This window comes from Agrobacterium sp. ES01 (genome assembly GCF_050320885.1).
GTDB lineage: Bacteria > Pseudomonadota > Alphaproteobacteria > Rhizobiales > Rhizobiaceae > Allorhizobium.
Genome location: NZ_JBNQTH010000002.1, coordinates 57672 through 113650, shown reverse-complemented (window position 1 = coordinate 113650; position 55979 = coordinate 57672). Strand labels below are relative to the sequence as shown.

At 58.4% G+C, this 55979-nt stretch carries 55 protein-coding genes and 4 tRNA genes (2 of these 59 cut by a window edge); 24 read left to right on the top strand and 35 right to left on the bottom strand.

Going from position 1 to position 55979, the window contains the following annotated elements:
- From rseP to ACQQ2Q_RS08360, 8 genes are all read right to left on the bottom strand, one after another.
- Positions 1-800, bottom strand: partial view of an RIP metalloprotease RseP gene (gene rseP / locus ACQQ2Q_RS08395; protein ID WP_428186789.1) — the 5' portion only. It extends 322 nt beyond the left edge of the window; the window shows 800 of its 1122 coding nt (coding positions 1-800); the start codon lies at positions 798-800; the stop codon falls past the left edge of the window.
- Positions 801-842: 42 nt separating this feature from the next.
- Entirely contained in the window at positions 843-1676 is an 834-nt protein-coding gene (locus ACQQ2Q_RS08390; protein ID WP_428186609.1) for a phosphatidate cytidylyltransferase, read from the bottom strand.
- Between the two features lie 7 nt (positions 1677-1683).
- Complete coding sequence (locus tag ACQQ2Q_RS08385; protein ID WP_428186608.1) at positions 1684-2430, bottom strand: isoprenyl transferase; 747 nt, start codon at positions 2428-2430, stop codon at positions 1684-1686.
- Between the two features lie 46 nt (positions 2431-2476).
- Positions 2477-3037 (bottom strand): ribosome recycling factor, encoded by a 561-nt coding sequence (gene frr / locus ACQQ2Q_RS08380; protein WP_428186607.1) that lies wholly within the window; start codon positions 3035-3037, stop codon positions 2477-2479.
- Between the two features lie 45 nt (positions 3038-3082).
- On the bottom strand, positions 3083-3805 hold the full coding sequence (gene pyrH / locus ACQQ2Q_RS08375) for a UMP kinase (RefSeq protein ID WP_428186606.1): 723 nt from the start codon (positions 3803-3805) through the stop codon (positions 3083-3085).
- 96 nt (positions 3806-3901) lie between these two features.
- Entirely contained in the window at positions 3902-4828 is a 927-nt protein-coding gene (gene tsf, locus ACQQ2Q_RS08370; RefSeq protein WP_428186605.1) for a translation elongation factor Ts, read from the bottom strand.
- Between the two features lie 296 nt (positions 4829-5124).
- Positions 5125-5892 carry a 30S ribosomal protein S2 gene (gene rpsB / locus ACQQ2Q_RS08365; protein WP_428186604.1) on the bottom strand — a complete coding sequence of 256 codons (768 nt, stop codon included), beginning with the start codon at positions 5890-5892 and terminating at the stop codon, positions 5125-5127.
- Positions 5893-6084: 192 nt separating this feature from the next.
- Positions 6085-6912, bottom strand: coding sequence for a cell envelope integrity EipB family protein (locus tag ACQQ2Q_RS08360; RefSeq protein ID WP_428186603.1), 828 nt, complete (start codon positions 6910-6912; stop codon positions 6085-6087).
- A 119-nt stretch (positions 6913-7031) separates the two neighbouring features.
- Here ACQQ2Q_RS08360 and ACQQ2Q_RS08355 point away from each other — a divergent pair, with 119 nt between their 5' ends.
- From ACQQ2Q_RS08355 to ACQQ2Q_RS08340, 4 genes are read left to right on the top strand one after another with little or no spacing between them, the layout of a single operon-like run.
- Positions 7032-7499 carry a RidA family protein gene (locus tag ACQQ2Q_RS08355; protein ID WP_428186602.1) on the top strand — a complete coding sequence of 156 codons (468 nt, stop codon included), beginning with the start codon at positions 7032-7034 and terminating at the stop codon, positions 7497-7499.
- Between the two features lies 1 nt (position 7500).
- Entirely contained in the window at positions 7501-8232 is a 732-nt protein-coding gene (locus tag ACQQ2Q_RS08350; RefSeq protein ID WP_428186601.1) for a glycerophosphodiester phosphodiesterase, read from the top strand.
- Positions 8229-9431, top strand: coding sequence for a GNAT family N-acetyltransferase (locus tag ACQQ2Q_RS08345; protein WP_428186600.1), 1203 nt, complete (start codon positions 8229-8231; stop codon positions 9429-9431). Before ACQQ2Q_RS08350 ends, ACQQ2Q_RS08345 begins: the two co-directional genes overlap by 4 nt.
- A 59-nt stretch (positions 9432-9490) precedes the next feature.
- Positions 9491-9916 (top strand): HIT family protein, encoded by a 426-nt coding sequence (locus ACQQ2Q_RS08340; RefSeq protein WP_428186599.1) that lies wholly within the window; start codon positions 9491-9493, stop codon positions 9914-9916.
- A gap of 106 nt (positions 9917-10022) precedes the next feature.
- On the opposite strand, the gene ACQQ2Q_RS08335 is transcribed toward ACQQ2Q_RS08340, so the two are convergent.
- From ACQQ2Q_RS08335 to cysE, 8 genes are all read right to left on the bottom strand, one after another.
- The gene (locus ACQQ2Q_RS08335; protein WP_428186598.1) at positions 10023-10874 is read right to left on the bottom strand and encodes an urea carboxylase-associated family protein; all 852 of its coding nucleotides are present in this window, start codon (positions 10872-10874) and stop codon (positions 10023-10025) included.
- Between the two features lie 124 nt (positions 10875-10998).
- On the bottom strand, positions 10999-11334 hold the full coding sequence (locus ACQQ2Q_RS08330; protein WP_428186597.1) for an AzlD domain-containing protein: 336 nt from the start codon (positions 11332-11334) through the stop codon (positions 10999-11001).
- Positions 11331-12089 carry an AzlC family ABC transporter permease gene (locus tag ACQQ2Q_RS08325; protein WP_428186596.1) on the bottom strand — a complete coding sequence of 253 codons (759 nt, stop codon included), beginning with the start codon at positions 12087-12089 and terminating at the stop codon, positions 11331-11333. Before ACQQ2Q_RS08325 ends, ACQQ2Q_RS08330 begins: the two co-directional genes overlap by 4 nt.
- Before the next feature lie 136 nt (positions 12090-12225).
- Positions 12226-14721: an ATP-dependent Clp protease ATP-binding subunit ClpA gene (gene clpA, locus ACQQ2Q_RS08320; protein ID WP_428186595.1), complete on the bottom strand. Its 2496-nt coding sequence runs from the start codon at positions 14719-14721 to the stop codon at positions 12226-12228.
- 10 nt (positions 14722-14731) lie between these two features.
- Positions 14732-15085, bottom strand: a complete 354-nt coding sequence (gene clpS, locus ACQQ2Q_RS08315; protein ID WP_428186788.1) for an ATP-dependent Clp protease adapter ClpS — start codon at positions 15083-15085, stop codon at positions 14732-14734.
- 262 nt (positions 15086-15347) lie between these two features.
- The gene (locus ACQQ2Q_RS08310; RefSeq protein ID WP_428186594.1) at positions 15348-15698 is read right to left on the bottom strand and encodes a phasin family protein; all 351 of its coding nucleotides are present in this window, start codon (positions 15696-15698) and stop codon (positions 15348-15350) included.
- Positions 15699-15923: 225 nt separating this feature from the next.
- Complete coding sequence (locus ACQQ2Q_RS08305; RefSeq protein WP_428186593.1) at positions 15924-16127, bottom strand: DUF3126 family protein; 204 nt, start codon at positions 16125-16127, stop codon at positions 15924-15926.
- Between the two features lie 74 nt (positions 16128-16201).
- Complete coding sequence (gene cysE / locus ACQQ2Q_RS08300) at positions 16202-17026, bottom strand: serine O-acetyltransferase (protein WP_428186592.1); 825 nt, start codon at positions 17024-17026, stop codon at positions 16202-16204.
- Positions 17027-17100: 74 nt separating this feature from the next.
- On the opposite strand from cysE, the gene ACQQ2Q_RS08295 reads away from it, so the two are divergent.
- Positions 17101-17904: an enoyl-CoA hydratase-related protein gene (locus tag ACQQ2Q_RS08295; protein ID WP_428186591.1), complete on the top strand. Its 804-nt coding sequence runs from the start codon at positions 17101-17103 to the stop codon at positions 17902-17904.
- 12 nt (positions 17905-17916) lie between these two features.
- On the opposite strand, the gene ACQQ2Q_RS08290 is transcribed toward ACQQ2Q_RS08295, so the two are convergent.
- Positions 17917-18699: an alpha/beta fold hydrolase gene (locus ACQQ2Q_RS08290; RefSeq protein WP_428186590.1), complete on the bottom strand. Its 783-nt coding sequence runs from the start codon at positions 18697-18699 to the stop codon at positions 17917-17919.
- Positions 18700-18860: 161 nt separating this feature from the next.
- On the opposite strand from ACQQ2Q_RS08290, the gene ACQQ2Q_RS08285 reads away from it, so the two are divergent.
- The gene (locus tag ACQQ2Q_RS08285) at positions 18861-19109 is read left to right on the top strand and encodes a zinc-finger domain-containing protein (RefSeq protein WP_428186589.1); all 249 of its coding nucleotides are present in this window, start codon (positions 18861-18863) and stop codon (positions 19107-19109) included.
- A gap of 28 nt (positions 19110-19137) precedes the next feature.
- Positions 19138-20304, top strand: a complete 1167-nt coding sequence (locus ACQQ2Q_RS08280; protein ID WP_428186588.1) for an FAD-dependent monooxygenase — start codon at positions 19138-19140, stop codon at positions 20302-20304.
- Between the two features lie 9 nt (positions 20305-20313).
- Here the strand turns inward: ACQQ2Q_RS08280 and ACQQ2Q_RS08275 are convergent, their stop codons facing one another.
- Positions 20314-21504: a cystathionine beta-lyase gene (locus ACQQ2Q_RS08275; RefSeq protein WP_428186587.1), complete on the bottom strand. Its 1191-nt coding sequence runs from the start codon at positions 21502-21504 to the stop codon at positions 20314-20316.
- A gap of 79 nt (positions 21505-21583) precedes the next feature.
- Positions 21584-21880 carry a hypothetical protein gene (locus ACQQ2Q_RS08270; RefSeq protein WP_428186586.1) on the bottom strand — a complete coding sequence of 99 codons (297 nt, stop codon included), beginning with the start codon at positions 21878-21880 and terminating at the stop codon, positions 21584-21586.
- Here ACQQ2Q_RS08270 and ACQQ2Q_RS08265 point away from each other — a divergent pair.
- The 4 genes from ACQQ2Q_RS08265 (at position 21873) to ACQQ2Q_RS08250 (ending at position 26208) form a co-directional block, all read left to right on the top strand.
- A complete protein-coding gene (locus tag ACQQ2Q_RS08265) occupies positions 21873-22901 on the top strand; it encodes an amino acid ABC transporter substrate-binding protein (protein ID WP_428186585.1) in 1029 nt (342 codons plus the stop codon). The two genes, ACQQ2Q_RS08270 and ACQQ2Q_RS08265, sit on opposite strands and share 8 nt — an antisense overlap.
- 168 nt (positions 22902-23069) lie before the next feature.
- On the top strand, positions 23070-24263 hold the full coding sequence (locus tag ACQQ2Q_RS08260; RefSeq protein WP_428186584.1) for an amino acid ABC transporter permease: 1194 nt from the start codon (positions 23070-23072) through the stop codon (positions 24261-24263).
- 36 nt (positions 24264-24299) lie between these two features.
- On the top strand, positions 24300-25418 hold the full coding sequence (locus ACQQ2Q_RS08255) for an amino acid ABC transporter permease (RefSeq protein ID WP_428186787.1): 1119 nt from the start codon (positions 24300-24302) through the stop codon (positions 25416-25418).
- A 16-nt stretch (positions 25419-25434) separates the two neighbouring features.
- Positions 25435-26208 carry an amino acid ABC transporter ATP-binding protein gene (locus ACQQ2Q_RS08250; RefSeq protein ID WP_428186583.1) on the top strand — a complete coding sequence of 258 codons (774 nt, stop codon included), beginning with the start codon at positions 25435-25437 and terminating at the stop codon, positions 26206-26208.
- Positions 26209-26328: 120 nt separating this feature from the next.
- Here the strand turns inward: ACQQ2Q_RS08250 and ACQQ2Q_RS08245 are convergent, their stop codons facing one another.
- From ACQQ2Q_RS08245 to ACQQ2Q_RS08220, 6 genes are all read right to left on the bottom strand, one after another.
- A complete protein-coding gene (locus ACQQ2Q_RS08245) occupies positions 26329-26973 on the bottom strand; it encodes a hypothetical protein (RefSeq protein WP_428186582.1) in 645 nt (214 codons plus the stop codon).
- 187 nt (positions 26974-27160) lie between these two features.
- Positions 27161-27237, bottom strand: a tRNA-Arg gene (locus ACQQ2Q_RS08240).
- Between the two features lie 67 nt (positions 27238-27304).
- A complete protein-coding gene (locus ACQQ2Q_RS08235) occupies positions 27305-27610 on the bottom strand; it encodes an ETC complex I subunit (protein ID WP_428186581.1) in 306 nt (101 codons plus the stop codon).
- Positions 27611-27972: 362 nt separating this feature from the next.
- Positions 27973-28049 (bottom strand) — tRNA-Pro (locus ACQQ2Q_RS08230).
- An 89-nt stretch (positions 28050-28138) separates the two neighbouring features.
- Positions 28139-28615, bottom strand: a complete 477-nt coding sequence (locus tag ACQQ2Q_RS08225) for a DUF192 domain-containing protein (protein ID WP_428186580.1) — start codon at positions 28613-28615, stop codon at positions 28139-28141.
- Positions 28615-29193: a cold-shock protein gene (locus tag ACQQ2Q_RS08220; RefSeq protein ID WP_428186579.1), complete on the bottom strand. Its 579-nt coding sequence runs from the start codon at positions 29191-29193 to the stop codon at positions 28615-28617. Before ACQQ2Q_RS08220 ends, ACQQ2Q_RS08225 begins: the two co-directional genes overlap by 1 nt.
- Before the next feature lie 191 nt (positions 29194-29384).
- Here ACQQ2Q_RS08220 and ACQQ2Q_RS08215 point away from each other — a divergent pair, with 191 nt between their 5' ends.
- The 3 genes from ACQQ2Q_RS08215 to ACQQ2Q_RS08205 all read left to right on the top strand — a co-directional run bounded on the left by ACQQ2Q_RS08215 (position 29385) and on the right by ACQQ2Q_RS08205 (position 30733).
- Positions 29385-29822: a VOC family protein gene (locus ACQQ2Q_RS08215; RefSeq protein ID WP_428186578.1), complete on the top strand. Its 438-nt coding sequence runs from the start codon at positions 29385-29387 to the stop codon at positions 29820-29822.
- A 118-nt stretch (positions 29823-29940) separates the two neighbouring features.
- The gene (locus ACQQ2Q_RS08210) at positions 29941-30459 is read left to right on the top strand and encodes a hypothetical protein (RefSeq protein WP_428186577.1); all 519 of its coding nucleotides are present in this window, start codon (positions 29941-29943) and stop codon (positions 30457-30459) included.
- 199 nt (positions 30460-30658) lie between these two features.
- A tRNA-Glu gene (locus tag ACQQ2Q_RS08205) sits at positions 30659-30733 on the top strand.
- A gap of 160 nt (positions 30734-30893) precedes the next feature.
- Here ACQQ2Q_RS08205 and ACQQ2Q_RS08200 read toward each other — a convergent pair.
- From ACQQ2Q_RS08200 to ACQQ2Q_RS08190, 3 genes are all read right to left on the bottom strand, one after another.
- Positions 30894-31829 carry a methylenetetrahydrofolate reductase gene (locus ACQQ2Q_RS08200; RefSeq protein ID WP_428186576.1) on the bottom strand — a complete coding sequence of 312 codons (936 nt, stop codon included), beginning with the start codon at positions 31827-31829 and terminating at the stop codon, positions 30894-30896.
- A gap of 203 nt (positions 31830-32032) precedes the next feature.
- Positions 32033-33436, bottom strand: coding sequence for a vanillate/3-O-methylgallate O-demethylase (ligM, locus tag ACQQ2Q_RS08195; RefSeq protein WP_428186575.1), 1404 nt, complete (start codon positions 33434-33436; stop codon positions 32033-32035).
- A 125-nt stretch (positions 33437-33561) separates the two neighbouring features.
- Positions 33562-34296: a GntR family transcriptional regulator gene (locus ACQQ2Q_RS08190; RefSeq protein ID WP_428186574.1), complete on the bottom strand. Its 735-nt coding sequence runs from the start codon at positions 34294-34296 to the stop codon at positions 33562-33564.
- Positions 34297-34780: 484 nt separating this feature from the next.
- On the opposite strand from ACQQ2Q_RS08190, the gene ACQQ2Q_RS08185 reads away from it, so the two are divergent.
- A tRNA-Glu gene (locus tag ACQQ2Q_RS08185) sits at positions 34781-34855 on the top strand.
- A gap of 28 nt (positions 34856-34883) precedes the next feature.
- Here the strand turns inward: ACQQ2Q_RS08185 and recJ are convergent.
- The 4 genes from recJ to ACQQ2Q_RS08165 all read right to left on the bottom strand — a co-directional run bounded on the left by recJ (position 34884) and on the right by ACQQ2Q_RS08165 (position 40058).
- Positions 34884-36686 (bottom strand): single-stranded-DNA-specific exonuclease RecJ, encoded by a 1803-nt coding sequence (gene recJ / locus ACQQ2Q_RS08180; RefSeq protein WP_428186573.1) that lies wholly within the window; start codon positions 36684-36686, stop codon positions 34884-34886.
- Between the two features lie 202 nt (positions 36687-36888).
- Entirely contained in the window at positions 36889-38211 is a 1323-nt protein-coding gene (locus tag ACQQ2Q_RS08175; RefSeq protein WP_428186572.1) for a homoserine dehydrogenase, read from the bottom strand.
- A gap of 55 nt (positions 38212-38266) precedes the next feature.
- The gene (locus tag ACQQ2Q_RS08170; protein ID WP_428186571.1) at positions 38267-39487 is read right to left on the bottom strand and encodes an LL-diaminopimelate aminotransferase; all 1221 of its coding nucleotides are present in this window, start codon (positions 39485-39487) and stop codon (positions 38267-38269) included.
- Between the two features lie 205 nt (positions 39488-39692).
- Entirely contained in the window at positions 39693-40058 is a 366-nt protein-coding gene (locus tag ACQQ2Q_RS08165; RefSeq protein ID WP_428186570.1) for a hypothetical protein, read from the bottom strand.
- 213 nt (positions 40059-40271) lie between these two features.
- Between ACQQ2Q_RS08165 and ACQQ2Q_RS08160 the strand changes: the two genes are divergently transcribed.
- From ACQQ2Q_RS08160 to ACQQ2Q_RS08140, 5 genes are all read left to right on the top strand, one after another.
- On the top strand, positions 40272-42080 hold the full coding sequence (locus tag ACQQ2Q_RS08160) for a PHA/PHB synthase family protein (protein WP_428186786.1): 1809 nt from the start codon (positions 40272-40274) through the stop codon (positions 42078-42080).
- A gap of 173 nt (positions 42081-42253) precedes the next feature.
- Positions 42254-42982 carry a DNA/RNA nuclease SfsA gene (gene sfsA / locus ACQQ2Q_RS08155; protein WP_428186569.1) on the top strand — a complete coding sequence of 243 codons (729 nt, stop codon included), beginning with the start codon at positions 42254-42256 and terminating at the stop codon, positions 42980-42982.
- A 23-nt stretch (positions 42983-43005) separates the two neighbouring features.
- A complete protein-coding gene (gene map / locus ACQQ2Q_RS08150) occupies positions 43006-43842 on the top strand; it encodes a type I methionyl aminopeptidase (protein WP_428186568.1) in 837 nt (278 codons plus the stop codon).
- 17 nt (positions 43843-43859) lie between these two features.
- Complete coding sequence (gene radC / locus ACQQ2Q_RS08145) at positions 43860-44699, top strand: RadC family protein (protein ID WP_428186567.1); 840 nt, start codon at positions 43860-43862, stop codon at positions 44697-44699.
- A 190-nt stretch (positions 44700-44889) separates the two neighbouring features.
- Positions 44890-46395: a peroxidase family protein gene (locus ACQQ2Q_RS08140; protein ID WP_428186566.1), complete on the top strand. Its 1506-nt coding sequence runs from the start codon at positions 44890-44892 to the stop codon at positions 46393-46395.
- A 24-nt stretch (positions 46396-46419) separates the two neighbouring features.
- Here the strand turns inward: ACQQ2Q_RS08140 and recQ are convergent, their stop codons facing one another.
- The gene (gene recQ, locus ACQQ2Q_RS08135) at positions 46420-48282 is read right to left on the bottom strand and encodes a DNA helicase RecQ (RefSeq protein WP_428186565.1); all 1863 of its coding nucleotides are present in this window, start codon (positions 48280-48282) and stop codon (positions 46420-46422) included.
- A gap of 250 nt (positions 48283-48532) precedes the next feature.
- Between recQ and sthA the strand changes: the two genes are divergently transcribed.
- Positions 48533-49936, top strand: a complete 1404-nt coding sequence (gene sthA / locus ACQQ2Q_RS08130; RefSeq protein WP_428186564.1) for a Si-specific NAD(P)(+) transhydrogenase — start codon at positions 48533-48535, stop codon at positions 49934-49936.
- Positions 49937-49956: 20 nt separating this feature from the next.
- Here the strand turns inward: sthA and ACQQ2Q_RS08125 are convergent, their stop codons facing one another.
- A complete protein-coding gene (locus tag ACQQ2Q_RS08125; RefSeq protein ID WP_428186563.1) occupies positions 49957-50526 on the bottom strand; it encodes a TetR-like C-terminal domain-containing protein in 570 nt (189 codons plus the stop codon).
- 133 nt (positions 50527-50659) lie between these two features.
- On the opposite strand from ACQQ2Q_RS08125, the gene ACQQ2Q_RS08120 reads away from it, so the two are divergent.
- Complete coding sequence (locus ACQQ2Q_RS08120) at positions 50660-51841, top strand: MFS transporter (protein WP_428186562.1); 1182 nt, start codon at positions 50660-50662, stop codon at positions 51839-51841.
- 37 nt (positions 51842-51878) lie between these two features.
- On the opposite strand, the gene ACQQ2Q_RS08115 is transcribed toward ACQQ2Q_RS08120, so the two are convergent.
- A complete protein-coding gene (locus ACQQ2Q_RS08115; RefSeq protein WP_428186561.1) occupies positions 51879-54116 on the bottom strand; it encodes a heavy metal translocating P-type ATPase in 2238 nt (745 codons plus the stop codon).
- Between the two features lie 279 nt (positions 54117-54395).
- Here ACQQ2Q_RS08115 and ACQQ2Q_RS08110 point away from each other — a divergent pair, with 279 nt between their 5' ends.
- Entirely contained in the window at positions 54396-54824 is a 429-nt protein-coding gene (locus tag ACQQ2Q_RS08110; protein WP_428186560.1) for a hypothetical protein, read from the top strand.
- Between the two features lie 110 nt (positions 54825-54934).
- A protein-coding gene (locus ACQQ2Q_RS08105) for an FAD/NAD(P)-binding protein (RefSeq protein WP_428186559.1) crosses the window boundary here: on the top strand, positions 54935-55979 show its 5' portion. Its footprint extends 647 nt past the window's final position; the window shows 1045 of its 1692 coding nt (coding positions 1-1045); the start codon lies at positions 54935-54937; its stop codon lies beyond the right edge, outside the window.

The window sequence follows — 55979 nt, the reverse complement described above, 5'->3', positions numbered from 1 at the left end:
GCAAGGTAGTCATAGGTACCCGTGACGACATTCCAGGTCTGCCTGAAGCCCTCGCCCACGGCCTGAACCGGTGACAATTGCTCGACCCGGAAATTGCCGGCGTCCTGATTTGTGACAATTCCGATCAACCCGACTTCCATCTTGTTACCGAACTGATCGGTAATTTCAGTGCGCTCCGGCACCATGGAAAGGCTCATCGTTTCGCCACCACGCTTGAGCGTGACATCAATCGGCAAGTCAGGCCGCATGCTGACATAGCGTCGCACATCGTCAAAGGTGGAGACTTTTTCGCCATCGAGGGCCAGCAGCAAATCGCCGGGAAGGACACCGGCGCGCTCGGCTGCACTTTGCGGCTTTACTTCCGCGACGACGGGATCGGACACCGGCTTGCCGTAGAAGCCGAACAGGCAGGCAAAGATGACAATGGCGAGCAGGAAATTGGCAATCGGACCGGCAGCGACTGTTGCCGCTCTTTTCCACAGTTTGGCGCCAGACAGGGTCTGCGCCCGTTCTTCCGGCGTCAGCTCGGCCATATCATCGCCATCGGGACGGCTTGATGCATCGGCATCGCCAAAGAATTTGACATAGCCACCCAGCGGAATGAGCGAGATCTTCCAGCGCGTGCCATGGCGGTCGTTGAAACCGATCAGTTCCGGGCCGAAGCCGACCGAGAAGGCCAGCGCACGGATGCCCGACCAACGTCCGACGAGATAGTGCCCCATCTCGTGCACAAAGACGAGCAGCGACAAGACAATCACGAAGGGCAATATGTAGCCGATCAGAAAGTGGCCGGCTGTCATGATGAATTCCATGGCTTCAAAGCCTTTCTTCGTTTCGCGCCGCTAAAGGCCGAACAGGAAACCGCCAAGGGTATTGACCACTCCACCGGCGACGGAGGCGTAGAGGATGGCCAGAAAGAATGCTGCAAAACACGCAAACACCAGTCCGTCAACCCGATCCATGACACCGCCATGACCCGGGATCAGGTGGCTGGAATCCTTGACGCCGAACCGGCGCTTGATGAAGGATTCAAACAGATCACCTATCTGGGAGAATATGGAGAGAAGCAGCGACACCACAATGACCCACGGGGCCACTGTCTGAAAAAAGCTGAGTGCAACGGCAGAACCGCCGAGGATGCCGGCAACCGTCCCGCCAATGGCGCCCGACCATGTCTTGCCAGGTGAAATCGATGGCGCCAGTTTCGGACCGCCAATCGCACGACCGACGAAATAGGCAAGAATATCGGTCGACCAGACCACCACGAACACGAACAGCATGGCGGCAAAGCCAAGCGCGTCTTCGCCGCGGATCGCGGCAAGCGAAATGGCGCTGAGGCCTGCATAAGAGATGCCGCCAGCCTGCCAGCCGCTCCATCTGCGCAGAAAAACGGGAATCAGTGCGGTGATGGTCAAACCGCATAATAAGGGAAAGGTCAGCAGATCATCGCCGAACAAGAGGTTTGCCGACACCAGCACGATGGAAAGCCAGCCGAAGGCATGACCCCTTATGGATCGTTCGGAGAGGCGACAGATGGTCGACCACTCATAATAAACCAGCAGTCCGATCAGGGTCGCAAGCAACCGAAAGGATATGCCGCCGAGCCATGTGGCCGAAATGACGACCGCCATCATGACAATGCCGGAGTAGATGCGAAGCTTGAGCTCTTGCGACATGGCGGGGTCAGGATCCCGCTGCGACGGCGACGGCTGGCGACAGACCGCCGAAGCGCCTTTCGCGGGCAGCATAGCCATCGAGCGCCCTGAAGAAGACGTCGCGGGTGAAATCGGGCCAGTATTCCGGCACGAACATCAGCTCGGAATAGGCTGCCTGCCACAACAGGAAATTCGACAACCGCTCCTCGCCGCTGGTGCGCAGCACGAGATCGGGATCGGGGATGCCATGGGTATCCAGGCGCTCATTGATCCGTTCGGGGGTAATGTCCTCGGGAGACAGCAACCCCTTCGCCACGTCGCGGGCAAGGCTTGCCGCGGCGCGCGCAATTTCGTCGCGCGAGCCATAATTGAAGGCAATCACCAAGGTCAAAGCCGTATTGTCCTTGGTCATCTCTTCGGCTTCCTTGAGCAATTCGCGCAAGTCTTCCTGCAGATTGACCTTGTCGCCGATGACGCGCACACACACATTTTCACGATGCAGCTCGGCCAGATCGCGGCGCACGAAGGCCTTCAGCAATCCAAACAGATCATGGATCTCCGATTGCGGGCGACGCCAGTTCTCGGAAGAAAATGCAAACAGTGTGAGATAGGAAATGCCCGCTTCACCGGCTGCGCGCACAGTCTCGCGCACAGCTTCAACACCCTTACGGTGACCGATTGTGCGAGGCAGTCCTCTCGCATTCGCCCAGCGGCCGTTGCCATCCATAATGATGGCAACATGCTCGGGACGCGTGCGATGCTGAATATTCGACATGGACAATCCGCTTTGAGCAATTATGACGCGAGACCAGAGGCCTCCATCATACCTGCATGATTTCCTTTTCCTTGTCCGCGAGCAAGCGGTCGACCTCGGAAATCGTGTCGTCGGTCATCTTTTGCACCCGATCCGACTGCGCCCTGCTCTCGTCTTGCCCGATAACTCCATCTTTCTCGGCTTTTTTAAGGCCGTCCATGCCATCGCGGCGTACGTGGCGAATCGCCACCTTGGCCTTTTCGGCATAGTCATGGGCGATCTTGACCAGAGACTTGCGGCGTTCTTCGTTCAGCTCGGGCAGCGGAATGCGCAGGTTCTGACCGTCGACGATCGGGTTCAAACCGAGATTGGATTCGCGGATCGCGCGATCGACAGCGCCGACCATGGACTTGTCCCAAACCGAGACAGCCAACATGCGCGGTTCCGGCACAGACATGTTGGCAACCTGGTTCAAAGGAACACGCGAACCGTAAGCTTCAACCGTCACCGGGTCGAGCAGATTGGCAGAGGCGCGGCCTGTTCTAAGCGCGGCGATATCCTGCTGAAAAGCGTTGATGGCGCCATCCATGCGGCGCTTCAGATCGTTGAAATCAATACCTTCGGTCATCGTATTTGCTCCCGTCTCAACTTGATGGCGGCTGCTGTTGGCCGCTCAATTATCCGTCACAATTGTCATCCGGCCACCGCCGGACAAAATCTCACCGAACCCGCCCCGCTCGTGAATCGAGAAGACGATGATCGGAATGGAGTTTTCGCGCGCCAGCGCCACGGCCGCCACATCCATGACCGCGAGGCCTTTTTCGAGGACTTCCGAATGGGTCAGGTGGTCGAAGCGAGTCGCGTTCGGATCCTTTTTCGGATCTGCGGAATAGATACCATCGACCTGCGTTCCCTTGAAGATGGCCTCGGCACCCATTTCAGCCGCGCGCAGAGCCGCAGCAGAATCGGTGGTGAAGAAGGGATTTCCGGTACCGCCCGCGAAGATCACGACGCGTCCCTGGGACAGATGATGCTGTGACCGGCGCTGAGAGAAGCTTTCGCAGATCTCCGGCATGGCGATGGCGGATACGACCACGGTATCGACGTCGAGCTTGCGCAGCGAGGTTGCCAGCGCCAGCGCATTGATCACGGTTCCGAGCATGCCCATGTGGTCGCCCGTCACGCGGTCGCCACCCTTGGAGGCCACTGCGACGCCGCGGAAGATATTGCCACCGCCCACGACGACGCCAACTTCCACACCCATTTTTCTCGCATCAGCGATGTCTGCGGCGATACGGTCGGCAACCGCCACATCAATACCAAAACCCTGGCTGCCCATCAGGGCTTCACCGGAGGCTTTCAGAAGAACGCGTTTGTAGAGAGGTTTGGACGGCATGCTGGCTCCTGGGGATGAATTCAATGCCGGATACACGAAGGGCACCGCGTTGTCACGCGATGCCCTCGACTTTTCCCTGTAAGGGTAAAGACCTGATCAGCCCTTTGCGGCGGCAGCTACTTCTGCTGCGAAGTCGCTTTCTTCCTTCTCGACGCCTTCGCCGAGCAGGAGACGCGCCATGCCGGTGACTTCGATCGAGGCGCCAGCGAGCTTTTCAGCATCCTTGATGGCCTGACCGACGGTAACGTCAGGGTTGACGACAAAAGCCTGCGAGAGAAGCGCAACTTCTTCGAAGAACTTGCGCATGCGGCCTTCAACCATCTTCTCGATGATGTTCTCCGGCTTGCCGGATTCGCGCGACTGTTCGATGAAGACATTGCGTTCGCGCTCGGCGACAGCAGCGTCAACTTCTTCAGAGCGGATGGCGAGCGGGTTGGTTGCAGCGATATGCATGGCAACCTGACGTCCGATGGAGGTCAGGACTTCCTTGTCGCCCTCGGACTTCAGTGCCACGAGTACGCCGAGCTTGCCGATGCCGTCGCCGGCAGCGTTGTGGACATAGGTGGCAACAACGCCGTGCTCGACTTCCAGCATGGCCGAGCGACGCAGAGCCATATTCTCGCCGATGGTGGCAATCGCATCCTTGAGCGAATCGGAAACCGACTTGCCGGTTGCAGGATAGGTCGCAGCAGCAACCGCATCGACGGAACCGTCGGTGGTCAGCGCAACGCTTGCAATACCGCGGACGAGATCCTGGAAGGCATCGTTACGGGCAACGAAGTCGGTCTCGGAGTTCACTTCAACGACAACAGCCTTATGGCCGGCGTTGGCGATACCGATGAGACCTTCAGCAGCCGTACGGCCAGACTTCTTGTCGGCCTTGGCAATGCCCTTGGCGCGCAGCCAGTCGATGGCGGCTTCGATGTCACCATTGTTCTCGGTCAGGGCCTTCTTGCAATCCATCATGCCTGCGCCAGACTTTTCGCGCAGTTCCTTCACCATTGCAGCAGTGATTTCAGCCATTGTTTGCCTCTTGATCGTTTATCTTGCGCAGCAGCGGGACTCGCGGCCGGCGCTTCGTTTGGTGGGAGGACATGAACCGGCAACATGACAGCGTTATGAAACGCGCCCCTGGCCGGGCCTCCCTCGCCTGGATACGCATGTCACGCTTCAAGCGAATATGCGGTCCTTGAAAGGAACTGGCCGCCGAACAGCATTTGCTGACAGGCGGCCAATCTTCAGTGCGAAGACATGCTTCTGAAAGAAGACATGCTTGTAAGAAGACACGGGCGGGATCAGCGATCCCGCCTTCGGGCCAATCAGGCGCCGGTTTCTTCCGAAAGTTCCGGCTCGACCGGAGCTTCTTCCGAAGCGCCGATGTCGCGGCCAGCAGAACCCTGCTGACGTGCGATACCGTCGATGGCAGCGCGTGCAATCAGGTCGCAATAAAGAGCGATGGCGCGCGATGCGTCGTCGTTACCTGGAATTGCGTAGTCGATCAGGTCCGGATCGCAGTTGGAGTCGATGACAGCAACGACCGGGATACCCAGGCGCTTTGCTTCGTCGATAGCGATCTTTTCCTTGTTGGTGTCGATGATGAACATCAGGTCAGGAACGCCACCCATGTCGCGGATACCGCCAAGAGCCTTTTCAAGCTTTTCGCGTTCGCGGTCGAGCGTCAGACGCTCCTTCTTGGTGAAGCCCTGGCCTTCGCCAGCGAGGATCTCGTCAAGCTTTCGCAGGCGAGCGATCGAGTTCGAGATGGTCTTCCAGTTGGTCATCATGCCGCCGAGCCAGCGGGAGTTGACATAGTACTGGGCCGAACGCTTGGCAGAGTCAGCAATGATCTCGGATGCCTGGCGCTTGGTACCAACGAACAGAACACGGCCGCCACGAGCAACGGTGTCGGAAACGACCTGAAGGGCCTTCGACAGCATTGGAACGGTCTGTGCCAGATCGATGATGTGGATGTTGTTGCGATCGCCGAAGATGTACGGCTTCATCTTTGGGTTCCAGCGGTGTGTCTGGTGACCAAAGTGGATGCCTGCTTCAAGAAGCTGGCGCATGGTGAAATCGGGCAATGACATGCCTGGTAGTCTCCTGTTTCCGGTTTAACCCCCGTGCAACAAACAGCGCTCCATGCAGAGACGCCACCGGCGGAACGATCCGGATTTCTCCCGGACAATCCCAAGTCACACGTGTGGAATGCGGCTGGCCATATCCCTAGTTGGCGGGGAAAGCAAGGCTTGCGGCGAAAAAAGTGATGCAGAGGCCAGCATTCACTGGCACTTGCCGTCGCCCAATATCTCCAGTTTCTTCAAATGGCCGCTCAAAACGAAGTCACCATAATCCAGCGTCAGGTCGCGGGTGATTCCATTTTCGTAGAGCTTGAAGGACTGGGTATAGACCGGCAGTTGATCGCCGCTATCGCCATCATTGAAATAGGCGATCGAGACTGGCCAGTAGGGCGACTTGGCAAGCGGGCTATCGGCGCCGATCTCGGGATCATTGTCCTTGGGCTTTTGCGAATTGCCGACAAAGGTGGTGGTCAGATAGCTCTGATCGCCATCTTCCGAGCCATCGAAGATACGCTCTTCCACAACCGACTTGCCCTTGCGGGCCTTGTCGATCACTTCGAGCATATGTTCTGTCGGAAAGCGGCTGCTGGCGATATCCACACTGCGGCTTTCCGGTTCGTCGAGGTCGATGCGTATACCGCTTTCGATGCCGCTCGCGAAGCCGCTGACTTCCTTGTCGAGCTGATCGTCGGTGAAGGATTTGCTGTCGAAGCGAAACTCACCGGCATCCGGGTTTTCGAATGTGGTGCTTTGCTGATCCGTCACCCGGACCTGATCGCCGGTTTCAAGGCGCGTGACGAACCGAAAATTGGTCGTGTAGCCGGTGCATTTGTCGCCGCCGAATTCATAGACAAGGCGACCGTTCATGCCATCGATGCCGGATTGCTCGTCTGCTTGCTTCAGCTCGATGTCGTAGACGGCGCGATGGGGAATTAAGCCCCCGGCGATGGCCGATGTGGCACCGACCACGGTCAGGCTCACGGCTGCGAACGTAACACTGAAAACTTCGATAACGCCCGCACGATACATGCAATTGCTCCTGTTGGACTCGCCGCCGATGATATAAGAACACACCCGGCGAAAACGAGGCACCTGCTGCCTGAATGCAGGATTCTTTGGGATAGATCAAACAAAACCGGGAGACGAATATGTCCGAAGCCATCGCTGGCCGGCTGAAGGAACTGGGCATTGCCCTGCCCGATGCCGCCGCACCCGCCGCCAACTATCTGCCCTTCACCATGAGCGGCAATCTTCTGTTTGTCTCCGGCCAGTTGCCGCTGGAAAACGGAAAGCTTGCAGCAACAGGTCTTGCCGGCACCGACATCGACCTTGCCACATGCCAAAGAGCTGCAGAACTCTGCGCAATCAATATTCTCGCCCAGGCCAAGGCGGCACTCGGCGGCGATCTTTCACGGATCGTGCGGGTGATCAAGCTCAACGGCTTTGTCGCGTCCGGCCCCGGCTTTACCGACCAGCATCTGGTGATCAACGGCGCGTCGAACCTGATTGCCAATGTGCTTGGAGACGCCGGCAAGCATGCGCGCGCGGCCGTCGGCATGGCTTCGCTTCCCCTTAACGCGACCGTCGAAATCGACGCCATCATAGAGTTTGCCTGATATGTCCGACCTCGCCTGGCTTACCGAACGACCGATTGCCCATCGCGGCTTTCACGACATGAACAAGACGATCTGGGAAAATACGCTGTCCGGCTTTACCCGCGCCATCGAGGCCGGATTTGCCATCGAATGCGATCTTCATATCGCAGCCGATGGCGTGCCGGTTGTCTTTCACGACGACAAACTGCAACGGCTTTGTGGATTGAACGGCGATGTGCGCGAGCGGACGTCTGCGGAGCTCGGACTTCTGTCCATCGGCGGCAGCTCCGACCGTATTCCGACGCTGAAACAGTTGCTTCAACTGACCAAGGGCAAGGTGCCGCTGGTGCTGGAGTTAAAAGGTCGCGCCGGCGATGATGATGGTTTTCCGGAAGCCGTGCTGGATGTGCTTGAAACGTATCAGGGTCATGTGGCACTGATGAGCTTCGACCACTGGATATTGAGGGATCTCAAGGCCGCCGATTGCCCCTACCCGGTCGGTTTGACTGCGGAAGGCGTCAAGCCGGAAGCCTTCTTTTCCCATGACGAGGCCATGCATCTGGGGCTCGACTTCATCTCCTATAGCGTTGCACATCTTCCCAACAGCTTCATCACCGCGCAGCGTGCACGCAAAATTCCTGTCATCACATGGACCGTGAGGGATGAAACCATGCGGGTGAAGACCTATACTTATGCCGATCAAATGACGTTCGAGGGTTTCGACCCACGAGAAGGACAAGCAGCGATCGCATGATGCAAAATGTCACCATCCGGGTAATTTCATCCTTCAAGGATATCGCACCAGACAAATGGGCAAGCCTTGAAGGCACAGCGAAAATCCCGGGCGGTGGCAGCTATCATCCCTTTCTGAGCCACGCCTTTCTGTCTGCGCTGGAAGAGTCCGGATCGGCGTCGCCCGAAACGGGCTGGCTTGGACATCATCTGCTGATGGAGAACGAGGCAGGCGAACTGCTCGGCGCGATCCCCTGCTATCTCAAAAGCCACAGCCGCGGCGAATATGTGTTCGACCAGGGCTGGGCGGATGCGTTCGAGCGGGCCGGCGGGCGCTATTATCCCAAACTGCAATGCTCGATCCCGTTTACGCCTGCGACCGGTCCCCGCCTTCTTCCGGCACGTGGACAGGAGGCCGGGGAAATCCAGCTTCTATTGGCCGGCGGATTGAAACAGGTGGCAGACCAGCTGGGTGTATCGTCGGCGCATATTACCTTTCTTCCGGAAGACGAGCTGCCCGCATTCGAAACGCTCGATTACCTGCACCGCACCGACCAGCAGTTTCACTTCATCAACAAGGGTTATGCCGATCACGAGGCGTTTCTGGCCGAGCTTTCCTCGTCCAAGCGCAAGAACCTGCGCAAGGAGAGACGCCACGCGCTGGAGGGCGGCATCGAGATCGACTGGCTGACCGGTTCGGATCTGACAGAAGACATCTGGGATCAGTTTTATGCCTTCTACATGGATACCGGCAGCCGCAAATGGGGCCGGCCTTACCTGACCCGGGAATTCTATTCGCTGATCGGTGAGCGCATGGCAGACGACGTGCTGCTGGTGATGGCCAAACGCGAGGGGCGCTATATCGCCGGCGCCATCAACTTCATCGGATCAGAGGCGCTTTACGGACGCCACTGGGGTTGCATCGAAGATCACCCCTTCCTGCATTTCGAGGTCTGCTATCACCAGGCGATCGACTTTACCCTGTCCAAGGGGCTGGCACGGGTCGAGGCGGGCGCGCAAGGGGAGCACAAGCTCGCACGCGGCTACCTGCCGGTGACCACGCATTCCGCCCACTACATTTCCCATCCGGGCCTCAGACACGCCATTTCGGATTATCTGGAGCGCGAGCGCCGGGATGTGGAATATACCGGGGAATATCTGGCCGGACACAGCCCGTTCCGAAAGGGCGAGTTGCAGCGGCAAGCCGAGTGCGACGAGTAGCGTGCTTGATCTTGCCGCCAGCCGGCCCTTAATGACCGACAATTACGAGGAGACCCGCGATGACTGCTTCCGCCTATGACGACACCAATATCTTTGCCAAGATCATCCGGGGCGAGATCCCTTCGGTGAAACTCTATGAAGACGAGCATACGCTGGCCTTCATGGATGTGATGCCGCAGGCACCCGGTCATCTTCTGGTTATACCGAAAGCGCCGTCGCGCAATCTTCTCGATGCCGATCCGGCTGTTCTGGCGAAGACCATGCCGGTGGTGCAAAAGCTGGCGATTGCCGCCAAGCAGGCGTTTGCGGCAGATGGTGTCTATGTTGCCCAGTTCAACGAGCCGGCTGCCGGGCAGACCGTATTCCACCTGCATTTCCACGTGATCCCACGCCACGACGGCCAGACATTGAAGCCACATACCGGTGGCATGGAAGATATGGCGGTGCTGACGGCCAATGCAGAAAAGATCAAGGCGGCACTGTGAGTTGCGGCTTTTCCGTGTGACGCCATGCACGGCACTAAGCCGAACGGCCCAACTGGCATCGGCCACGGTTGTAGATCCTCGAGTCAAGCCCGAGGATGACGGCTGATCACGTTTCCGGCGGCAGATATTCACTGCGGTTCGGGAACGGCCAATCCTTCAATACAGTCATGTCCGGCTTGTAGATCTCGACCTTCAAGGGATAGCAGGCAGCCGTATCGCTGGAATGTTCGACGCTGCAATCACCGCCAGGGCATGCCGACAAACCACCCATAAGGTCGATTTCGGCGAAGAACTCGATGAAGTCGCCGGGACGAACCGGACTGGCCTTCATGAAATATTGCTGCGTGTCGCGGGTGAAACCGGTGCACATGAAAACGTTCAGGACGTCATGCACCAGAGGCTCGGCGTCGCGGAAGCTGAGCCCCGATGCCTTGCTCAGTGCACGCGTCAGGTTGGAGTGGCAGCAGTGGTGATAGTCGCCGCCTGACAAAAGCCTGTGCGTATAGGGGTCGCAGCGCGTGCCGATGACATCATGCACGCCACCGCCATATTGGTCGAAACCGTACCAGCCAAGCGTATCATGGGTAATCGTCGCCATGGGGCGGAGATTGGGGAGGTTACTCCACAGTCTGTGACCTTCGGTGACATGGGTTGCGTGCAGCGCCCGCGTCTTGCCGCTGAAGAAGCGTTCGGTGAGGTCGTTTGCGTTCCACAGGTTGAGATCGCCGACCTGCGGACCGTCGATGCTGACGATGCGGAAGAAATGGCCCTTTGGCACATCGAAGGTTTCGCCTTCGCGAGGTGGTACGATGACCTCGTCTACCTTCACCATTGTTGCGCGGGCACGCTTCAATACAGCCATGTCTGGCGGCGGCAGCGTCTCATTCGGATAGCAGATGACCGGCTTGACGGCACGGCGCTCGGCTGCATCATCGGGGGCTTCAACGGTTATGTTCATCAGGTGCAAACTCCAAATATACCGCAAGACGTGAGGAGGACGGACTGCCTGTTCGTCGATCACGATCCGTCAAGCGCTCGCTCTGGCGCCTGCGCCCCACGCTCCCACACCTGTGCACGATATGTCAGGGCAGGAAAAGCCCGAGCGCCAGAATGGCGATGGGCACGACGACGCCAACGAAGACCTTCTGGCCACTCAACAGAAATGCGGCAAAGCCGAGACCGGCCGCGGCCAGTCGAAGCCAGAGCGGACTGTCGGCGAGACTTCCGGCCGGATAGATGATGAGCTTGCCTGTCACGGCCATCACCAGCGAGGTGGCCACCGCCCTCACCCATTTGAGCGTTTCGGAATGCTCGTCCAGACGATTGCCCGCCACGACCCCGAGCCAGCGCCAGATATCCGTCGCCAGCCAGCCGGCGACGATGATGACGATATAGGTTGCGTATTCACCTGTGGTCACAAACGCTGCCCCTTATCAAGGCTCTGCGCCCGGCGCGGAGACAGCAGGAATCGGTCGATCACATAGGCCAGGGTTCCGCCGCCGATGCCGGCCACCAGAACATCGAAACCGGGTGCCACCAGCGCCAAGAGCGGACCACCCATGATACCGATGACGAAAGCCAGCTTCAGCACCGGCTGGCGCGATGTGGCCCAGATGGAGGCAACGAAATAGACCGGCGTCAACATGAACAGCGCGCCGGCGACCATCGGCGGAAATGTTGCGACCAGACCGTAGCAAATGCCCACCAGCAGCGTGTTGGTGAGCGTCAGTGTCATGCCAAAGCCGCCGAAATAGGCGGTCCGATGTTCGCGGGGCACCCGGTCTATGGTCTGGGTGGTAAAGACCCATGCCGTGATGGCGATGAAATGGGACAGGAACAGCAACAGCCATACAGGCGTGCGTGGCGTCTTCAACTCCGGTACCAGCGAGGCAACCATGGGCATCATGCGGATGGACGACAGCGACACGGCAACGAAGATGGCAAGGATATGGGCACCGCTTGCCAGCATGCCCGTCAGGATCATCTTGGCCGGCAATGCCCAGATCATGATGGTCATGAACATGGCCTCGCTACGCGTCAGTCCCGATTCGAGTGCGAAGGCGGCAAAGCCGACGAAGGACGTCATCAGGATCAGCGCCGGCATGCTGAAAATGCCGCGCATGCCGGTCAGGAACCAGTAGGTAGCGCTGCGAGGATCATCCGTTGAATTCATGCATACTCGCTAACCCAAAACCGGCAATGCGGCAATGGCATCACGCGAGCGTCGTCGCCTGATCCCGGAGCACAAAATGCAAAGAAGCCGGACACATGGCCCGGCTTCCTTGAAATGATGCAAAGGTCTGCGCCCCTTACTTTTTCTTCGGTACCTTGGGTACCGAGGACCGCTTTGCCGAAGCCGGTGCCTCTTCGGACGCTTGCGCATCAGAGGCTTTTGCCTCTGCGGCCTTTGTCTTTCTGGCCTTCTTGGCCGGGGCCTTCTTCTTCGACGTTTCTGCTTCGACCTCTTCGAGCTCAGCCTCAGGCTTGGGCTTTACACGCGCCGTGTCGGCAATCGATTCGAGGTCCAGAACATCTTCACCGGCCTTGTCTTTCTTGACGCCGACCTTGACCACGCCGCCCTTCTTGAGCTTGCCGAACAGGATCTCGTTGGCGAGGGGCTTCTTGATATATTCCTGGATCACGCGAGACAGCGGACGGGCACCCATCTTTTCGTCGTAGCCGCGCGTTGCCAGCCAGCCGATTGCCTGTTCAGACAGATCGAAGGTGATATTGCGCTCGGACAGCTGGGCTTCCAACTGCATGACGAATTTCTGGACGACCTGATGAATGACCTCTGTCGGCAGCGGCGCAAACGGGATCGTCGCGTCGAGGCGATTGCGGAATTCCGGCGTGAACAGGCGGTTCAATGCCTCTTCATCTTCACCGCTGCGCTTGGAGGAGCCAAAGCCAATGGCGGCCTTTGCCATTTCCGATGCGCCCGCATTGGTCGTCATGATCAAGATGACATTGCGGAAGTCGATCTTCTTGCCGTTATGATCGGTCAGCGAACCATGGTCCATCACCTGCAACAGAATGTTGTAGATGTCGGGATGGGCCTTTTCGATTTCATCGAGCAGAACCACGCAATGCGGATGCTGGTCGACGCCGTCGGTCAACAGACCGCCCTGGTCGAAGCCGACATAGCCGGGAGGTGCGCCCAGCAGCCGTGAAACCGTGTGACGTTCCATATATTCCGACATGTCGAAACGCAGCATTTCAACGCCAAGCGACGAGGCAAGCTGCTTGGCGACCTCGGTCTTGCCGACGCCGGTGGGGCCGGAAAAGACGTAAGAACCAATCGGCTTGTTCGGCTCGCGCAGACCCGCACGGGCAAGCTTGATCGCGGTCGACAGGGCCTCGATTGCATTGTCCTGACCATAGACCACCGAGCGCAGCTCCTGCTCGAGATTGGCAAGCACCTGCTCGTCGTCCTTGGATACGGTCTTGGCCGGAATGCGCGCCATTGTGGCGATCGTGACTTCGATCTCCTTGTCGGTGATCAGCTTGCGACGGCGGGATGCCGGCAGCAGCATCTGCGCCGCACCGGTCTCGTCGATCACGTCGATCGCCTTGTCCGGCAGCTTGCGGTCAGAGATATAGCGGGCCGACAGTTCCACGGCAGCCTTGATCGCGTCATTGGTATAGCGCAGCTTGTGATATTCCTCGAAATAGGGCTTGAGCCCCTTCATGATTTCGATGGCATCGTCAACCGATGGCTCATTGACGTCTATCTTCTGGAAGCGGCGAACCAGAGCGCGGTCCTTTTCGAAGAACTGGCGATATTCCTTGTAGGTGGTCGAGCCGATGCAACGGATCGCACCGGAGGACAAGGCAGGCTTCAACAGATTGGAGGCATCCATGGCGCCGCCAGAGGTTGCACCTGCACCGATGACCGTGTGGATCTCATCGATGAAGAGCACGGCTCCCGGATAATCCTCGAGTTCCTTGACGACCTGCTTCAGGCGTTCTTCGAAGTCACCGCGATAGCGGGTGCCGGCCAGAAGCGTGCCCATGTCGAGCGAGAAGATCGTGGCATCTGCCAGCGCCTCTGGCACCTTGCCCTCGACGATACGCTTGGCCAGACCTTCGGCAATCGCGGTCTTGCCAACGCCTGGATCCCCCACGTAAAGCGGGTTGTTCTTGGAACGACGGCACAGAACCTGAATGGTGCGATTGACCTCGTCGTGACGCCCGATCAGAGGATCGATGCGGCCGGTCTTGGCTTTTTCGTTCAGATTGACGCAATAGGCCTTCAGCGCTTCCTGCTGCTTCTTGGCGCCGCCCTCTTCCTGCTGGTCGCGGGCCTGGCGCGCTTCGCCCTCGCCTTCTTCGGCACCGCGCGGCGTACGGGCCGGACCGGAACCGGGGCGCTTGCCGATACCGTGGGAGATATAGTTGACGGCATCGTAGCGCGTCATTTCCTGCTCCTGCAGAAAATAGGCGGCATGGCTCTCGCGCTCGGCGAAGATTGCCACGAGCACGTTTGCGCCGGTCACTTCCTCGCGGCCGGATGATTGAACATGGATCACAGCGCGCTGAATGACCCGCTGGAACCCGGATGTGGGTTTGGAATCCTCATCATAACCTGTCACCAGGTTGGCGAGTTCGTTGTCGACATAATCGCCGACGGTCTTGCGCAAGACGTCAAGATTGACGTTGCATGCGCCCATGACCGCGGCCGCGTCGGCGTCATCTATCAGGGCGAGAAGCAAATGCTCGAGCGTGGCATATTCATGATGCCGCTCGTTGGCAAAAGTCAGTGCCTGATGCAGCGCCTTCTCTAAACTGGGAGAAAATGTTGGCACGGTCAGATCCTCATTTCTTTTCCATCACGCATTGCAGCGGGTGCTCGTGCTGCCTGGCGAAATCCATTACCTGGCTTACCTTGGTCTCGGCGACTTCATACGTGAAGACACCACATTCCCCCACGCCGTGATTGTGTACTTGCAGCATTACCCGGGTTGCGGCTTCCCTGTCCTTCTGGAAAAACCGCTCTAGTACGTGAATGACAAACTCCATCGGAGTGTAGTCATCATTCAACAGCAGAACGCGATACAAATTCGGCTGCTTGGTCTTCGATTTGGTTCGGGTGATAACCGAGGTACCACGTCCGGGTCCCTCGCCGTCACCGTCACCTTGCTGCTGCATTACGACCGGCTCGGCAATCATCTCAGTCTCGTCCCCATACGTCCAGCCATTCCGATCTTTTGATGCAAATTCCACGACGATTTCTTCTGTCCACATAATTAGTTCTCAATTGGCGGATTTTAAGCCCCTTCCGTCACAGTGCAATTAGAATTGCTTGGGGGCAGGTGCAAAAACACCGGAAATCAATGGTTTTCGCGCTGAAAATAGAAAACCGGCCACGCTGGGCGCGGCCGGTTGAACAAATTACATCGGACCTGCCGCGGTCGGCAGGTGGTGCGCTGGTTCAGGCGGCAGCCTTTGTCTTTTCGCTGACAACCTTGGCCATCGGCATTTCGAACGGCTTGTAGGCCGTCTTTGCAAGACCGGCATACATTTCGCTGACCTTGGCGGCTTCGGAAACAAAGCTCTCATAGGAAGACTTCATGTAGCTGGTCTGGAGTTCGAAGGCTGCCTCGAGGCTCTTCACGCCGGCCAGGGATTCCATGAATGTCGCCATATCCTGAAACGACTTCTTGGAATATTCCGAGGTCTCGCCAGCGATGGCCTGGAAGCCCTTGGCGACTTCTGAATAGTTCTTCAGCGCCGTATCCATGGCTTCCTTGCTCTTCTTGCTCGCTTCATCAAAGTTAAACATGACAGCATTCCTTCCCAATGTGTTTCAGTTCGAATTCAGGATTGCCTCATATAACATCCAGCGGTCGTCGTCAAGAAAAATGCTGCATCGCACAACTCTCATAGGTTGCATTTGCGGTTAAAAAAACAGGCCCGCAACCTATGCTGCGGGCCTGTTTGAACCGTTTGGAGCGATTATTGCTGCAACATCAAAATATTGTGCAGTCACTAGCGCCAAATTGGCATCTCAAAGATCGACGTCGAGGATCGCCATCGAGAAATTGAAGGACAGATCACCGTCTTCGTCATCGCGGAAGACGACGCCGAGAAACTCGTCGCCGATGTAGACTTCGGCAGAATCGTCCTTGCGCGGGCGGGCCTTGACGACCATCGCCTGATTGAAGGTGCGCTTGAAGTAGGCTTCGAGCTTCTTGATTTCGTCAGGTTTCAAGGCGTTTCTCCATCGATATGCAAATCAGGCCCGCTTGTTGCACGCACCCGGCGGCGCTGTAAACCCGCAAAGGCTTAAACGTCACCGGAAAGCATTTGATCCATGGACCGCGACGGTTCTGCACAACCCGCCTCGCCCACGACCTTGGCCGGGACACCTGCAACGGTGGTGCATGGCGGCACGGACTTCAACACGACGGAACCGGCAGCGACGCGCGAGCATGCGCCCACCTCTATGTTGCCAAGAACCTTGGCGCCTGCACCGATCAACACGCCATCGCCGATCTTCGGATGACGGTCAGCACCTTCCTTGCCGGTGCCACCCAGGGTGACACCATGGAGGATCGAGACGTTGTCGCCAATGCGCGCGGTCTCACCGACGACGAGACCGGTTGCGTGGTCGAGAAAGATGCCCTTGCCGATCCGCGCAGCCGGATTGATATCCGTCTGGAACACGCTGGACGCGCGGCTTTGCAGATACAGAGAGAGATCCCTGCGTCCCTTGCTCAGCAGCCAATGGGCGAGCCTGTGGGTCTGTATGGCGTGGAAGCCCTTGAAATATAGGACAGGCTCGAGAAAACGCAGGCAGGCGGGATCGCGATCATAGACCGCCTGGATATCGACGCGCAGGATTGTGCCCCATTCCGGCCAGTCCTTGAGCATGTCCTCGAATGCCTGACGCAAAAGCACGGCCTGAAGATCGGCATGATCCAGACGTTCGCAGATGCGGTAAATCACGCAATCTTCCAGAGACTTGTGGTTCAGCACAGTGGAATAGAGGAAGGCCGCCAGGATCGGGTCATGCTCGGCTGCGGCACTGGCCTCGTGCTTGAGCGTGTCCCAGATCGGGTCCATGGACTTCAGGTATTCGCTGCGAACGCGTTCGCTTTCAGCCGCCATCGCCGGTCTCCTCGTATCTTGCGGGCGTTCCCTGTATAGAGCATTGCAGATGCAAACTGAATGGGCAGTTGTCAATGAAACTAACAAGTGATTTCGCAGGCGGCCATATTCGTGCGGCAGTCCACGACGGGACAGGGGCACTGATCATCGACAATGGCGCGCGCAAAAACGCGCTGACGCTGGCAATGTGGCACGCAATACCCGATGCTATTCAATGGCTTGTCGCAGACGCAAAGGCTCGCGCCATCGTGCTGACAGGGGGTGGGCAAAGCGATTTCAGCGCCGGTGCGGATATTTCCGAATTTCCCGACGTGCGCCATGATGCAGCCAGCGCCGGTGTCTACGAGGCGACCAATTCGAGAGCGTTTTCCGCCATTCGCGATGCGCGCGTGCCGATGATCGCTGCCGTCCGCGGCATCTGCTATGGCGGCGGATTTGGCCTCGCCGCAGCCTGCGACCTCAGAATTGCCGACGAGACGGCTGCCTTTGCCGTTCCAGCAGCGCGTCTGGGTCTTGCCTATCCTGCCGACGCCGTGCGCGATTTCGCGACAGCGCTCGGGTCGCAATGGGCACGCAAAGCCTTGTTCACGGGCGCAGCGATGTCGCCGAAAGAACTGCTGCAAAACGGATTTCTTCTGGAGGTCACCGCGGCTGAGGCACTGGATGCAGCAGCCTTCACGCTGGCCGAAACGATTGCCAATAACGCACCGCTCTCGGTTCAGGCGTCCAAGCTTGCGCTTCGCGCTTTCGAGCAAGGCGACCAGACCCTTCTGTCGGAAGCGCAGATCACCGGAGCATCGACCTTTGACAGCGCCGACTACCGCGAGGGACGCGCAGCCTTTGCCGAACGTCGCGCGCCTGCATTTACCGGCAGATAGCGCGAGGGACCGCTAATCTGCCAACCCGGCATAGAATTCGAGAACGGCTTTCTTGAAGACCTTGTCGCCGACGGCCAGCATGTGGTCGCGGTTGGGAATATCAATGACGCGGGCATTGGGCATCAAGTCTGCCAGGTCCCGCGGCGAGCCGGCGATATCGTCCTTGGTGCCGACGCCAATCAAGGTGGGCAGCGATATTGTCGAGACCTGTTCACGCGTCACCAGAACACGATTGGTCTGGATGCAGGCCGCAAGGGCATAGCGGTCGGCGCGCGTCTGTTCCGCAAAGGCGCGGAACATGCGTCCGCGCGCATGGGTAACCTCCGACAGGGACGGCGCCAGCAAGGCCTCTGCAATCGGATCCCAATCGCCGACACCCTCGACAAGGCCAATCCCCAGACCACCGAACACCAGTGAACGGATGCGGTCGGGATGCGCAAGCGCCGCAAAGGCGGAGATGCGCGCGCCCATGGAATAGCCCATGACATGGGCCTGTTCGATGGCCAGATGATCCAGCAATGCGATGGCGTCTTCGGCCATCAACGGCGGATAATAGGCTTCAGAATCATGAGGCTTGTCGCTCGCCCCATGGCCGCGATTGTCGATGGCGATCACGCGGTAGCCGGCTTCCGACAGTGTTTTCAGCCAGCCGGGACTGACCCAGTTGACATTGGCTGTGGAGGCAAAACCGTGAATGAGCAGAACGGCGGGGGCTGCCTTGTCACCTTCATCGAAAAAGGCGAGCTGCAAACCGTCGTGATGAAAGAGTGAAAAAGCAGGCAGATTGAGATTCATGAAGCGTCTTCCTTAAGTCGCCGGCGACAATATTGGAGAGGCCACACGGATCAAGCCCTGCTGCGACAGTTTTTCCATGGGTTTCCGTCACGGCGGCCTCTACACATTTGCGCAGAAGCCGGATAATGTGCGGCGCAAATCGCATTGCATTGGAGACAGACATGGCGGGACATCATAGCATTCCCCATTTCCAGAACGACGGTGGTCACCGCGTTATCGAGATCGGCGTGAAGGAATTCATGTGCACCGGCGCGTCCACGCCGTTCGATCATCCGCATATCTTCATCGATATGGGACACGACACCGAGCGGGTCTGCTCCTATTGCTCGACGCTCTACCGCTTCAACGCATCGCTGAAGCCGGAACAGACCAATCCACCCGGATGCACATTCCACGCCAAGGCCGCCTGATCCCGGTCCCGTCGGGGCGGGTAAGTTCATGTCCATTCATTCTGTCGCCATCGTCGGAGCCGGCATTGCCGGCCTGACGGCAGCGCTCTCCTTTGCGCGTCTCGGCATCCGCACAGACATCATCGAGCAGGCACCGCAGCTCACCGATGTGGGTGCCGGACTGCAGATGTCACCCAATGCCACCTATATTCTCGACAGATTGGGGGTCTTGCCCGAACTCGAGAACCATTGGCAAAAGCCATCCCGGATCGGCCTGGCAAGCGGCACAAGTCTTCGCCCGCTGGCCTTTGTGCCTGCCGGCCAATTTGCCCTTGAACGCTGGGGGGCGCCCTATGGCGTCCTGCATCGCTCAACCTTGCAGCAAGCGCTGTTGACGGCCGTTCTGCACGCATCTTCTTCGTGTCACCTCCATCTCGGACATCGACTGGAAGACACAACGCCTCAGTCAATCGGCACGCTGACGGGCCGCGCACCCGACCTGATTGTCGGCGCAGACGGTGTCTGGTCGCGGACCCGTTCACGGGTGCCCGATGCGCCGGAGACGTCGTTTTCCGGGAATGTCGCGTGGCGCTTCACGATACCGGACGAGTCCGCTCCCGATTTTCTCGACCGTAACAATGTGACGGCGTTTCTCGGGCCAAACTCGCATCTTGTGAGCTATCCCTTGCGCGAGATCGGCGGCTTCAACGTGGTGGCAATCACGGCTGGCAACAGCCCCGGAGAGACCTGGGGTACGACTGGAACAGCTGCGCAGAAGCGCATGATGCTCAGACACTTCCATCGCTGGCACGATGCCATTGTCGACATGCTGGAAAAAGCGAACCAGCCGAATTTCTGGCCCTTGTTTCAGGCCGGCAAAGGGCGCTGGCATAATGGTCGGGACACGGTGCTGATCGGGGATGCGGCCCATGCGATGATGCCCTTTGCCGCTCAAGGCGCGGCAATGGCAATCGAAGATGCCTTCGTGCTGGCCGGCAAGGTCGCCGGGACGCCCCTGCCCCAGGCACTGGCGAGTTTCGAGGCTGAGCGGAGCGCGCGCACGGCCAAGGTGCGCGACCGCGGCGCCTTCAACAAATTTGCCTATCACGCCCGAGGCCCGTTCAGGATCGGGCGTGATGTGGTGCTTTCCCTGCGCAAGCCGGAGAGCCTGGCCGCGGATCTCGACTGGCTCTACGGTTTCAAGGCCAAGGGCTGACCGACGTCTTCAAACCTCGGCCGCTGCGGCAAATCCGGCGTCCAGATCGGCCATAATGTCCTCGACATTTTCGAGACCAATCTGCAGGCGCATGACGGTGCCTTCCGGTGGCGCCTTGCGGATTCTGCGATCATCCAGATTGACCATGACAGCCAGGCTTTCATAGCCACCCCAGGAATAACCGAGACCGAAAAGCCGCAGCGCATCCAGAAAGGCGCGTGCCTTCGGCTTTGCCTTTTCCGGCTGGCCGGCTGCAAGGACGAAGGAGAAAATGCCGCTTGCACCCTTGAAGTCGCGCTTCCAGATGTCGTGTCCGGGGAAACTGGGCAAGGCCGGATGCAGAACCCTGGCGACGCCATCGCGACCTTCCAGCCATTTCGCAACGGTCAGGGCACTCTTTTGATGATGATCGAGCCTTAGCGACATGGTGCGCAGGCCGCGCAGGATCATGTAGGAATCATCCGGTGCGCCACACATGCCAAGCACCGTCTGGGCCTCCAGCAGGCGCGGCCAATGTTCCTTGTTGGCTGACACAGTGCCCATGAGAATGTCGGAATGCCCGGATGGGTATTTGGTCGCCGCATGGATGGAGATATCGACACCGAAATCGAGCGGCTTGAAATAAAGCGGCGTTGCCCAGGTATTGTCCATGGTCACCACACAGCCGTGCTTGTGGGCGGCGGTGGAAATGGCGCGGATATCCTGCATTTCAAAGGTGTTCGAGCCGGGCGCTTCTGTATGCACAAGCTTTGTGTTGGCCTTGATCAGCGTTTCGATGCCGGCCCCGATTTCCGGGTCATAATATTCGACCTCGACGCCCATGCGCTTCAGCATCGTATCGCAGAAGCGGCGGCAGGGCGCATACACCGAATCGACGATCAATGCGTGGTCGCCGGATGACAGGAAGGCCAGAAACGGGACGCTGATGGCCGCAAGGCCTGACGGCACGAGAACGGTTCCGGCCGAGCCCTCCAGTTCGTCGATCGCTTCGCAAAGCGCGTCGGTCGTCGGCGTTCCATGGGTGCCGTAAGTGTATTTCTGCTCCCGCGATTCCATCGCCTTGGTGTCCGGAAACAGGACCGTGGAGGCGTGGACCACCGGAGGATTAACGAAGCCGTGAAAGGCTGAAGGGTCGTTGCCGATATGGCAGAGTTTTGTTTCCATGCCGGCCTTGGCCAGCATTTCTTTCCGATCATGCATTGGGGGGTGGGCCTTTCCGAGAATATGCGATGACGTTTTGTGTCTTTGCCGCAGTCACAGGTCAACCCCATGGCTGAGTTCAAGCCTGAAACAGGTCCACTGGCAGAAAAGAGCGATCCAAAGCGTTTGCGGACGACCGTTTTTTAATCATTCGCTGCCTCAAGGCGTCTTTTTCTGCCCGTTTTTCATGCTGCTTGTTCAAATTGCCGTTTTTCTGGACGATTCTGTCCATCACCACTTGACCGTGTACCCATTTAAGATTGTGATAGATCCGTTCGCGCCGGGAGGGCAGCGAGCCGGTGGCAATGTGTGTGTTCAAAACGCGCAACCCACTGCTGCAAAAGACAATAGATAAAGGTTGGGAAAAAATGAACATCAAGTTCTTGTCCGTCGCAATTGGCGCCGCAGTCGTAGGAATGGCCGCCTCCGGCGCCTCCGCTGCTACCCTTGACGACATCAAGTCGAAGGGCTTCGTGCAATGCGGCGTGAACACCGGTCTTGCCGGATTTGCTTCGCCAGATGCACAAGGTAACTGGACCGGTTTCGACGTCGACTACTGCAAGGCCGTTGCCGCTGCGGTTTTCGGTGATGCGACCAAGGTCAAGTACACGCCGACCACCGCGCAGAGCCGCTTTACCGCGCTTCAGTCCGGCGAAGTCGACATGCTGGCACGTAACACCACATGGACCATCAGCCGCGATACGGCTCTGGGTTTCAACTTCCGTTACGTAAACTACTATGACGGCCAGGGCTTCATGGTTCCGAAGGCACTCAACGTGTCGTCGGCTCTCGAGCTGTCGGGCGCTGCCGTCTGCGTACAGTCCGGCACCACCACCGAGCTGAACCTTGCCGACTACTTCAAGGCCAATAATCTCGAATACAACCCGGTCGTCTTTGAAAAGCTCGAAGAAGTGAACGCTGCCTATCAGGCCGGTCGTTGCGACGTATACACGACCGACCAGTCGGGCCTGTATTCGATCCGCCTGACGCTCAGCAATCCAGACGATCACATCGTTCTTCCGGAAATCATCTCCAAGGAGCCGCTCGGCCCGGCCGTGCGCCAGGGTGACGACCAGTGGTTCGACATCGTAACCTGGGTTGGTTACGCGATGGTGCAGGCTGAGGAGTTCGGCATCACTTCGGAAAACGTCGACGACATGAAGGCGAATTCCAAGAACCCTGACGTGCAGCGCTTCCTTGGCGTTGAAGCCGACTCGAAGATTGGTACGGACCTGGGCCTGACCAATGAGTGGGCCTATAACGTGATCAAGGGCGTCGGTAACTACGGTGAAGTGTTCGAGCGCAATATCGGCGTCAACACTCCGCTGAAGATCGAGCGCGGCCTCAACGCTCTTTGGACAAAGGGTGGCCTGCAGTACGCACCGCCGATCCGCTAAGATCAGGCATAACATCTTACGAGGCGGCGAAAGCCGCCTCGTTCATCTCTAGGATTGCCATCAAGGCGACCAGCGATGAGCGGCAAGAGCCGGGACCGTGGATGGGAACCCGGCATGCCGATATAGAAGACCAATAAGACCCCAAAGGGGTCGCGGGGATACACAAGCATGACAGATCACGCCGTACACCAACCGGTGGCTGGTCAGAGCTTCAGCTCGCTGATCTACGATCCGAAGGTGCGCTCCATCTTCTTTCAGGTCGTCACGGTGGCATTGCTGACGTTTCTGGTTTGGAACATCGTCAACAACACAATGGAAAATCTGGCCCGGTCGAATACTGCCTCGGGCTATGACTTTTTGAAGAGCCGGGCCGGCTTCGATATCGGCCAATCACTCATTTCATACAGCAGCGATTCCACCTATGGCCGGGCGATTATCGTCGGCCTGCTGAACACGCTGATGGTTGCCGCAACCGGCATCGTGACAGCAACGATACTGGGCTTTCTGATCGGTGTCGGCCGGTTGTCCAAGAACTGGTTGATCGCCAAGCTTTGCACGGTTTATGTCGAGACCTTCCGCAATATTCCGCCGCTGCTGGTGATCTTCTTCTGGTATTCCGGCGTTCTGTCGGCACTGCCGCATCCGCGCGATTCGATCATCTTGCCGTTCTCGACCTTCCTCAACAATCGCGGTCTGGCCTTTCCAACGCCGATTTGGGGTGAAGGGTCGATCGTCTTGCCCATCGCCATCGTCGTCGCAATTGCAGCTTCCATTTTCCTTGCCCGTTGGGCAAAGGCCAGACAGATGCGGACCGGCCAGCCCTTTGCCACCGCAAAGGCAGTGACCGCCATCGTGATCGGCCTTCCGCTGCTCGCTTTTCTGGCCGTTGGCGCACCGCTGACGTTCGATTATCCGGTTGAAAGCACCTTCAATGTTCGTGGCGGCTCCATTATCCGCCCGGAATTCGTGGCTCTTTATCTGGCACTGTCTTTCTACACGGCAGCCTTTATTGCCGAGATCATCCGAGCCGGCATCAAGGGCGTTCCCCACGGCCAGACCGAGGCTGCCTCGGCGCTGGGAGTGCGCCCCTCGATCACCACGCGCCTCGTCGTGGTTCCACAGGCGATGCGAATCGTTATTCCACCGCTCACCAGCCAGTATCTCAACCTCACGAAAAACTCCTCGCTTGGGGTCGCCGTCGGTTTTCCCGAACTGGTGTCCACCGGTGGCACGACGATGAACCAGACGGGCCAGGCTGTCGAAATCGTTTCGATCTGGCTGGCCGTCTACCTGTCTATCAGCATTGCCACATCCCTGTTCATGAACTGGTTTAACGCCAGAATGGCTTTGGTGGAGAGATAAGCGATGGCACAGACTATACATTATGTCCGTCAGGACATGCTCGACTCCAAGCCGGCACCGATGCAGGGCAATACTGCCGGTGGATGGATCCGCGAAAATTTGCTCGCAACGCCCAAGGACATCATTCTGACGGTGCTGGGCGTTGCCTTTCTGTTGTGGCTCCTGCCCGGTGTTATCAACTGGCTGTTCATTCAGGCGGCCTGGACGGGTGCTGACCGTGCAGCCTGTGCGACGATTGCCCAAGGCGGCAATCAACCCGACGGATGGTCGGGTGCGTGCTGGGCCTTTGTCGATAACCGCATGATGCAGTTCATCTTCGGTCGCTATCCGCTCGACGAGCGCTGGAGACCGATACTGGTCGGTATCATGTTTATCGGTCTTCTGGTGCCGATGCTGATGCCGAAGGCGCCGCGGAAGGGCCTGAACGCCCTCTTGCTGTTCGTCATCTTCCCGGTCGTCGCCTTCTTCCTGCTGCATGGCGGAATTGGCCTTCAAAAGGTCGAAACTCCCCTATGGGGCGGCCTGATGGTCACGTTGATCCTGTCCTTTGTCGGCATTGCGGTGTCCCTGCCCTTCGGCATCGTGCTGGCCTTGGGCCGACGATCGCATATGCCGGCCATCCGGATCATCTGCGTGTTCTTCATCGAAGTGGTTCGCGGCGTTCCGTTGATTACGGTTCTGTTCATGGCCAATGTGATGTTGCCGCTATTTTTGCCGACAGGCTGGACCATCGACAATTTCCTGCGTGCGCTGGTTGGCGTTGCCATCTTTGCCTCGGCCTATATGGCCGAAGTGATCCGTGGCGGCCTGCAGGCCATTGCCAAGGGACAGTATGAAGGCGCCGATTCTCTGGGTCTCAGCTACTGGCAAAAAACGCGGCTGATCATCCTGCCGCAGGCCATCAAGCTGGTCATTCCGGGTATCGTCAACACCTTCATCGGGCTGTTCAAGGACACCTCGCTGGTCTCCATTATCGGCATGTTCGATCTTCTCGGCATTGTCCGCCTCAACTTCACGGACGCCACCTGGGCATCGCCGGTGACACCACTCACGGGCCTTGTGTTTGCGGGCTTCATTTTCTGGATATTCTGCTTCGGCATGTCGCGCTATTCCGCCTTTACGGAACGGCGTCTCGACACCGGGCACAAGCGCTAAAGAGGGGAACATACAAATGGCACAGGCCAACACCGCCCAAAGAACCGTTGCCGAAAACTCGGTGGCCGTCGAAATCATCAATATGAACAAGTGGTACGGGGACTTCCACGTGCTGCGCGACATCAACCTGAAGGTGATGGGGGGCGAACGCATCGTCATCGCTGGTCCTTCAGGCTCCGGCAAATCGACCATGATCCGCTGCATCAACCGTCTGGAAGAGCACCAGACCGGGCAGATCCTCGTCGACGGTACAGAACTCACCAGCGATCTGAAGAAGATCGACGAAGTGCGCCGCGAAGTCGGCATGGTTTTCCAGCACTTCAATCTGTTCCCGCATCTGACCATTCTGGAAAACTGCACGCTGGCACCGATCTGGGTGCGCAAAATGCCGAAGAAGGAAGCAGAGGCGATTGCCATGCACTTTCTCGAACGCGTCAAAATCCCGGAACAGGCCAATAAATATCCAGGCCAGCTCTCCGGTGGTCAGCAGCAGCGCGTGGCGATTGCCCGGGCCCTGTGCATGAAACCGAAGATCATGCTGTTCGACGAGCCGACATCGGCGCTCGACCCTGAAATGGTGAAGGAAGTTCTGGACACCATGGTAAGCCTTGCCGAGGAAGGCATGACCATGCTGTGCGTGACCCATGAAATGGGCTTTGCCCGGCAGGTGGCGAACCGGGTGATCTTCATGGACCAGGGGCAGATCGTCGAACAGAATGCACCGGCAGAATTCTTCGACAATCCGCAGCATGAGCGGACCAAGCTGTTCCTCAGCCAGATCCTGCACTGATCCTAAACAGACAGAGAGACCATCAAAGTCGCCGCCTCTTCGAGGTGGCGGCTTTTTTTTATCGCAAGGACAACCGGTCGGCGGGATTGGCCGGTTTGCCGCACCCGGTTTGGCGGAGCTCTACCAGTTGAAGGCGTAGCGGGCCTTGAAAGCTGCGCTATTGGTCTGAACACCATGGGCAAAATCGGCTGACACGGTCCAATGGTCCAGGATCTTCTGTTCGAGCCTCAGGGTTGCCGTCATTCGCGCCTGATCGCTGGCAAGCCGTGCACCGGCTGTGACGGCCATGCGATGGCGGATATCGGTGACATAGACCTGCTGGTTGGCGGAGACTGCGACGCGGCCGGCATCGGCTTCGCCATAAATCACCGTGTCGATGCTCTGGCGCAGTTCCAGATTAGCACTCTCTCCGATCCAGACAGGCTGGATATTTTTGACTGATGCTTCCACTTGCTGCGTATTCGGGCATAGCTGAACACGCGCGCCGCGCCGGGCGTGGCTGCTATTGTCATAGAGAGTGCCGACGGAGGCCGAGATGGATGTGGGGATTGCGCTGAGTGCGCCGCTGTCTGTGGCGACCACGCCAAGCTTGAGGCTGGCACTCATCGGCAGAGAACCGCCGAAGCGCACGCGCCAATCGCCCACATAATCCCGATCGGAGTTGCGGGTCGCCTGAAACGTCAAAGGCGCTGAATCGCCTGCCCAGGCGGGGCCGACCGCAAGCACGCTCATATATATAAATGAACCAGCGAGAAACGCTTTCATCATCATCTCCCGGCGTACCGCCGGCACGCAAGAAAGAACCGCATCGAGTGCGTCCACGAATCAGTCGATATTATCGCAATGCAGCAAATCGAAAACCCGAGATATTGAGCAAGCTGACCATTTGCGCCAACCTGTGACAGATCGGCATCGATGATACCTATGTCTTCGGTATGGACAAAAAGCGAAGTGGCGACCCCTGCAGGATTCGAACCTGCGACCGTCGGCTTAGAAGGCCGGTGCTCTATCCAGCTGAGCTAAGGGGCCGTCTGGCCGGCTTGAGCCGGCTTTGGGCGAGACTGAAGCGTCTTTGCGCCTGTCTAGGTGTTGAGCCTTAGTGCGTCCAGGGCTGCTGGCGGCTGTAGCGGAAATTGTCGGTGTAGGATGCCACCTGGCGGACCGCTTCCTTTGGCGGGATCACGCGATAGTCGATGCCGTTCTTCTGCGCATAGGCCACTGCCTGTTCCTGCGTCTCGAAATTGAGCTTCACCTGCTGGCGCGTATCGCTGGACGTGGTGTAGCCCATGACGGGATCGATCTTGCGCGGGCTGTTCTGATCGAATTCGAGCACCCAAATATGAGTCTTGGCCTTGCCGGACTGCATGGCTGTCTTTGCAGGTCGATAGATCTTGGCTGACATGGCTTCGGGCTCCTAAACACAAGCGAAGGATTTCATCTCAAACACCCCTGGCTTTCAGCAGCGTCCAGCCGGGGCAAGAGAGACGGAAGAGACTGTACACCAGCTTCTACCTTCATAAGGTTGAGATACTTGCTACAGGTTCAAATGGCAATATGCCGACCCGGCGCTGGGCACCGATTATCCCATAAATCTGAAAGGTTGAGAGGCCGTAAAGCGCGTGGACCCGGACGGTCGCAGAGGTTGATCGGTAAACCCTGCCGATCTGCATCCCTGCGCTGACAACGTGAAATGATATCCGCGCAACAGCGCCAGTCGCTTTATGTTCAGCGTCCTGCAAGTTCTTGTTTTCTTGGGAAGATCAATGGTCGGAGTGGAGAGATTCGAACTCCCGACCCTCTGGTCCCAAACCAGATGCGCTACCAGGCTGCGCTACACTCCGTGCCGTTGACGAGTGTGGCAATACACGGTTACCCCATGGGCCGCAACAGCAAAAATGCGTTTTTCTTACGGAATTTTGACAAGGCCGTTTCAACGCTGGTTGATATTGCTGAGCTTCAGGTGATCTCCCGCTGCAATGCCAAGTTCAGACGCCCGACCGCCATTGATTTCCAGCACATAGCGTACAGGGCTGCGCGACGGAACGATGGTCTCTGAATAGGGTTCGGTGTTTTCTGCGACCCGCTTGATCTCGCCGTCGCTGGCGACAAACAGCATGTCCAGCGGAAGCGGTGTGTTCTTCATCCACATCATCACTTCACGTTCCACCGCGAAATCGAAAATCATGCCGGCGTCCGGCGCAAGTTCTGTACGCTCCATCAGCCCCCTCGCCCGCTGATCGGGCGTGGCGGCAAATTCGACCGCGAATTCATGCGCGGGACCGGCTGCCGTCTCGATGGTGACGGTGGCTGTACCAAAGATCGGCTCTGCCGCCTGGGCGACGCCAGCGAAACACAAAAAAAGCGCCCCAACAGCGCTTTTCACAAAACCATTCTGCAACATCTGCATCAGTGAGCCCGGTTGATCGGATCTGGAATATCCGGGTGAATTTCGGCAGCCATAAGGCCTTTTTCGCCATCTCCAAAACGAACCAGAACCGTCTGACCCGGACGCAGTTCCGTCAGGCCGAATCGGCGCAGCGTTTCCATGTGGACGAAAATGTCTTCGGTGCCTTCACCGCGCGTCAGGAAGCCGAAACCCTTGGTTCTGTTGAACCATTTGACGAGTGCACGTTCGAGACCGCTGGTGGCCTGCACCTGGACATGGGTTCTGACGGGTGGAAGCTGCGACGGGTGGACTGCCGTCGACTGATCCATGGAGAGAATCCGGAAGGCCTGATAGCCACGGTCGCGCTTCTGGATGAGGGCCACGATGCGCGTGCCTTCGAGAATGGTCTGATATCCGTCTCGCCTCAGGCAGGTCACATGCATCAGCACATCCTGCATTCCATTGTCCGGAACGATGAAACCGAAGCCCTTGGCGACGTCAAACCATTTCACGACGCCCGTGATTTCGATTAGATCTATCGGCTCGCTAGAAAGATCCTGAAATTCAGAGATCCCCTTCGCTGACATTCTGTCTGCCATTACCACCAGCCCCTCGGCAACGCTTCACATTCCAAATGTTAACTGATTCTTGATATCCAGAATAACATTCCTGCAATGGTGCTGCGCAAGCCCTTGTTTCAAATAATACCCAGATGCTTTTGTTGCTCCACAGCCTTGCTCCAAGCTGTCGTCTGCACCATATCGTAACAGCCAATACAGGAGTACCAAAATTGCGCTATCTACACACGATGGTACGCGTCAAAGATCTGGACGCATCGCTCGATTTCTACTGCCGGGTCTTTGGCCTGAAAGAAACGAAGCGAATCGACAATGAAAAAGGCCGCTTCACTCTGGTCTTTCTCTGCTCGGATGAAGACATCGCCGAATATGGCGATCGCGCCCCGAGCATCGAGCTCACATATAACTGGGATCCGGAGGAGTATTCCGGCGGTCGCAATTTCGGCCACCTCGCCTATCGGGTCGACGATATCTATGCCACCTGCCAGACCCTCATGGACAATGGCGTGACCATCAACCGTCCACCGCGCGACGGTCACATGGCCTTTGTCCGCTCTCCCGACGGGATTTCGATCGAGATCCTGCAAAAGGGCGACAGTCTGGCACCGGCTGAGCCCTGGGCTTCAATGCCGAATACCGGCAGCTGGTAAGCCCGTTCGGCTCCACGCAAGATTGACATGCCATGAAGACGGGAGTTTGCGCTCCCGTCTTTTTTGTTGCGGATGAGCGAAGAACCAAACGGCGGGGTTCGCCGCAAGCGGAGCGGATATGTTGCGTCACCTTCAATACCTCAATGTGAAACAGACATCGCGCGTGGCGGCTTGCGCCAGCCTGCTGCTATTGGCTGGCTGCATGACCGGTGCCAAGGATCAGGCAGCCCTCGGCCTCGATATTGAGGATGCTGATCTTGTGGCCAGCGCGGACGTGCCCAGGAAAACACCAGGCGGCTATGTCGACCCAATGGTTGCCAATGCTGCCGACCCGGTGGCACAGACGGCGGCCGACGGCGGCGGCACAACGGATACCGCACAGCTACAGGAAGCCCCTGAGGATCTAGGGGCCGTTGTGATGCAGCAGACGGGTGTCAACGCGGGACGCTCCAGCATATTTTCCGCCTATCAAGCGGTTGAGGATGCAGCGCCCGTGACCGCGTCCGAAACACCATCGAGCCTCATTCCGGCCGGCATGCCGCAACGTGGAATCCATGCCGCTTCAGGTAGCCTTTTCAGCGCGCCGGCAGCTGCTCCTGCGACCCTTCCGCCCAGCGAAGACGGTGCCCTTTACTAGGCGAGGTACGAAGGGTCCGTTGCTGGATCGTTTCACCTTCAATTCATGAGAAGGGGTTTTTCCCGGCACAGCAGGGCTTTGTAATTCCTGCCAAATTTCAATCGGCAACGTTTTCTTCGGTCTGTGTCATTTTTTTGAAAAAAGCGCAAAAATCCGCTTGCGGGATTCGAAAGCCCTGACTATAAGGGCGCCACGGCACGCGCCCTTCGTCTATCGGTTAGGACGCCAGATTTTCATTCTGGAAAGAGGGGTTCGACTCCCCTAGGGCGTACCAGTTCTCTATCCTAAAACTTGCAGGATATCGGTCGGCAATCATGCACTTGGCGCATGTGCCACTGGCTATTGGTGCCGCAGTTTCCCATCTTTACAAAATGGACCGGCGAGGTCTGCTCAACACCTCGTCCGGTCAATTGCCCGTCACCGCCCTGTTGATATCAGACAGCGACAGGTGGGGAAGAGGCCGACTGTTTCGAAGATGCCAGAACGCCATTTGCCCAGTCCGCGCAGGTTTTCACCCCGCCCAGAGGAAAGAAGTGTGCCTGCCTGATTAGACTGTCTGGCTCGTCAGCCAAATAGGACTGCAGATCCGCCAGCACATCCTCGGGTTCATAAGGCAGCATCAGCTTGGTGAGATCTGTGGCACGCTTTTGCAGCACCTTCAGCGACGGTCCGACGCCACACGCGACAGCATATTTGATCAGGGTCTGGAGTTTGGCCGGTCCGGCAATTCCCAGATGAACGGGCAGCGTGATGCCGGCCCTTCTCAACCGACGATCCCAGGCGATGATCGGCTCGACGTCGAAGGCAAACTGCGTGACGACGGCCATTTGAGCATCGGTGCGCTCGGAAAAGGCCTGCTTCCAAACCAAGGCCTCATCGATCAGCCGGCATGAGCCGTCCTTGTCTATATCCCTGTTGCCTTCCGGATGGCCAGCAACATGCAGGCGTTTGAAGCCATATCTGTCGAACAGGCCCGTTTCGATCATCTGGATCGAACTGTCGAATGGTCCCGCTGGATTAGAACTCCCTCCCCCCAGCAACAATGCCTGCTCGACACCGGCTTCATTGCGGTATCTCTTGATCCAGTCTTCAAGGGTATGGACATCGGCAATGCTGCGTGCAGGAAAATGCGGCATGACCTGGAAACCGTCGCTGGACAATCGCGACGCCGTTGCCACCATGTCGTCGATCGGCGTTCCATCGATATGGGCGATGTAGACCCGCGTTCCAGCCGGCAACAGCGCCTTGAAGTCATCGATCTTGGCCGCTGTGCGCGGCATCACTTCAATGGAATATCCCTGAACGACAGTCTTCAAATCGAGCTCAGGTTTTTCATTACCGTGATCGGCGCGCTTGAAGAACTTAAACATCGCCTTGTTCCTTCCGTCTGCGGCCGCACCGACCTTCCCTGCCTGGTGCAGAAGAGCTGATAGTCGAATGCCGGGGCACACTCATGCTCACCGGCATTCGGCAGCACCGGTTTACGTCAACCCTTACGGCTGACACCGGCTATCAGTGGTCTCATCGGGGATTGCTCGGCCCGCGCCTTATACGACGCGGGCCGTGGTCCCTGTTACTTCTTGGAACGCCAACTGTCCGCGTAGTTTTCGCGGGCTTCGCTCGAATACGGCGTGGGCGAGACGCGCACGCGGATTTCGGTCTGCTTGTGCTTTTCCGTCGAGGTCTTGCCGGTCGTTTCCGGCTCGCCCCATTTCATCGTCAGCACATCGCCTTCCTTGACGTCGGCATGCACCACGCCCAGCGACAGGACGCAGCGTTCATTGAAGGAATAGCCGTTGAACATCGACATGCCGACCATCTTGCCGTCCTGCATGACCATGTCGGCGCTCGAAGAGGCATAATTCGGTTGCGGGAAGTCGATCCACTTATATGGCGTGCCCTGTTCAAAGGCCGATGCGATGACCTTCAGCACATCCTCGCGGTTCCACTCGAAGGTGACCTTCTTTCGATGGGTCTGGCCCTTCATCTTCTCCAGCGCCGCCTTGCCAACGAAGTCCTGCTTCTTCCAGCCGATGTAGAAATCGTAGCCGAGTTCGAACGGATTGACGTAGTAATCCTCGATATTGTCGCTGACGAAGGAACCACCGATCGCACCGGCTGCTTCATAAGAATCGGCACCGAGCCACCGGCGGTATTCCGCGAGCATGCCATCGCCGGTATAGATACCGGGCAGCGGCGAAGGGATCCAACCGGATTCCAGCGTATTGGTGGAATAGGCGCGGCTGCCGCAACGAACCAGATCGACGCCCGCATCCTTGGCGGCCTCAAGAATGCAATTGAGGATATAGGACTTGTCCTCATAGGGGCCCCAGATCTCCAGACCCGGCGCACCGGACATGCCATGACGAAGGGCCTGCACCTTGCGGGAGCCGACATTGATCCAGTCCACATGGAAAAACTTGATGTCGGGGATCGGACCGCCATTCATCTTCTCAAAGATCTTCGGCGCGTCCGGTCCCTGGATCTGAAAGCGGTAATGGGTGCGCAGCACGCGTTCGCCCTCAGGACGCGAGGGGGAACGCGGATCGTGCTTGATGCGGACATTCCATTTTCCATAGGCAGCACAGAACTGCAGCCAGTTGGATGTCGGTGCACGGCCGACAAGAATGAACTTGTCCTCACGCTCGCGGAAAATGATGTGGTCGCCGATGACGTGGCCATTCGGTGTGACCGGCACGAAGTGCTTGGCGCGGTTCAGGCCAAAATTCGAGAAGGAATTGATGCCGTGATGGCTGAGGAACTCTTCCGCCTGGGGTCCTTCGACGATCAGTTCGTCCATATGGTGAGACTGGTCGAACAGAACCGCTGTTTCACGCCAGGCCTGCTGCTCCACACGCCAGTTGGAAAACTCAGGCGTCACGACCGGGTATACATACATACCGATTTTAGAATTGCGCAAAAGCTCGACAGGATTGCCAGCAGCCTGCAATACCGCCTCTAGGCTCGAGTTAGTCATGGTTTCTCCTCCCATGGGGTTTCTCGCTATGTATACATTATAAGACCCAAACAAGCGGGACTTGCAAGAGGCTTTTTCTCCTCCGATAAAGCGGTCCTGTACTTGTTGCCGGCTAATTGACCGTCTCAGCCCATGACCAGCGCCAGCGAGGGCACCTGCTCGATCAGGCTGCGATCTTCGTTCATGAGATAGTCGAGGTTATGGCGCGCAATACGCGCATGCTCTCGCGCCAAGGCTTCCGCACGCGAGCCTTCCCGCGCCGCAATCGCCCGAACCAACGCCTTGTGCTGGGCCTGGGCCTGATAGAGCGAGCGGCGAAAGGCTGTGATATCCGCCTTATCCGGCAGGAAGGCCGATGGCGAAGCAAAGGGCAATCGCGCTGCACGCTCCACTTCGCGTGCGATCATGTCGCTGCCGCACAATCTTGCAAGCTGATGATGAAACTGCGCATTCAGCTCTGAATATCGATCGAAATCCATGCTGTCCGGGTCCGCACCAAAGCAGTCATCCAACTTCGCCACAGTCGCCCCGATCTCCTCCAGCGCGGCAGGCGATACGCCGCGCTCTGCCGCAAGCCGCGCTGCCGCGCCTTCCAGCACACCCCGCAACTCGATGGCATCGATGACATCATCGAAGGTGAATTTGCGTACGGTAAAGCCACCGCTTTTGCCCCGCTCCAGCAGCCCCTCCTCGACCAACCGGCTCATGGCATCGCGCAAGGGGGTGCGCGATATTTCCAGCTCTTCCGACAAGGGCACTTCAAGCAAGCGGGTGCCGCCCGCCAATTCGCCGGCGAGTATTTTCTTGCGCAACTCGATCACGGTTCGGGTTGCGTGCGTATTTCCCGGTGTTTCCGTCATTTCCTGCCTCCACATTGCGCTCCGGACCTCTCCCCAAGTCCGGTTGCGACCAAGGCCGCAAGCTCCACTAGACCATGAGTCTGCATCATTGTCTGCAAACGCGGCACCGATGACCTTGCGCACGCCGTCACATGATCGAAAACCAGCCGATTCACGAGAATGCCACCGCACCCGCCCTCAGCGTTTGAAATCCATCACGACACATCCCCATGAGAGTGTGTACATTCCCATCTCATTACCAGTTGCGCGCAAATCTCACAACGATCCACCTCCGTTAATGTGTACATAGGCCTCTAGGGAAAACCGGAACGGATGGCAAACTACATGCAATTTCGGCAGAATTTTCTGTTCATGGAGGTCCGTCACGGTTGAAGAATGAATACAATCTTCGCCCAGGAGACAAAATCGTCATCGCTCTGTTGAAAAAGAGCAAAAAGGCGCTTGCGGGAATGAAAAGTCACCCCTATAAGGGCGCCCACGGCACGCGCCCTTCGTCTATCGGTTAGGACGCCAGATTTTCATTCTGGAAAGAGGGGTTCGACTCCCCTAGGGCGTACCAGTTTTCTCAAAATCGAATCGACAAATGATTACGGTGCCTTGGCGGCATCCGTTATACGCATTTGTACGCGGCGCGATCCTTGCCACTGATCGGCCGACAGCGAACCTGCGACGTGGATCTGATTGCCGCGTGAACTCATCAGGAAGTCCCCCAGAGGCGTTTCAGCGGCGCGGAAGGCAATGGCCTCCAGACGGCGGCCGTCCTGCGATTCCAGCGTCGCCTTTACATGCGTCGTGCCGACCGGACGGGCATCCTTGAGGCGATGGGACGGGACCGCAAACAGCGGCTGCGGATGGCCGGCTCCGAAGGGGCCTGCGGATTCAAGTTTGTCGATGAGTTCGGTGGTGGCAGCACTTGCGCCCAACGCACCATCAATCTTGAGCACCCGGTTTGCCGTCAGGGATGCGACCTGCTTTGCAGCCGATTCGTCGAAGAAGGCGCGAAGGGCGCCAAGCTTGCCGCGCTCCACCGTCAGGCCCGCTGCCATGGCGTGACCGCCGCCCTTGACCAGCAACCCGTCATCGACAGCGGCGCGCACCATCTTGCCAAGGTCAAAGCCGGTGATCGAGCGACCCGAGCCCGTGCCCTTGCCCATCGAATCAAAGGCAATAGCAAAGGCTGGGCGCTGGAACCGCTCCTTCAGGCGCGCAGCCAGAAGACCAACGATGCCCGGATGCCAGTTTTCTCTTGCGGTCAGGATGACGGCGGCGTTTTCCGCCGTGCCATATTCCGCCAGCGCCTCGGCCTGTGCCTCTTCCAGCATGGCGGCTTCCATGGCCTGACGCTCGCGGTTGAGTTCATCCAGTCTGGCGGCGATCTCGGCCGCGGCGGACTGATCATCGACCGTCAGCAACCGACTGCCGAGGGCTGCGTCGCCGATACGTCCGCCAGCGTTGATGCGCGGTCCGACGAGAAAGCCTAAGTGATAGGGCGTGACGGGGCCGCCGATGCCGGCGACCTTCAGGAGCGCTGCAAGCCCCGAATTGTTCATCAGGCGCGCTGCGGCGAGGCCTTTGACGACATAGGCGCGGTTCAGGCCCTTGAGCGGCACCACGTCGCAGATCGTGGCAAGGGCCACAAGATCCAGCAGGCTGAGCAGATCCATGCTGGCGGAGCCGGGATGGGCCGCCTTGCGCAGATCTCTCAGCGTTGCCACCAGCACCAGATAGACGACGCCGGCCGCGCAGAGATGCCCCTGCCCCGACAAATCGTCCTCCCGGTTGGGATTGACCAGAGCCAGACAGGGCGGCAATTCGTGACCAAGCTGATGATGGTCGATAACGACGACATCAATCCCGCGTTCGCGGGCGACAGCCAGCGATTCGTGGCTTGTGGATCCGCAGTCGACGGTGACGATCAGTTGCGCGCCCCTGTCGATGAGTTCGCCGATGGCTGTCGGGTTCGGGCCGTAGCCTTCAAAAATTCTGTCCGGAATGTAGATCTCGGCCTCAACGCCGAAATGCGCCAGGAAGCGATAGAGAACGGCGGAAGATGCTGCGCCATCGACATCGTAGTCACCGAAGATCGCCACGCGCTCGCCGCGTTTGATCGCCTGCATGAGCCGCTCAGCGGCCAGATCGCAATCGGTCAGGGTCGAGGGATTGGGCATCAGCGCGCGCAGCGTGGGATCGAGGAAGAGCGTCGCCTCATCAAGCGTCACGCCGCGTCCGGCCATGACCCTTGCCACGAGATCTGACAGGCCGTGGACCTGTGACATCGCAAGCGCACGGTTTTGCCCGGCCTGATCCAGGCGCGAAATCCAACGCTGCCCCGAGACTGAATTTTCAACCCCGAGAAAGGCTCTCGGTACCGGATCCACTTCGTCCGTCATGTCACCTGTCTTGATTCTGGATGTGCCGTTGGAGCCAAGCTGACATGAGCTCCCGACACAGTTTACCCACGCCTCGATGGCATGACTTCACAATAGGTACTGGACGCGCGAAATCAACGGATGTCGTCTATCGCGATGACACCCGTTGCAATTCCTGCTCGACCGATGATGCTGACCGCGCCAGCAATGACACGGCTGGAACCTAGCTGTCTTTCGGACGCTCGATGCGGATCACCTGCGGTTCGCCCAGCAGATAGCCCTCGGCCTTGATGGCGCTGACAGCCTTGCGGACCGAGGCTTCCATCGTCGCATGGGTGACGAGGATGATCGTCTGCGGGTCGCCGGCTGCGACCTGCCGCTTGGAATGCTGCATGATCGATTCCAGCGAAATGCCGTTGTCTGCCATCTTGGCGGCGATCGAGGCAAACACGCCGGCACGATCCTCGACCGTGAGGCGGATGAAATACCCGCCCTCATGGCTCTGCATCTCGGCCTGACGGTAGGGCTGCATCAGACGCGCCGGCGTCCCGAAGACGGGAACGTCCTGGGTTCCAGGACGGCTCTTGGCGATATCGGTGATATCTCCCAGCACGGCGGAGGCCGTCGCGTTGCCGCCGGCACCGGGGCCAACCATCAGCAGCTCGCCCAGAATATCGGATTCGAGTGCGACGGCATTGGTTACACCATCGACCTTCGCAATCACGCTATCGAGCGGCACCATGGTTGGATGAACGCGCTGTTCGATGCCGGTCTCGGTCTTCTGGGCGACCCCCAGAAGCTTGATCCGGTACCCCAGATCGGCGGCAGCATGAATATCCTCGATCGAGATGTTGGAGATACCCTCCAGATAGATCTCGTCGGCTGCAATCTCGCTACCAAAAGCAAGAGCGGTCATGATTGCAAGCTTATGGGCCGTATCATTGCCTTCGATGTCGAATGTCGGATCCGCTTCTGCATAACCGAGACGCTGCGCTTCCTTCAGGCAATCGGCAAAGGACAGGCCTTCTTTTTCCATCCGGGTCAGGATGTAATTGCAGGTGCCGTTCATGATGCCATAGATGCGGCTGAACGAATTGCCCGTGAGCGATTCACGCATCGTCTTGATGACAGGAATGCCGCCGGCAACGGCTGCTTCATAATTCAGCAGAACGCCTTTCCCTTCAGCGATCTTTGCCAGTTCAACGCCATGGCGGGCGAGCAGGGCCTTGTTGGCCGTCACCACATGCAAACCACGCGACAAGGCCGCGCGCACCGAGTCTGCCGCGGCTCCATTGTCTCCACCCATCAATTCCACGAAGACGGAGATATCGGCGGTGGTTGCCATGTCCACGGGATTGTCATGCCATTCGATGCCCGTCAGATCCACGCCACGATCGCGTGTCCGGTCTCTTGCCGAGACGGCTACGATCTCGATCTGACGTCCGCATGCCATTGCAAGCGCATCGGCGCGTGTCTGGAGAATGCGGACCAGGGATGCGCCAACTGTTCCCAGTCCCGCAATGCCAATTCGAAGGGCATCTGCCATTGATCAATCCTGAATATTTCGGTGGGAGCGGCTCCGAACGGAGCCGCTTTTTAGGTCAACGATGGGCGTTGAGGGATACGACATTGTGCATCGTATCGTCCGCCGTTGAGAAGAACTTCTTGATGTTGCGGGCCGCCTGACGGATGCGATGCTCGTTTTCAACGAGCGCCAGACGCACGTAATCGTCACCCATTTCGCCAAAACCGATGCCGGGGGCAACGGCCACGTCGGCCTTCTCCACCAGCAGCTTGGAAAATTCGAGACTGCCGAGATGGCGGAATTTTTCCGGTATCTTGGCCCAGGCAAACATGGTCGCTTCCGGCGGCGGCACGTCGAAGCCGGCCTTGCCGAAGCTGTCCACCATGACATCGCGACGGCGCTTGTAGATCGAACGCACCTCGGCGATGTCGGTGCCGTCGCCATTCAGCGCATGGGTCGCGGCCACCTGGATCGGCGTGAAAGCGCCGTAGTCGAGATAGGACTTGACCCGGGTCAGCGCCGAAATCAGCCTTTCATTGCCAACCGCAAAGCCCATGCGCCAACCGGGCATCGAGAATGTCTTCGACATGGAGGTGAATTCGACAGCGATATCCACTGCCCCCGGCACCTGAAGAACCGATGGCGGCGGATTGTTGTCGTCGAAATAGATCTCCGAATAGGCCAGATCCGACAACACGATGATGTCGTGTTTGCGCGCAAAGGCGATCACATCCTTGTAGAAATCAAGGGTGGCCACATGGGCAGTCGGATTGGACGGATAATTGATGATCAGCGCCAGCGGCTTGGGGATCGAGTGGCGAACCGCACGTTCCAGCGGAGGAAAGAAGCTTTCGTCCGGTTCGACCGACATGGAGCGAATAACACCGCCAGCCATCAGGAAGCCGAAGGCGTGGATCGGATAGGTCGGGTTCGGGCAGAGAATGACGTCGCCGGGCGCGGTGATGGCCTGCGCCATGTTGGCGAAGCCTTCCTTGGACCCAAGCGTTGCAACAACCTGCGTTTCCGGGTTGAGCTTCACACCAAAGCGGCGGGCGTAATAGCCTGCCTGCGCGCGCCGAAGGCCCGGGATACCCTTGGACGACGAATAACGGTGCGTGCGCGGGTCCTGGACCACTTCGCACAGCTTGTCGACAATGGCCTTCGGGGTCGGAAGATCAGGATTGCCCATGCCAAGGTCGATGATATCGGCCCCACCCGCTCGCGCGCTCGCCTTCAAACGGTTGACCTGCTCGAAAACGTAAGGCGGCAAGCGCCGGACTTTATGAAATTCTTCCATTTCTCTCCCCGTTTAACCGTGCGGCGAAAGCCGCATGCGGCGGGCTCGTTTCAAGGTTGCAAAGACGGCACGGCATAAGACCACCGAACCGAAGCACTTTTTACTATAGCGCATTCCCAGACATTGCGCGCAATGTTTGGCGCAAATCTGGCGAATGACGCCCGTAACGGCCTGATTTGCGGCGAAATTCCATCAAAGGCAAGCGCTAATTGCCAAGCCTGGTCGTGGCGTCGCTGCCGTGTTTTTCCGCTATACCGCGCAGTTCCAGCAACCGCTGCCGATATTCGGCATCAGAGACAGTGCCGGCGCGACGTTGGGCGCCAAGCGCGCTCAGCTTTGCTTCGAGTGCTGCTGCCTGATCATTGCTCATCTGCGTATTGGCAGCCGTGAGCGGCGTGGAAAAATCGGGATAGCCGTCATTCGGCTGCATCGGTCCCTGATCGGTATCGTCGGGGTCCACCACCGTCACCACAGAGGGTGAACTTGCGGGCGCGGAGGCCACCATGTCGCTTCCGCCACTGACGCAACCTGCCAGCATCAAAGCAGTGCATGCCAAAAAGGCACCTGACATAGCTCGTTTTCCGTTCATCATAGAACACGTCACCCCGGATTGCGGCTTCCTGTCCGAATTCGGACGAGCCCGTCTTACCATCGCCAAAAGACTCTGCTTTTCTCTTGCTGGAACTTCTAGCTGTTTTGCGCAAGTATGTGCAAATACAAAGCGACAAGAAAAAACGGGGAGATGGGTATGACCAAGGAGAGCGGAGCCGAAGGCCCGGGTGAGATGGCCAATCCAGCATTCGACCCGAAGCTGATCGAACCTTACGTGGTGCGCGATCCGCAGGCGATGGCGATGAACATTGCCAAGGCCGTGGAAAATCTGGGCAAGGCGGCTTCTGAATGGATTGGCCCTCGCGAACGCGGCGAGGTTCCAAACTCAGCCGCCGAGCCAATGAACGAGCTTGTGAAAACACTTTCCCAGATTGCCGAATACTGGATGGCCGATCCCAAGCGGACACTTGAAGCGCAATCGCTTCTCCTTGGCAGCATGTTCAATGTGTGGATGCGCACTGCCCACAAGCTCTCCGGCTCGGCAGAGGCGCCCGTTGCCTCTGCTGTGAAAGACAAGCGCTTTTCCGATGAGGACTGGGAGCGCAATCCGTTTTTCGATTTTTTGCGACAGACCTATCTGGTGGTTGGCGAATGGGCCGACCGGCTGGTTGAAGAGACGCAAGGGCTGGATGCGCATACAAAGCACAAGGCAGCCTTTTACGTGCGCCAGCTGATGGCAGCATTGTCACCGGCCAACTTTATTGCCACCAATCCTCAGGTCTACCGCGAGACGGTGGCCAGCAACGGTGAAAACCTGGTGCGGGGCATGAAAATCCTGGCGGAAGATCTGGCAGCCGGACGCGGCGAGTTGCGCATGCGCCAGACCGACTATTCGAAATTCGCAGTCGGCAAGAATATGGCGATGACGCCCGGCAAGGTGATTGCCCAGAGCGATATCTGCGAAGTCATCCAGTATGAGCCCAGCACCGAAACCGTGCTGAAACGACCCCTGCTCATTTGCCCGCCGTGGATCAACAAATTCTACATTCTCGATCTCAATCCGCAGAAGAGCTTCATCAAGTGGTGCATCGATCAGGGACATACCGTGTTCGTGATTTCCTGGGTCAACCCGGACCAGCGCCATGCCGACAAAGGCTGGGAGGCCTATATTCGCGAGGGTATCGATTTCGCTCTGGAGACCGTGGAAAAGGCAACCGGCGAACGGCAGGTCAATTCCATCGGCTACTGTGTGGGCGGCACATTGCTGGCAGCCGCATTGGCGCTGCATGCGCAAGAGGGCGACGACCGTATTGCCAGCGCCACGCTGTTTACCACGCAGGTGGATTTCACCTTTGCCGGCGATCTCAAGGTGTTTGCCGACGAGGCACAGATCGGCGATCTGGAAGAACGGATGAAATCGACCGGCTATCTGGACGGACAGAAGATGGCGGCAGCCTTCAATATGCTGCGGTCGTCCGAGCTGATCTGGCCCTATTTCGTCAACAACTATCTGAAGGGCGTCGATCCGAGCGCCTTCGACCTCCTCTACTGGAACTCGGATTCCACCCGTATGGCCGCCGCCAACCATTCCTATTACCTGCGCAATTGTTACCTCAAAAACAATCTGACACAGGGCAAAATGGAACTGGCCGGCAAGACGCTGTCGCTTGAGGACGTCAAGGTTCCGATCTACAATCTGGCCACCAAGGAAGACCATATCGCACCGGCCAAATCGGTCTTCGTCGGCAGCCAGTATTTCGGTGGCAAGGTCGATTATGTGCTGTCCGGTTCCGGCCACATCGCGGGCGTGGTCAATCCACCCGACAAGAACAAATACCAGTACTGGACCAATGGGGCACCCGAAGGCCAGTTTGAAGACTGGGTGGAGACAGCCAAAGAACATGCTGGCTCCTGGTGGCCGCATTGGCAAACATGGGTCGAGGCACTGGACGACGAGCGCGTGCCCGCCCGCAAGCCCGGCGGTGGCAAGCTGAACGCAATTGGCGACGCGCCGGGAAGCTATGTGCTGGAGCGGGTGTAGCGTGAGCGTATACCCTTCATCCGACTGCGGGCAAATCTCCGCTCCGCATGCGGGACCATTGTCGACATTGCCCGGTCAGGGGCAAAGCCATCGGCAACGGCAATGGCTCGCTGAACCGTGGTAAGTACAGCTGCCGGTTTGCGGTGCCACTTCGAAACGGCTAGACCGGGTCCATGAAATTTGCCCCGCCCCTCGTGCCCGCCACACTTATCCACCGCTACAAACGCTTCCTGTTCGATGCGGTGCTGGATGATGGCACAGAGATTACCGGGTTTTGTCCCAATACCGGCTCGATGCGCGGCCTGACCACGCCGGGATCGCGAATCTGGCTGGCCGATCATCTGGGATCGGAGCGAAAGTACCGATATTCCTGGGAACTGATCGAGGCCGAGGGGACCGTCATCGGCGTCCATGCGGCAGCGGCAAACCGGCTTGCGGAAGAGGCAATGACCGGCGGACTTGTCGGAGATCTGGGTGGATACGAAAACCTTCGGCGCGAACAGCGCTACGGCAAGAACTCGCGCGTGGACTTTCTGCTTTCCGGCGACGGGCGGCCCGATACCTATGTCGAGGTCAAGAATGTCCATTTCTCGCGCGAGGGCGGACTTGCCGAATTTCCAGACACCGTCACTGCACGCGGCGCAAAGCATCTGGTGGAGCTTGCCGCGATGGTTGCAGCCGGCCACAGGGCTGTTATGCTCTATCTGATCCAGAGGGACGATTGCGACCGGTTCAGCATTTCAGGCGATCTGGATCCTGCCTATGCCAGGGCTTTTACTGCCGCCAGTGCCACCGGGGTGGAAGCCTATGCTGTGAGTTGCCGGGTATCGCCGGTAGAAATTGCCCCGCATCGCCTGATCACCATGGACGAACCCGCCCTGGCTGCATTAGAAACGAGATAAATCGAAAGACCGAAAGTCAGCATATGGTGAACTACATCGATGCGGCCACCGCGCCGCTCAAGAATACCGGCGCGATCCGCCTATACGATGCGGCGGCATTTGAGGGCATGCGCAAGGCATGTCAATTGACGGCACGCTGCCTGGATGAACTGGCAGCGGTGGTAAAACCCGGCGTGACCACCAATGCCATCGACCGCTTCGTGTTCGAATTCGGCATGGACAATGGCGCCCTGCCCGCGACCCTCAATTATCGCGGCTACAAATATTCGGTCTGCACCTCGATCAATCACGTGGTCTGTCACGGTATGCCGGATGAAAAGCCACTGCGCGAAGGCGATATCGTCAATATCGACGTGACCTATGTGCTGAATGGCTGGCATGGCGATTCCAGTCGCATGTATCCCGTCGGAACGGTCAAGCGCGCCGCCGAACGGTTGATGGAAGTGACCTATGAATGCCTGGAACGCGGCATTGCCGCCGTGCGCCCCGGTGCACGCACCGGCGCCATCGGCGAGGCGATCCAGACCTATGCGGAAAGCGAGCGATGCTCGGTCGTGCGCGACTTCTGCGGCCACGGCGTTGGCAGCCTTTTCCACGACAGTCCCAATATCCTGCATTACGGCAAGAGCAATGAAGGGCCGGAACTGAAGGAAGGCATGATCTTCACCATCGAGCCGATGATCAATCTCGGCAAGCCGCATGTGAAGGTGCTTTCCGATGGCTGGACGGCAGTGACCCGCGACCGTTCGCTCACGGCGCAATACGAACATACCGTGGGCGTGACCGCTGGCGGATGCGAGATTTTCACGCTCTCCCCCGGCGGGCTGGACCGACCGGGGCTGCCGCCACTCAAAGGCTAGAACATAAGGAACAGGGCATGGCGAAACACCCGCGCGACGATCGACAGGACGGCTTTCAGGCCTCTCTCGACAGCGCGGGGGAAGCCGAGCCCGTAGCCGACGAACGCGGCTTTTTCGCCGACCGACCTGCCAAGAGCTCGACGATAGCCAACGAGCTCGCGCGCCAGAGCGCCACCGACGCCAAGAATGCCCATTATCATGGACATCGAGACCGGTTACGCACGCGTTTTCGTGACAATGGCGATGCAGCGCTGGCCGACTATGAAATCCTCGAACTTCTGCTGTTTCGGCTGATCCCCCGACGCGATACCAAGCCCATTGCTAAGGCGCTGATTGACCGCTTTGGAACGCTGGCGGGAGTTTTCGGAGCGCCTATGCCATTATTGCAGGAGGTGAGCGGTATCGGCGAACTGGCAGCCCTCGATCTCAAGCTCATTTCCACCGTCGCCCATCGCATGCTGAAAAGTGAATTGCGCGGGCGCCAGGTGCTTGCCTCGTGGTCATCGGTCATCGATTATTGCCATGCCGCCATGGCCTATGAGGACCGCGAACAGTTTCGCATCCTGTTTCTCGACAAGCGCAATGCGCTGATTGCCGACGAGGTTCAGGGCCGCGGCACGGTCGACCATACACCTGTGTATACGCGCGAGGTGGTGAAGCGCGCGCTGGAGCTCTCGGCAACGGCCATCATCCTCGTTCACAACCATCCGTCCGGCGATCCGACACCGTCACGGGCCGATATCGACATGACCAAAATGATCATCGATACGGCAAAGCCGCTTGGCATTACCATCCACGATCACATCATCATCGGCCGCGATGGCCATGCCAGCCTCAGAGGGCTGCGGCTGATCTGATCTTTCCCGGGGACCGACCTGCGACCACAGCGCACTGCAACGCTTGTATGCAGAGAGCGTCAACGACACTCATCGCTCTTGCCGTGCGCAACTGCCAATCGCGCGAATGCATTTTAAGATTGCATATATTTACTAAATCAATTTTTAGGTGCATTATTTTGATGTTCACTTAAAGATTGAGGAGGTAATCATGGCGCATGGCACGGCAGGCAAGGCGGACATCGTTGCTCCGCGCTCACCCTTTTATCATGGCCCATTCGGTCGCATTTGCCCCGACCTGGACCCATGGACGCCGCCATTGGGGGACAATGCCGGTGAGAGAGAAATCACTGCACATTTCCTCCAGATGGCCAATACGCTGATGGTGGAGTTTCCCGATGGACAGCCACCGAACGAGACATCGGAGGCGGTTACAAAGCTTTCATCGAAAATCCCGGCGGCCTATACGTATTTCGGTCAGTTCATCGACCACGACATCACCTTCGATCCGGCATCGTCTCTGATGCGACAAAATGATCCGGCAGGGCTGATGAACCACCGCACGCCGCGCTTTGATCTCGACAATGTCTACGGCAGAGGTCCTGATGACAGCCCATATCTTTACGACCAGCGAGAGGATCAAAAAGGGAAATTGCTGCTTGGTGAGATCGCCGACACGAAATTTCCCGATCTGCCGCGCAACGCGCAAGGACGTGCCCTGATCGGTGATATGCGCAATGACGAGAATGCCATCGTCTCACAGCTTCAATTGTCCTTCCTGAAGGCTCACAATACGTTGGTGGACAGGGCAATCACCCGGAAATTCGCAGACCCGTTCGAAAAGGCACGCATGAGCCTGCGCTGGCTTTACCAATATATTGTGTGGAACGATTTCGTTCGGCGCGTGACCAAGGCGGAAATCTTCGATTCAGCGTTTGAAAAACAGATGTTCCCCATGGGGCGTACTGTCTGGAAACCCGGCATGAAGGATGTGTTCCACTGGAAGAACCAGCCATATATGCCTGTCGAGTTTTCTGTGGCTGCTTATCGCTTCGGTCATTCCATGGTGCGCAATGCCTACCAGACGAACAATCCCGTTAGAGGGTTTGGCGATTTCGCCCCGTTGTTCGATAAGGCGACGCCTGACAACGATCTTCGCGGATTTGGTCCGATCAAGATCCAGAATGCCATTCAATGGGATTGGTTCTTGCAGATGGAAAGTTCTGCCGGCCCCTTCCCGCAACACACGCGCAAGATCGACAGCAAGCTTGCCAATGCGCTTATGCAATTACCCAACGAGCCAGTCCCCATGAATGTTCTTGGCTTCCGTAACCTCTTGCGTGGCTGGCGGTTTTCGTTGCCATCGGGCACATCTGTCGCCCGCAAGTACTGCCTGCCCCCGATGGACATCGATCCCAAGCATGACAGTCTGTGGTACTATGTCCTCAAGGAAGCCGAAACGCAGGAGGGAGGCGAAACACTGGGGGCATTGGGGTCCACCATTGTCTGCGCCGTATTTTCCGGCCTCCTGCTCGGCGATCCGACTTCTTATGTCAACATCGCGCCTTGCTGGACACCGGATGACGATCCCTTACTTGAAGCTGGCGACAAGCGCGACGCAAAGGATTGGACCCTTGCATCGATCATCCGTATCGCTGGCATGCCAGCCAGCGATAGCGATTTCACCATGATGATGAAAAGTGGAAAGATCGACTAAGCTCAAGACAACTGGACCGTTTCTTCACCGACTGTGTTGGAGAATGACCTTGAGGAAAGCGTCGCCGTAGCGCTCGAGCTTGGACTGGCCGATGCCGGAGATGTCGAGCATTTCGGCTTCGTCTGTCGGGCGCTCGGTGGCCATGGCAACCAGCGTGGTGTCGGGAAAGACGACATAGGGCGGAACGGAGAGGTCCTTGGCGATTTCCATGCGTTTGGCGCGCAGCGCCTCGAACAGTTCGCCGTCGGCCTGATCGAGGCTTGCCTTGGCGCTTGCGGCGCTTGGAGAGGACGTTCGCGACGCCTTGCCCTTGGTCGGACGGTCCTTGCGGAATTTGACCTCGCGCTCCTTGCGAAACACCGCACGGGCTTCTTCCGGCTCCAGCTTCAGCGCGCCGAATGCTTCATGGTCGACGCGCACCAGGCCTGCTGCCAGCAGTTGTCGATAAACGGATTGCCAGGTCTTTGCCGGCAGATCCCTGCCCGCGCCAAAGACCGGCATATCGGCATGGCCGAAGCGCTGCGTGCGTTCGTTTTCATTGCCCAACAGCACGTCGATCAGGTGGCCGGCACCGAAGCGTTCGCCGGTACGGTATATGGCGGCGAGCGCCTTGATCGCGGCCTCCGTTCCATCCCAGGTTTCGACCGGCTTCAGGCAGGTATCGCAATTGCCGCAATGACCCGCATGGGCCTCGCCGAAATGGGCAAGAATTGCCTGGCGCCGGCATCCGGGCGTTTCGCAGATGGCGAGCAGAGCGTTCAGCTTTGCGCGCTCCACCCGCTTGATTTCCGGCGAGGAATTGCCGCCATCGATCATGCGGCCACGCTGAATGACATCCGCCATGCCGTAGGCCATCCAGACCTCCGATGGCAGGCCATCGCGCCCTGCCCGGCCTGTCTCCTGGTAATAGGCCTCAACGGAGCCCGGCAGATCCAGATGGGCGACATAACGCACATTGGGCTTGTCGATACCCATGCCGAAGGCGACGGTTGCGACAAGGCAGAGATCTTCTTCTTTCAGGAAGGCATCCTGATGGGCGTCACGCTGGTCGCGCTCCATGCCCGCATGATAAGGCAGCGCGCGTATGCCCTGCTTGTCCAGCCATTCGGCGGTTTCTTCCACCTTGGCGCGAGACAGGCAGTACACAATGCCGCTGGCCCCCTTGTGGCGCGCAAGGAAGCGCAATAGCTGCTGGCGCGGCTGGTCGCGTTCCACGATCTCATAGGCAATATTGGCGCGGTCGAACGACGTGGTAAAAACCTTTGCGCCACCAAGACCAAGGCGCTCGATAATATCCTCGCGCGTATGCGGGTCCGCAGTCGCTGTCAGCGCCATGCGCGGTACGCCCGGATATTGTTCCGCAAGCTTTCCGAGTTCGCGATATTCCGGTCTGAAGTCATGGCCCCATTGCGACACGCAATGGGCTTCATCGATGGCAAACAGAGAAATCTTCGCATTGCCCATCATGTCGCGGAAGCCGGGTGTGACAATGCGCTCCGGCGTCACGTAGAGCATGTCCAGCTTTCCAGCCGATATGGCGCTGCGGATATCGGCAAATTCCTCACGGCTGAGCGAGGAATTCAGCGCGGCCGCCTTGACCCCCAGTTGCTTCAACGCCTCCACCTGATCGCGCATCAGGGCGATCAACGGTGAAACGACAATACCAATGCCGTCACGGCAAAGTGCCGGGATCTGGAAGCACAGCGATTTTCCGGCACCGGTTGGAAACAGCACCACAGCATCGCCGCCGCCAACCACCTGCTCCACCACTTCTGCCTGTCTTCCACGGAACGTGGAATAGCCATAAACCGTCTTCAACACCGACAACGGATTCCTGACGCCGTCTGTGTCGAAAATTGGCTCGATACGGGATTGAGGTTGCAGCATGGACTCGCTTTCTTCAGGCATACCCTTCTATGGCACGGATCGGGCCTCGACGGCGAGCCTTGCGGCGGTGGAGCCCTCACTATCCCCTGTTCGTCCAGCTTCAGCCTTAGCCTGACCGATGGCGGTTTGCATGCATGCAACAGGTTTTGCGCCGGGTGATAACCAAACAGTCAGAATGATGTGCTAGTTTATGCTGCAGTGCGGGGTGACCGCCTATCCGATTCGCGTTCTAAGCTCAGGGACAGACCTCATGAACAGTTACGACCTCGTCGTGGTCGGCAGTGGACCGGCAGGACGCCGCGCCGCAATTCAGGCAGCGAAACTGGACAAGACAGTCCTTGTCATCGAAAAAGGTTCGCGCGTCGGTGGGGTGTCTGTCCACACCGGCACCATCCCGTCCAAGACTTTGCGCGAAACGGCGCTGAATCTGACCGGCTGGCGGGAGCGCGGCTTTTATGGCCGCGCATACCGGGTCAAGCAGGAGATTTCGGCGGAAGATCTGCGCCGGCGCCTGTTGATCACGCTCAATCATGAAGTCGATGTACTCGAACATCAGTTCTCTCGTAACCGTGTGCATCAGATGCGCGGCAAGGCCCATTTCATCGACCGCAATACGCTGGAAGTGGAAAAAGATGACGGCGAAGTGCTGCGCGTTGGCGCCAAAGCGGTCTTGCTTGCCGTGGGTACGCGCCCATTCCGCCCGTCTCACATTCCCTTCGATGGCGAAACGATCATCGACAGCGACGAGGTTCTGGAGATCAAGCACCTGCCGCGCTCACTGATCGTGATCGGGGCCGGCGTCATCGGCGTCGAATATGCCACGATCTTCTCCGCACTCGACACTGCTGTGACGCTGGTCGAGCCACGCGACACCATGCTCGATTTCATCGACAAGGAGATTGTCGAGGACTTCACCTATCAATTGCGCGATCGCAACATGAAACTGATCTTCGGTCAGTCAGTGGAAGAGGTGGTCAAGGAAGACAGCGGCAAATGTCGCGTGACGCTGAAGAACGGTCGTGTGCTGCAAAGCGAAATGGTGCTGTTTGCAGCGGGCCGCACGGGCGCTGTCGATACACTGAACCTTGAGGCTGCAGGTCTTGAAGCCGACCATCGCGGCCGTCTCAAGGTCGATCCCGAATCGTTCCAGACGGATGTTCCCGGCATCTATGCAGCCGGCGATGTCATCGGCTTTCCCTCGCTTGCCTCCACCTCCATGGAACAGGGCCGCATCGCTGCCCGTCATGCGGTGGGCGTCCACGCCAGCGAGCCGCCGCAATATTTTCCCTATGGCATCTATGCCGTGCCGGAAATTTCCACTTGCGGGCTGACCGAAGAAGAAGTGCTGGAGCGTGGCATTGCCTATGAATGCGGCGTGGCGCATTTCCGCGAAACCTCGCGCGGCCACATCATGGGCCTGGATACCGGCATGCTGAAGATGATCTTCTCCTTGAAGACCCGCAGGCTTTTAGGCGTCCACATTGTTGGCGAAGGAGCGACCGAACTGGTGCATATCGGACAGGCGGTGCTCAACCTCAAAGGCACGATCGACTATTTCGTCCGCAACACCTTCAACTATCCGACGCTCGCCGAAGCCTACAAAATTGCAGGCCTGGACGCGTGGAACCGGATGGGTGAACCGAAGACGGAGTGAGCGCCGACGGCGCTCCCCGTCTATGTCCGCCTTTCCGGAAGCGTGGTGACCGTAGCGACGAGTTCGTGGCCATAGTCTCCGGTCACCGGCCTGTCACCGAACAGGAGATGATAGACAAGCGGGGCAACGACCCGGTCAATCACCTCGTCGACGCAAAAGACACGTTCCCCTCGCGCTGCGGAGCGCGCGGCAATCGCCTCCAGTTGTCCGCGAACAAGCTCACAGCATCGGACGGCATAGATGTTTTCCCCTTTGGGAAGGAAGAGATCTTTCAGCAGCTCGCGGCCGACTGCAGACGACATTTCCTCGGCATATTGCTCGGCCCAGGCTTCCAGATCCAATCTTGCATTGCCGAGATCGACGGGATCGGCCTGAGGACGCATCCGTTCTGCGGCCACATCTGCCAGAACCTCTGAAAGATCGCCCCACCGTCGATAGATGGTGGATGGCGGAATGCCGGCGCGCTCCGCCAGCATCGGCACGGTAATGGAAGAGCGCTCGACTTCTGTCAGCAATTGGCGGACGGCATCGTGAACAGCCTGCTGAATACGGGCGCTTCGGCCACCCTGCCTGATCATCGTTTTGGCCATCAGATATCCTGGCACCTTGTTTGCACCTGCCGCAAGCAGGCTATTTTCTAACATCGCTAACGCGAATATATTGCAATAACACAGATAAGGTCTATATCCCTAACGCACATATTTCGCGTTAAGGATAATTCCCATGTCGTCACCTGCCCCGAGCGCCCTGCAACGTGTCGCTCCTTTCGGATTCTCCACCGTCGTCACCTTCTTCGCCGTCAGTGGGGCACCGACGCCGCTTTACCACATCTATCAGGAGACCTATGGATTTGCGGCCTCGACGATCACGATCATTTTCGCGATGTATGTGGCAAGTCTGCTCATCGGGTTATTGCTGTTCGGCGGGCTCTCGGATTTCATCGGTCGGCGTCCGGTTGTCTTTGCCGGCCTCCTTTTCAACCTTGCGGCATTGGCAGCCTTTCTGATGGCGGACGGCGCGAGCATGCTGATCTTCGCCCGCTTTCTGCAAGGTCTTGGCACCGGACTTGCCATACCGGCGCTGGGTGCACAGATCCTCGATACCGCACCCAAGAATGGACCGGTGTTAAACAGCGCAGGTGCCTTCGTCGGCCTGATGACCGGCACATTGCTTTCCGCTATCCTGGTGACCTACGCGCCCGACCCAACCCACACCGTTTATCTCGTGCTCGTTGTCGTGATCCTGCTGGAGATGGCCTTGCTTTTGGTCATTCCCGAAACGGTGACACGCAAACCGGGCGCGATCGCGTCATTGCGGCCGCGCGTTTCCATTCCACCGCGGGCGATGTCGGCAGTGCTCAGAACCGCACCGGTGAACATCGCCGGATGGGCGCTTGGCGGCTTCTATCTCTCGCTGATGCCGAGCCTCGTGAGTGCGGCGACCGGCAACCATTCGCCGCTGGTCGGTGGTGCGGTCGTGTCAGCGCTGATGCTGACATCAGTCATTGTGGTGATTGCCACAGGCAAGTCGCGCCCGACCTCGGTCCTTACCGTTGGATCATCCGCCCTCGTCGCCGGCGTGGTCGTTACCATGCTCGGCGTCAGCCTCCACCAGACCGTTTTGATGTTTGCAGGCACGGTCATTGCCGGCATCGGCTTCGGCGGCAATTTCGGCGCGATCTTGCGGACCGTTCTTCCCTTTGCCGATCAGGATGACCGCGCCGCGCTGCTATCGACCTTCTTTGTCCAGAGCTATCTCGCTTTTGCCCTGCCCGCAATTGCAGCCGGTATGGCGGCACCGGTTCTCGGCCTTGTGACGACCACCTATCTCTACGGTACAGCCATCGTGATATTGGCGCTCACATCGCTTGTCGCCATACGGAGGCTGGAGCCCAGCGCGAATTGACGTTGCCGTTGGGGGGGGGGCGATTTCGCGAACAATGTCACCGCAGCAATCTGAGCGCATTCATCGTCACCAGTACGGTCGCGCCCGTGTCGGCAAGGATCGCCGGCCACAGGCCGGTGATGCCGGCGATGGTGGTGACCAAGAAGACGGCTTTGAGGCCCAGCGCGATGGTGATGTTCTGGTGGATGTTGCGCATGGTCTTCTTCGATAGCGCGATGAGTGCGGCGATATCGCCAACACGACCGTGAAGGATTGCGGCGTCTGCGGTTTCGAGCGCCACATCGGTGCCGCCGCCCATGGCGATGCCGACATTGGCCGCGGCAAGCGCCGGGGCATCGTTGATACCATCGCCCACCTTGCCGACCATATGACCTTCCGCCTGCAACTCGCCGACAATGCGGCTTTTGTCGGCGGGCAGCAGGTCAGCGCGAACCTCGATGCCCAACCGGACTCCGATTGCGTTCGCCGTCAGCGCATTGTCGCCGGTCAGCATGACGGTTCGGATGTCCGCCAGTTCCAGCGCTTTCAGGCCGTCTTCGGCATCTGCGCGTGGTTCATCGCGCAAGGCGATCAGACCTACGATTTGACCATCTACCAGAAGCACCGAGACGGTCTTGCCGTCTGCATGCAGCGCCTCGATCTCCTGCTTGTGTGCATCACTGATGTCGCCACGCTCGCTTGCAGATTTTCGCGAACCGAAGAAGATCTCGCTACCTTCGACCGTGGCACTGACGCCCTTGCCGCCCAGCGCCTTGTTGTCGCTGCTGCGTGGCAGATCGAGCTTGTCGACTTCTGCCTTTTTGAGGATTGCCAGTGCGAGCGGATGGCTTGAGCCGGCCTCGACTGCGGCTGCCAGCCTCAGGACTTCCGTCTCTGACCGACCATAGGACACGATGTCGGTCACCTTGGGCTTGCCCTCGGTCAGGGTGCCGGTCTTGTCGAGCGCAATGGCCGTCAGCTTGCCCAGCGTTTCAAGAACGGACCCGCCCTTGATCAGAAGGCCGCGGCGGGCACCGGCAGACAGGGAGGCGGCGATGGCGGCCGGTGTGGATATGACCAGCGCGCAAGGGCAGCCGATCAAGAGGATGGCAAGGCCTTTGTAGACCCATTCATTCCAGCTTGCACCGAGCAACAAGGGCGGCAGGATGGCGACAAGAGCTGCTGCAGCCACCACACCCGGCGTGTAATAACGCGAGAAGCGGTCGATAAAGCGCTCGGTCGGAGCCTTCTTTTCCTGCGCCTCTTCGACCAGACGAACAACGCGGGCGATCGTGTTGTCTTCGGCAGCGGCCGTGACCTCGATCCGCAGGACTGCATCGCCATTGACCGTGCCGGCAAAGACCGCATCGCCCTTCGCCTTGGAGACCGGCACGCTTTCACCGGTGACGGGCGCTTCGTCGATGGCGCTCTCGCCGGACAGGATGATGCCATCGGCGGAGATGCGATCCCCCGGACGGGCGATAATGATGGATCCGATCGACAGTGTTTCCGCCGGCACTTCGCGGGTCGTGCCTTGCTCGTCTTCCAGCAGCGCTTTCTTCGGAACAAGCTCGGAAAGCGAGCGGATGCTTTGCCGGGCCTTTCCGGCGGCTACACCTTCCAGCAATTCGCCAACAAGGAACAGAAAGACGACCATAGCCGCCTCTTCCGTGGCGTTGATGATCAGCGCGCCGACAGCGGCTATCGTCATCAGCATTTCGATGGAAAAAGGTGTGCCGGCCAATGCTGCCATCACCGCCCGGCGGGCAATCGGCACGAGACCCACCAGCATGGCAGCGGCAAACGCCCAAATTTCAATTGCCGGCAAAACGAGACCAACCAGATAGGCCGCCACCAGCGCGGCACCGGACAGGATGGTCAGGCGACCTTTCGGGCTCTTCCACCAGGGGCCATCCATTGGTGTATGGTCGTGGCCATGCAGACCTTCCACGACAGGGGCGTCTCCTTCACCCTCGCGATCGTGATCATGCCGCCCGGAATTGGCATCATGGTCGTGATCTCCGCCGCAGCACGTGCCGTGGGTGTGCTGGTCTGTGTGTGTGCCAGGCTGCTTCGCCTGCGCGGGTGATACGGAATAGCCGAGCCGACGAACCTTCTTGCCGATTGCATCCAGATCGGATGTCTCGTCATGGGAGACGGTCATCGTGCCTGCGGTGACGGACACGGAGACATCGTCCACGCCGGGCATACCGCGCACTGCCGTGTCGATCTTGCTGGCGCAAGAGGCGCAATCCATGCCGCCAATGCGGAAGCGTGTTTGTCTTTGCATGCTCATCAATCCGTCCTTTCGGTCTCATAAGCATGTTGTAAGACCTCTAGCGGCTAGAGATACAAGAGCCCAATTTCACAAAAAGCGATGCCAGGCCCGCCTTGTTCCAAGAGACATGGCCGATACTCTCTGCGGCCGGTTTCAGGATGATGCGAGACATGCGAACTGCGCATTTTTCAAATGCATGCTGCCTGAGGGGTGGACGAACTGCGTTTTACAATGGCATCGGTAGGCTTGAGACAGTCCGACGACCATCTAACGTCCAAACGAGACATCCCAATCTGCATGCCAATCGAAGCCCCGATACCCCTTGCCCACCGATCCTGCGGCACCTGCACCTTGTGTTGCAGACTGCCGGAAATCGATGCGCTGTCGAAGCCCGCCAATGCATGGTGCGTCAATTGTGTCGAAGGGTTTGGCTGCCGCATCTATGAGGAGCGTCCGCAGCTTTGCCGGGACTTCCTCTGTCTCTGGATGATCGATGAGACCCTCGGACCGGAATGGGAACCTGCCGACACCCATATGATGATTTATCGGCAGGGACCGCAGATCACCGTCCTGGTTGATCCCGAGCATCCCGATGCCTGGAAGACGGAGCCGCGTGCTTCTGCCTTGCGAGACTGGGCAGCGGAGGCAGAGTCCAGATCCGAATATATCATCGTCTTTGTGGGCGATGACGTGTTCAAGGTGGAGCCGCAACCACGCGGCGTGTAGCTTGGTGGATCAGAGCGTCATCAAAACATTCTGCGGTTTGGGAACCCTTTGCGCTCAAGGCGATTGATAGGGATCAGGACATTTAGTCGCCCCGCGGAGCACACAGTTTGATGACGCCCAAGATCGCCATTATCGGTTCAGGTCCGACCGGCATATACACATTGAAGGGCCTGGCCCTCGCCCGCACACCGACAGATATAACGGTTTTCGAGGCAGAAGGCGATCCGGGCAAGGGTACGCCCTATCATCCCGACATCAACGATCCCGCGATGCTGGCCAATATCGCCAGTATCGAGTTTCCGCCAATCTGCGAACCACTGGTCGCATGGCTTGTGCGTCAGGATGACGACACTCTCGCCCGCCTTCGCGTTCGACGAGACGCCATCGACGAGCGCGAGTTCTATCCGCGTGTCGTGCTGGGCGAATATATGAAGGCGCAGTTCGAGCAACTTTGCCGGATCGCCGTCGAGAATGGCCACACGATCACAGTGCGACCGAATAACCGTGTCCTCGACATCGCTCTACAGCCGGACGACATCCGGCTGACGGTTGAAGAGGCCGGCGGATCAGAGCACCTCGACTTCGCCTTTGAGCATGTGGTGATGGCAACAGGCCATAACTGGCCTGAGAACACCGAAATCAAACCCGGCTATTTTGTTTCTCCCTGGCCCGCTGCAGCGCTGAAGGTCATACAAAACTGTCCGGTCGCGATCCTTGGCACCTCATTGAGTGGTATCGATGCGCTGATGACGGTCGCCACAGCCCATGGCACATTCTATCTCGATGCCGCTGGTCAGTTGCAATATCAACCGGCCCCCGACACCGAGGATTTCCACGCCACGATGATGTCGCGCAAGGGCCTGCTGCCCGAAGCAGATTTCTATTGCGAAGTGCCCTATCTGCCACCGGTCTATTGCACGGAAGATGCCATCGACGCGTCAATTGCGACCGGAGCCACTGGTCTGCTGGACCGCGTCTTTGCCCTTTTCAAAGAGGAACTCAGCCACGCGGATCCGGACTATGCGGCGCGGATCGGACTATCGCAGCTGACCGTCGAGACGCTGGCGCCCGCCTATTTTGCCGATCGTGCAGAGGTCGATCCGTTTGCATGGGCCGGTCGAAACCTGATGGAAGCCGAGCAGAACAAGACGCAGA

Excerpts from the sequence above, each read along its gene's own strand:
- ACQQ2Q_RS08390 (WP_428186609.1), bottom strand. The coding sequence starts at position 1,676 with ATGTCGCAAGAGCTCAAGCTTCGCATCTACTCCGGCATTGTCATGATG.
- ACQQ2Q_RS08385 (WP_428186608.1), bottom strand. The coding sequence starts at position 2,430 with ATGTCGAATATTCAGCATCGCACGCGTCCCGAGCATGTTGCCATCATT.
- frr (WP_428186607.1), bottom strand. The coding sequence starts at position 3,037 with ATGACCGAAGGTATTGATTTCAACGATCTGAAGCGCCGCATGGATGGC.
- pyrH (WP_428186606.1), bottom strand. The coding sequence starts at position 3,805 with ATGCCGTCCAAACCTCTCTACAAACGCGTTCTTCTGAAAGCCTCCGGT.
- tsf (WP_428186605.1), bottom strand. The coding sequence starts at position 4,828 with ATGGCTGAAATCACTGCTGCAATGGTGAAGGAACTGCGCGAAAAGTCT.
- rpsB (WP_428186604.1), bottom strand. The coding sequence starts at position 5,892 with ATGTCATTGCCCGATTTCACCATGCGCCAGCTTCTTGAAGCAGGCATC.
- ACQQ2Q_RS08360 (WP_428186603.1), bottom strand. The coding sequence starts at position 6,912 with ATGTATCGTGCGGGCGTTATCGAAGTTTTCAGTGTTACGTTCGCAGCC.
- ACQQ2Q_RS08355 (WP_428186602.1), top strand. The coding sequence starts at position 7,032 with ATGTCCGAAGCCATCGCTGGCCGGCTGAAGGAACTGGGCATTGCCCTG.
- ACQQ2Q_RS08350 (WP_428186601.1), top strand. The coding sequence starts at position 7,501 with ATGTCCGACCTCGCCTGGCTTACCGAACGACCGATTGCCCATCGCGGC.
- ACQQ2Q_RS08345 (WP_428186600.1), top strand. The coding sequence starts at position 8,229 with ATGATGCAAAATGTCACCATCCGGGTAATTTCATCCTTCAAGGATATC.
- ACQQ2Q_RS08340 (WP_428186599.1), top strand. The coding sequence starts at position 9,491 with ATGACTGCTTCCGCCTATGACGACACCAATATCTTTGCCAAGATCATC.
- ACQQ2Q_RS08335 (WP_428186598.1), bottom strand. The coding sequence starts at position 10,874 with ATGAACATAACCGTTGAAGCCCCCGATGATGCAGCCGAGCGCCGTGCC.
- ACQQ2Q_RS08325 (WP_428186596.1), bottom strand. The coding sequence starts at position 12,089 with ATGAATTCAACGGATGATCCTCGCAGCGCTACCTACTGGTTCCTGACC.
- clpS (WP_428186788.1), bottom strand. The coding sequence starts at position 15,085 with ATGATTGCCGAGCCGGTCGTAATGCAGCAGCAAGGTGACGGTGACGGC.
- ACQQ2Q_RS08310 (WP_428186594.1), bottom strand. The coding sequence starts at position 15,698 with ATGTTTAACTTTGATGAAGCGAGCAAGAAGAGCAAGGAAGCCATGGAT.
- cysE (WP_428186592.1), bottom strand. The coding sequence starts at position 17,026 with ATGGCGGCTGAAAGCGAACGCGTTCGCAGCGAATACCTGAAGTCCATG.
- ACQQ2Q_RS08295 (WP_428186591.1), top strand. The coding sequence starts at position 17,101 with ATGAAACTAACAAGTGATTTCGCAGGCGGCCATATTCGTGCGGCAGTC.
- ACQQ2Q_RS08290 (WP_428186590.1), bottom strand. The coding sequence starts at position 18,699 with ATGAATCTCAATCTGCCTGCTTTTTCACTCTTTCATCACGACGGTTTG.
- ACQQ2Q_RS08285 (WP_428186589.1), top strand. The coding sequence starts at position 18,861 with ATGGCGGGACATCATAGCATTCCCCATTTCCAGAACGACGGTGGTCAC.
- ACQQ2Q_RS08280 (WP_428186588.1), top strand. The coding sequence starts at position 19,138 with ATGTCCATTCATTCTGTCGCCATCGTCGGAGCCGGCATTGCCGGCCTG.
- ACQQ2Q_RS08275 (WP_428186587.1), bottom strand. The coding sequence starts at position 21,504 with ATGCATGATCGGAAAGAAATGCTGGCCAAGGCCGGCATGGAAACAAAA.
- ACQQ2Q_RS08265 (WP_428186585.1), top strand. The coding sequence starts at position 21,873 with ATGAACATCAAGTTCTTGTCCGTCGCAATTGGCGCCGCAGTCGTAGGA.
- ACQQ2Q_RS08270 (WP_428186586.1), bottom strand. The coding sequence starts at position 21,880 with ATGTTCATTTTTTCCCAACCTTTATCTATTGTCTTTTGCAGCAGTGGG.
- ACQQ2Q_RS08260 (WP_428186584.1), top strand. The coding sequence starts at position 23,070 with ATGACAGATCACGCCGTACACCAACCGGTGGCTGGTCAGAGCTTCAGC.
- ACQQ2Q_RS08255 (WP_428186787.1), top strand. The coding sequence starts at position 24,300 with ATGCTCGACTCCAAGCCGGCACCGATGCAGGGCAATACTGCCGGTGGA.
- ACQQ2Q_RS08250 (WP_428186583.1), top strand. The coding sequence starts at position 25,435 with ATGGCACAGGCCAACACCGCCCAAAGAACCGTTGCCGAAAACTCGGTG.
- ACQQ2Q_RS08245 (WP_428186582.1), bottom strand. The coding sequence starts at position 26,973 with ATGAAAGCGTTTCTCGCTGGTTCATTTATATATATGAGCGTGCTTGCG.
- ACQQ2Q_RS08235 (WP_428186581.1), bottom strand. The coding sequence starts at position 27,610 with ATGTCAGCCAAGATCTATCGACCTGCAAAGACAGCCATGCAGTCCGGC.
- ACQQ2Q_RS08225 (WP_428186580.1), bottom strand. The coding sequence starts at position 28,615 with ATGCAGATGTTGCAGAATGGTTTTGTGAAAAGCGCTGTTGGGGCGCTT.
- ACQQ2Q_RS08220 (WP_428186579.1), bottom strand. The coding sequence starts at position 29,193 with ATGGCAGACAGAATGTCAGCGAAGGGGATCTCTGAATTTCAGGATCTT.
- ACQQ2Q_RS08210 (WP_428186577.1), top strand. The coding sequence starts at position 29,941 with ATGTTGCGTCACCTTCAATACCTCAATGTGAAACAGACATCGCGCGTG.
- ACQQ2Q_RS08200 (WP_428186576.1), bottom strand. The coding sequence starts at position 31,829 with ATGTTTAAGTTCTTCAAGCGCGCCGATCACGGTAATGAAAAACCTGAG.
- ligM (WP_428186575.1), bottom strand. The coding sequence starts at position 33,436 with ATGACTAACTCGAGCCTAGAGGCGGTATTGCAGGCTGCTGGCAATCCT.
- ACQQ2Q_RS08190 (WP_428186574.1), bottom strand. The coding sequence starts at position 34,296 with ATGACGGAAACACCGGGAAATACGCACGCAACCCGAACCGTGATCGAG.
- recJ (WP_428186573.1), bottom strand. The coding sequence starts at position 36,686 with ATGACGGACGAAGTGGATCCGGTACCGAGAGCCTTTCTCGGGGTTGAA.
- ACQQ2Q_RS08175 (WP_428186572.1), bottom strand. The coding sequence starts at position 38,211 with ATGGCAGATGCCCTTCGAATTGGCATTGCGGGACTGGGAACAGTTGGC.
- ACQQ2Q_RS08170 (WP_428186571.1), bottom strand. The coding sequence starts at position 39,487 with ATGGAAGAATTTCATAAAGTCCGGCGCTTGCCGCCTTACGTTTTCGAG.
- ACQQ2Q_RS08165 (WP_428186570.1), bottom strand. The coding sequence starts at position 40,058 with ATGTCAGGTGCCTTTTTGGCATGCACTGCTTTGATGCTGGCAGGTTGC.
- ACQQ2Q_RS08160 (WP_428186786.1), top strand. The coding sequence starts at position 40,272 with ATGGCCAATCCAGCATTCGACCCGAAGCTGATCGAACCTTACGTGGTG.
- sfsA (WP_428186569.1), top strand. The coding sequence starts at position 42,254 with ATGAAATTTGCCCCGCCCCTCGTGCCCGCCACACTTATCCACCGCTAC.
- map (WP_428186568.1), top strand. The coding sequence starts at position 43,006 with ATGGTGAACTACATCGATGCGGCCACCGCGCCGCTCAAGAATACCGGC.
- radC (WP_428186567.1), top strand. The coding sequence starts at position 43,860 with ATGGCGAAACACCCGCGCGACGATCGACAGGACGGCTTTCAGGCCTCT.
- ACQQ2Q_RS08140 (WP_428186566.1), top strand. The coding sequence starts at position 44,890 with ATGGCGCATGGCACGGCAGGCAAGGCGGACATCGTTGCTCCGCGCTCA.
- recQ (WP_428186565.1), bottom strand. The coding sequence starts at position 48,282 with ATGCTGCAACCTCAATCCCGTATCGAGCCAATTTTCGACACAGACGGC.
- sthA (WP_428186564.1), top strand. The coding sequence starts at position 48,533 with ATGAACAGTTACGACCTCGTCGTGGTCGGCAGTGGACCGGCAGGACGC.
- ACQQ2Q_RS08125 (WP_428186563.1), bottom strand. The coding sequence starts at position 50,526 with ATGGCCAAAACGATGATCAGGCAGGGTGGCCGAAGCGCCCGTATTCAG.
- ACQQ2Q_RS08120 (WP_428186562.1), top strand. The coding sequence starts at position 50,660 with ATGTCGTCACCTGCCCCGAGCGCCCTGCAACGTGTCGCTCCTTTCGGA.
- ACQQ2Q_RS08115 (WP_428186561.1), bottom strand. The coding sequence starts at position 54,116 with ATGAGCATGCAAAGACAAACACGCTTCCGCATTGGCGGCATGGATTGC.
- ACQQ2Q_RS08110 (WP_428186560.1), top strand. The coding sequence starts at position 54,396 with ATGCCAATCGAAGCCCCGATACCCCTTGCCCACCGATCCTGCGGCACC.